Here is a 48,682-nt window from a genome sequence, read left to right as displayed (position 1 = left end):
GACCATAGCATTGTGGACCCACCTGATTCCATGCCGAACTCAGAAGTGAAACACAATAGCGCCGATGGTAGTGTGGGGCTTCCCCATGTGAGAGTAGGACATCGCCAGGCTTTAAATATCGTTACCTGTGTATACATGTAACAACATCTACAGTGTACTAATCTGTTGATGACAATTTTTTGGAGGGATGGCTGAGTGGTCGAAAGCACCGGTCTTGAAAACCGGCAACCGTTAATAGCGGTTCTAGGGTTCAAATCCCTATCCCTCCACCACCATTAGAAAGCCCGCTGAGAAATCAGCGGGCTTTTTTCTTATCTGCGATATACATAAATAAAAGGGGAAGGGCACTGACGTGCTCTTCCCTTTTTTGTATTTAAAACAATGACGACTAGTCCGCTAAATATTTCCCTTCTGCAACTTGCCAGAACGCTCGAATTAGAGGGTTATCTAGCTGTGCTCGCTTACAACATACGCCTAACTCAAATGGCTTGATAGGTTCTATCTTTAAGCGGCTAACTTTATCTCTTACTGGACTGTTGTTTATGACCACATCAGGTGCGATGCCAACTCCACATCCTAGTGCCACCATACTTACAATCGCCTCATGGCCAGAAACTTGCGCGTATATGTTGGGTTTTATCTTCATCTTTTTAAACCATGCATTGGCTCGTTCACGCGCTGTTCCTGCTTCTGGGATGATAAAGGGCACTTCATTCCAGTTTGGCTTATCGGATTGCAGTTGTTGGCTAAAGCTACTCACACCAGATGGAATGATGACTGACAGTGGAATATCGCTGATGGTTTCGAATTCTAACCTTGAAGGAAGGATGTCTGGCTTTGCTGAAATCGCGATATCCGCTTCATCGTTTAAGATCTTGTCGATGGATTGAGCTGGATCACCAGTAGAGAGCTTAAATTCAATATACGGATGAATAGCCCTAAATTCGGTTATGAGTTCAGGTAGGTGACTGTAGCTAGCCGTTACTGAACAAAATATACGGATCTCACCTTTAAGTTCTTGCTCTCCGCCCTTCAGGTGAAGGTTATATTGCTGCCACTCTCCCACGATGCTCAATGCTACAGGCAATAGGTGTTTTCCTGCTGGGGTAAGATCAACACTGCGGTTGTCTCTGATTAGCAGTTCTTGTCCTGTTTCCTCTTCAAGCTTTTGTATCTGACGGCTCAGCGCTGAAGGACTGACGTGCATAGCAGCAGCGGTTTTGCTGAAACTCTTGCTGTCGCATAAATGTATAAATAATTGTAGAGATTTTATGTTCATGTTCTGCGATCGTTTCCATGTTGCATTTATTGCAATAACTAATTGTGAATATATCACTTTCAGCAACGGAGTGTCTGTTTTAGTATGAAGTCATTCGATAGAGAGATATCGACCTTACGGACTTATTTTTAAAGGAGTGCCCTAGAATGGCTAACTATTTCAATACATTAAACCTTCGTGAACAACTAGACCAATTAGGTCGTTGCCGCTTTATGGATCGTGAAGAATTCGCGACAGAAGCTGAATACCTTGAAGGTAAGAAAATCGTAATTGTTGGTTGTGGTGCTCAAGGTCTAAACCAAGGTCTAAATATGCGTGATTCTGGTCTAGACGTATCTTACGCTCTACGCCAAGCGGCAATTGATGAAAAGCGTCAATCATTCAAAAATGCTGATGAAAACGGCTTTGTTGTGGGTAGCTACGAAACGCTAATCCCTCAAGCAGACCTAGTAATCAACCTTACTCCTGATAAGCAACACACAAACGTTGTTGAAACAGTAATGCCTCTAATGAAGCAAGGCGCTGCTCTTGGTTACTCTCACGGCTTCAACGTTGTGGAAGAAGGCATGCAATTACGTGCTGACCTTACTGTAGTAATGGTTGCACCTAAGTGTCCAGGCTCTGAAGTTCGCGAAGAGTACAAACGTGGCTTCGGTGTACCAACACTTATCGCTGTTCACCCAGAAAACGACCCTAAAGGCGAAGGTTGGGATATCGCTAAAGCTTGGGCTGCAGGTACTGGTGGTCACCGTGCAGGTTGCCTAGAGTCTTCTTTCGTAGCAGAAGTTAAATCTGACCTGATGGGTGAGCAAACTATCCTTTGTGGCATGCTACAAGCGGGTTCTATCGTATCTTACGAGAAGATGATTGCTGATGGCATCGAACCTGGCTACGCAGGCAAGCTTCTACAATACGGTTGGGAAACGATTACTGAAGCACTTAAGTTTGGTGGCGTAACTCACATGATGGATCGCCTATCTAACCCGGCTAAAGTTAAAGCGTTTGAGCTTTCTGAAGAGCTTAAAGACCTAATGCGTCCGCTTTACAACAAGCACATGGATGACATCATCTCTGGTCACTTCTCTAGCACAATGATGGCTGACTGGGCGAACGATGACGTGAACCTACTAGGCTGGCGTGAAGAGACAGGCGAAACTGCATTCGAAAACTACCCAGCTTCTGACGTAGAAATCTCAGAGCAAGAGTACTTCGACAACGGTATCCTAATGGTTGCTATGGTTCGTGCCGGTGTTGAGCTAGCATTCGAAGCTATGACGGCATCAGGCATCATTGATGAGTCTGCTTACTACGAATCTCTACATGAGCTTCCACTAATCGCAAACACAGTTGCTCGTAAGCGTCTTTACGAAATGAACGTTGTAATCTCTGATACTGCTGAGTACGGTAACTACCTATTCGCTAACGTAGCAACACCGCTACTACGTGAGAAGTTCATGCCTTCAGTAGCAACGGACGTCATCGGCCGTGGTCTAGGTGAGACATCTAACCAAGTTGATAACGCTAAGCTAATTGAAGTAAACGAAGCTATCCGTAACCACCCTGTAGAATACATTGGTGAAGAGCTACGTAGCTACATGAGCGACATGAAGCGTATCGCTGTTGGCGGTTAATCTTCCAGTTCATCACTGAATAAAAATAGCCCTGAACATTTGTTCGGGGCTTTTTTATGCTTGCAACTATTTTACCGGTGAAGGCTTGATAGATTGAGGAAAAAATAAAGGCTTACCCGAAGGTAAGCCTTTATTCGAACTTGAACTGATTGAAAAAAATGACTATTTATCTGAAAGCTTTGCTTCTAGTTCAGCCAGTTTTTGTTCCATTTCAGTGAGCTTCTGGCGAGTGCGAAGCAGTACTTGTGTTTGAACATCAAACTCTTCACGGCTCACAACGTCTAGCTTGTTGAGTTGGCCTTGGATAACTTGGCGAACTTTTTGGTCTACGTCTGAACCAAGCTCTTTTACTGGTTGAGGCATAGAATCGTGGATCTGCTTAGCAATTTGCTCTAGTTTTTTTGGATCAAACATATCAATTAAAACTCCTGAATATTTATCACTATTCTATTTAATCACATCAAAGATGTCGCCTATGGCGTACAAAAAAAGGCCACCGAAGTAGCCTTTTTATTGTTAATACGACAGGGAAATTACTTATTGTTAGCTAATTCTCTGTGCGCCGCTTTTGCTTCATCAACACGGGCCAGCTTCTCGAGATCTTTATCTTCGAGGAAAACTGGAATTGGTTTATGTTTTTCGGCTAAGTAGCTATAAATAACCGGCAGAACAAACAGCGTAAACAGCGTACCAATCGCCAGACCAGCAACGATAACAATACCGATACTAAAGCGCTGAGCTGCACCTGCACCCGTGGCGTACATCAATGGGATCAGGCCTGCAATCATCGCCGCTGTTGTCATTAGGATTGGACGTAGACGTACCCTTGCCGCCTCCATAACCGCCTCTTTGCGTGATAATTTATTATGCAGCTGCTCTTCTTTTGCTACCTCACAGATCAAGATACCGTGCTTGGTAATCAGACCAACCAAGGTAATCAGCCCCACTTGCGAGTAGATGTTCATCGTCGCTGCGCCCCAAGCGAGCGCAATCAATGCACCACATATTGCGAGTGGCACCGACACCATGATAACCAATGGATCTTTTAACGACTCAAATTGAATCGCCAGAACCAAGAAGATGATCGCCAGTGCTAAACCGAACGTCACATACAGTGCGCTGCCTTCTGTTACAAACTGACGCGACTCACCCATGTAGTCATGGTTATAGCCTGCAGGTAATTTGGTTTGGGCAATGTTTTCAAACCAGTTTACCGCATCACCCATCGCCGCGCCCGGCATAGGAACCGCACCGACCGTCGCTGAGTTCAACTGGTTGAAGTGAGGAAGAGAGCGAGGCTCTGCCACCACATCAATTGTTACCAAGCTACCGAGAGGAACAGCATCACCATTGCTGGCTCGAACGTAGTAATGATTCATTGACTCTGGGTTTAAGCGGAACTTACGCTCAACCTGAGGGATCACTTCATAAGAACGACCGTTGAGGTCAATACGGTTAACGTAACCATCCGACATCATGGTGCTTAGGGTGACACCGATATCTTGCATCGTTACCCCATAAGCGCCCGCCATATCTTTATCAATTTGAATCTTCATCGTTGCTGAATCGTAGTTCAAATCAAGGTCAGAGTAGACAAAGAGAGGGCTATCTTTCACATCCGTTAAAATATCGGTTGCGATAGCGAATAAGCTCTCAAAGCTGCTTGGTGTGGTAATCACAAACTGGAGTGGTAGACCAGAACCGGCACCCGGCAACTCTGGCATTTGGAACGCGGTTACTGCCATGCCTGGGATATCTTGTAGCAATCCACTGATACGGTTCGTTACCTCAGATTGGCTAGCCGTGCGCTCACTCCATGGCACCATTGAGGCAATACCAAATGCTTGGTTTGAGTTTGGTACACCAGTGAAGGATTGAGCGTATTGGATTTCAGGCTGGGTCACCAAGATACCGCTCACGTCATCCATCGTGTTACTTAGGTAGTCTAGGTTAGCCGTTGATTGACCAGTACCAATCATCATCACCACCCCTTTATCTTCTGCAGGGGCAAGTTCACTTGGGATGAATTTAAACAGCATCGGCAAGCTTAAAAATACAATGACCGCAAAGCCAATGATAACCGGACGATGATCCATGATCGCATGCAGCATCTTAGAGTAACGGCCTGTCATACGATCAAGTACGCTGTGTACCTTCAGTTCAAACTTACTCGGCTGTGCATTTTCTTTTAGCAGCTTTGAACACATCATTGGAGACAGTGTTAAAGCGATGATTCCAGAAACAAATACCGCGCCAGCGAGGGTTAATGCGAACTCTTTAAACAGCGAGCCTGTGATACCACCCATCATTGCGATAGGGGCATAAACCGCGCCCAATGTCAGTGTCATTGCAATAACCGGTACTGCAATTTCACGGGTACCAATGATGGCAGCCCTGAAAGGAGATTCCCCCAATTTGACGTGTCGATCGACGTTTTCCAGTACTACGATTGCATCATCAACCACTAGACCGATTGCTAATACCATCGCCAGTAGCGTCATTAAGTTCCATGAGAAACCCATGACTTGCATCACCATCGCAACACCAACCAGCGATAAAGGGATGGTTACGATAGGAATGATAACCGCACGCAATGAGCCTAAGAATAGCGTGATAACCACTAATACAATCAGCGCGGCTTCAACAATCGTGTGTATAACCTCTTGAATGGATTCATTAATCGCAATGGTTGAGTCATACATGATATTCATGCTGATATTGCTTGGTAGGTTTCGCTCCAACTCAGGATACAGCTGCATAACATCAGCAGCAATGTTGATCGGGTTAGCACTTGGCGCTGCATTGATGGCGGTTACAACCGTTTGTTTGCCATTAGCACTTGCGCGAACCACATCGTGGCTTTTTTCTAGTGAAACCTTAGCAATATCACCTAAGCGAACAATAGAACCGCCATTTTGACTGGTTTTGACCACCAACCTTTCTAATTCATCGGTATTGGTTACTTGGGTATTGGCACTGCCGTTGTACAGCATAAACTCACCAATTGCTTGGCCAGTTGCTGATTGGTAGTTGTTTGCATTAAGCACCGTCATCACGTCAGTGGCTGTCAGGTTTAATGCTGCCATTTTGGAAGGATCAAGCCATACACGTAATGCGTATTTGATCCCGCCGTACAAGTCGACCTTTGATACGCCATTAACGGTAAACAGTTGTGGGTTAACCACTCGCTCAAGGTAGTCGGTAATTTGGCTTGCAGAGAGTTCATCACTCGTAAAACCAATGTAGAGTACCGCCGTTGTTGAACCGGTAGACATAGTTACGGTTGGATCTTCGGCTTCTTTAGGAAGCTGAGAACGTACCGAGTTAGTCTTGGCCAGTATGTCAGACAGCGCGGCATTCGGGTCGGTATTGAGCTTCATATTGACCGTAATAGTCGAGCTACCGAGTACGGACTGCGACGTCATATAATCAATATTATCGGCTTGAGCGATCGCTTGTTCTAATGGCTGAGTTATAAAGCCTTGGATCAGATCGGCACTGGCACCGTAATAGCTCGTCGTGACCGTCACGATCGTATTTGTCATGTCTGGGTATTCACGAACCTGCATTTTGAAGATTGCTTGGAAGCCAAGCAATGCGATCAAAAAGCTGATTGAAATAGCCAGAACTGGACGTTTAATAAAAACATCAGTAAAGCGCATGATTCCTCCAATTACAGCATTGGTGTTTCAGCTGGCGGCGTCGTTGCATCACTTTCTACAACTCGAACTTTAGCATTGTTACTTAAACGAACTTGACCCGTTGTCACGACAACATCGCCAGGCTCTACGCCTTCCAGTATGTGAGCAATACTTTCTGTACGTTCACCTACTTTCACCACTTGTTGTTTCACACGCTGCACACCATCTTCTTCACGTAAAATATAAACATTGTCACCGTAAAGTGTGAAAGTGATGGCCGTCTGAGGCAGTGTCACTTGGTTTGCTAGTTTAGGTAGAATGATGTTAGCGCGCGCAAACATACCGCTACGTAACTTACCATCGTTGTTTGGGATATCGGCTTGTACTTGGATAAGACCACTTTGGATGCTAACCGCAGGCTCAATGGCACTAATAGAACCTTTAAACGGTTTTTCTGGGTATGCATCAACGAAGATGTCGATCGCCTGACCAACCTCAATACGAGAGATGTCATTTTGAGAAATAGTGAAGCGTAGGCGCATAACACTGGTGTCTTCTAGGCGAACGATGTCAGTGCCAGATTGTAGGTATTGGCCTAGATACACATTACGAATACCGACAGTGCCGTCAAACGGAGCGCGGATCTCGCGACGGGCAATCGATGCTTTAAGGCTTTCAATATCAGCCGCTAACGATAAGAAATTAGCTTCTGCTTCATCGAAGGCTTCCTTAGAGATAGAGCCTTTCTTGAATAGCCCTTGGTAGCGCTTGTATTTAGCTTCAGCAGCCGGTAAGCGTGCCTCAGAGCTTTTTAGATTGGCTTTCTCTACATCAGAATCAAGGCGGATCAGTTGTTGGTCATTTTTAACCTCAGTACCTGATTCGAAAGAAATTTGATCGATAACACCGCTGGTTTCGTTCGCTAGTGTCACACCTTGGTTAGGTTCGATGAAGCCGATAGCTTCAATCACTGGAACCCAGTCGATCGGCTGAACTTCAGTTACCGTTACTGGAAACTCTGGTTCAGGGCGGTTGGCCATATACTCAGCAATTTTTTGTTGTTTGAACATGTTAAACCCAATAACGCTGCCGAAAAGTAGTACAGCGATGAGTAACATGAAGAAAGTCCACTTTTTCATTATGGTCAAAACTCCGATCTAGTGTTTAATTATTGCGTCCCAACTGGCTTCGATTGCAGATTCTAGTTCTGCCTCATCAAGTTGGTAAAATCCTAAAGAATGCTTGCGTGCTAGAGAAACACTAGCCGCCAAGCTCAATCCACCTAATACTTCATTGTTAAGTGGTTTAAACAATCCTTGTTCTTTCCCCTCATTAAATAGCAGCTCAACTTGGGCAAACATTTTACGTTCTAGTTCCCTGAAGTTTAGGCTATTTGTGATGGGTAGAGAGTCATACTGAACCCGATTTTTTATTGCGGCTAAATTCGTTCCTGCTAAGTTCCATATGTTCAACCACATAGTACGGTAGCGTTGTTTAATTGGATCCGAATCATTAACCCCTTGTTGAACAGCATCAGCTACTCTTTGAGTCACGAGCATTCGAACATCTTCTATCAAATGCTCTTTATCATCGAAGTAGCGATAGATAGTGCCTGCAGCCACTCCCGCTTCTTTGGCTAATTTTTGCATTGAAAGGCCTTGGAAACCGACCTCTGCAATTAGCTTTTCAGCTGCAGAAAGTATTTGCTGGCGTTTATCCCGAGGTGCATGAGTTGTCATATTTCAACCACCAATGAATGAACGTTCATTCATTATAGCCTAATAACCACACACATGTGCAACAAAGTTTTACATAATCAGCGTAAAAATCTTGTATAAGAGAACGTAGCATTCGTGCTGTTGCAGCATTATTATAGGCGCGCAATTGAATTCGCCCCTCTAGACCAAACTGAGAATCAAATGAAACTGAACCCAAGACAAGATGAAGCCGTGAAATATGTTTCGGGCCCCTGCTTAGTATTAGCGGGCGCTGGATCCGGTAAAACACGTGTTATCACCAATAAAATTGCTTATCTGGTTCAGGAATGTGGCTATAAGGCGCGTAATATTGCGGCGGTGACCTTTACTAATAAAGCGGCACGCGAGATGAAAGAGCGTGTTGGGCAAACTCTAGGTAAGGGCGAATCGAAAGGGCTGATTGTTTCGACTTTTCATACCATGGGCTTAACCATCATTCGCCGTGAATACAAAGCGCTGGGTTTGAAAGCGGGTTTCTCTCTGTTTGATGACCAAGACCAGTTAGCTTTGTTAAAAGAGTTAACAGAGAGACAGATCGATGGTGATAAGGATTTGCTACGCGCTTTAATGAGCACCATTTCGAATTGGAAAAATGACATGCTGACGCCAGATCAGGCGAAAGCACGTGCTCAAGGCGAACAAGAGCAGTTGTTTGCATTCTGTTTTGAGATGTACCAGAAACAGATGAAGGCATACAACGCACTCGATTTTGATGATCTGATCGCGATGCCTGTATTACTACTGAAAACCAATCAAGAGGTGCGTGAGCGCTGGCAGTCGCGTATCCGCTATTTACTGGTCGATGAATACCAAGATACCAACACCAGCCAATATGAGTTGGTTCGTTTACTGGTGGGAGAGCGTGGTCGCTTGACGGTAGTAGGTGACGATGACCAATCTATCTATTCATGGCGTGGTGCAAAACCGCAAAACTTGGTGTTGCTGGGTGAGGACTATCCAAATCTTCGCTTGATCAAACTCGAGCAAAACTATCGCTCAACCAGCCGAATATTACGTGCGGCGAACATCTTGATCGCCAACAACCCACACGTTTATGAAAAGTCACTATTCTCAGAGATCCCAGACGGTGAAAAGCTCAAGGTACTGAATGCTAAGAATGAAGAGCATGAAGCAGAGCGTATTACCGGCGAGATCATCGCCCACAAGTTTTTGAACCGTACTGAATACAAAGATTACGCAGTGCTTTACCGTGGTAACCACCAATCACGCTTGATTGAAAAAGCGCTGATGCAGAACCGTGTGCCTTACAAGATCTCTGGCGGTACCTCTTTCTTCGCGAGAGCCGAGATTAAAGACATCATGGCTTACCTGCGTGTGTTGGTGAACCCTGATGATGACAACGCCTTCCTACGTATTGTAAACACACCGCGCCGAGAGATTGGTCCGGTGACGCTTGAGAAGTTAGGCAGCTACGCCAATATGCGTGGCAAGAGCTTGTTTGAAGCCAGCTTTGAGATGGGCTTAGAGCAGACACTGACGGGGCGTGGTTTAGAAAATTTGCGCCGCTTCGGTGACTGGATTGTTCGTATCTCAGACAATGCCGAGCGTGGTAATACGGTTGAAGCCGTTCGTTCTTTGGTTCGTGACATCAACTACGAAGATTGGTTGTACGAAACCTCAGCGAGCCCGAAAGCCGCTGAAATGCGAATGAAGAACGTCTCTGATCTGTATAGCTGGATTGTGGCCGATCTTGAGGGTGACAACTACGATAAAGAAGAGAAAACCCTGCGCGAGGTGGTTCAACGTTTAACGCTGCGCGATATGATGGAGCGTGGTGAGGATGATGACGATGCAGATCAAGTCCAATTAATGACATTGCATGCATCGAAAGGTCTAGAGTTCCCATATGTATTCCTGATGGGTGCAGAAGAGGGCATCTTGCCGCACCAAACCAGTGTCGATGAAGGCAACGTAGAAGAAGAACGTCGTCTTATGTATGTGGGGATTACTCGAGCGCAGAAAGAGCTGACTTTTACTAAGTGTCGTGAACGTCGTCAATATGGTGAATTAATAAAGCCAACACAAAGCCGCTTCCTCGATGAGCTGCCGCACGATGATGTGGAGTGGGAAAGCGCTAAGAAGCCTCAATCCGCTGAAGAAAGAATGGAAAAAGGGCAGGCGCACATTGCGAATATTCGAGCGATGTTCAACAAGAAGTAATGCCCTACTTTAATCGCACTATATAGAAGCCAATAAAAAAGGTGACCATGAGGTCACCTTTTCTGAATCTGGCATTTTTAATTACAGACCGGCAATCATGTGCTCGATAGCATCTTTGATTTCGTCGTCTGAACAATCCATACATGAACCTTTCGCTGGCATCGCATTGAAGCCGTTGATTGCGTGGTCAGCTAGAATGTCGCGACCTTGAGCAATGCGAGGACCCCAGTCACCAGCATCACCTGTTTTAGGTGCGCCACTTACGCCAGATGCGTGACAAGCGATACAAAAGGTACCGTAAACTGCTGCGCCATCACGAGGGCCTGTTGGTTCTGCGGCTACTGGCTCGCTGCCGACTAGGTAAACTTGGCCAACTGGTTTGATGCGTTCAGCAATTGCATCGTGCTCCGCTTCGCTTAGGCCTGCAGCCATTGCGCCAGTTGAAAAGGTTAAAACTGCGATGACAACGCTTAAAATTCGACGAGACATATCCATTAAACTCACTTTACATTCCCAAGGTAAGTACATGCTTACCAATTTATAGTGTTGGAAGGGTGTTTTGGCTTTAACCAGCAAAGAGCAACTGTTAAACCAATGTAAATAATGGGTGATTATATCCCGATAAGTTGTTGCAATAAACAACAACTTATAAGCTGTGGCGGGTTGTAGTACTCAAATAAGGGGTTTATCACATATTAACTGTCGAAAAAGAGACCAAACAGAAAAAAAAGTTAAAAAAGTACTAGACGGCATTGGGTGATATACGTATTATTCCACTCCGCCGACAGGGCATGCGCCTGTAGCTCAGCTGGATAGAGCGTTGGCCTCCGGAGCCAAAGGCCGAAGGTTCGAATCCTTTCAGGCGCGCCATCCGGTCTCTTACTTCGGTAAGTGAGAAATTGGCAAAAAGAAATAATGGTGGCTATAGCTCAGTTGGTAGAGCCCTGGATTGTGATTCCGGTGGTCGCGAGTTCGAATCTCGTTAGCCACCCCATTCTTTCTTTACAAAATATCGGTAGCTTCGGCTTCCAGTGTTGATTCATTATTCCCAAGAGTCGATACAAAACTAGTCGGTGAATAGCGCAGCTTGGTAGCGCATCTGGTTTGGGACCAGAGGGTCGGGGGTTCGAATCCCTCTTCACCGACCACTATTTCAATAATCGCTTTTAAGCGGTTATATAAAAAATTAGTGGTGGCTATAGCTCAGTTGGTAGAGCCCTGGATTGTGATTCCGGTGGTCGCGAGTTCGAATCTCGTTAGCCACCCCATTAATTTTGGTAGCTTCTTTGAAGTTCCCGGTTTGAGAAATCAAACGAAACGTCTCGGTGAATAGCGCAGCTTGGTAGCGCATCTGGTTTGGGACCAGAGGGTCGGGGGTTCGAATCCCTCTTCACCGACCACCTTAAGAAGCCCTAGTCGAAAGACTAGGGCTTTTTTACATCTGAAACTTAGATAACTTGAACAGAGTGGGGTTCGCCTGATGTTCAAAGAATGTCTCTTCACTGATCACTTAAGAAGCCTCAACTAGCTGTCCGCGTCAGAAATGACGGGGCTTCTTACATCTATCTCCCCTTCTTATATAAGACAGATTCCTAACGATCTGCTTGATAATGGTGCTGCTACAGAGTTGCTTTCTTTATCAAATGTACAGTTCTATATCTAATTTTATATAAATGGAGTGCTCAATAATTCGACATATTAATGGGTTTGGTCTAAAGACTTTTATGAAAAGTGAAACCTGACCCTAAATTTGCTCACTAAGGCCTGAATTTGACAGCTTTGTACGCATTTGGTCGTTCAAAAACTCCTCTGATTTATTAGGCCTTTCGTTTGTCTGTTTTGTATTTACCAAAATAATACAGATGGTTAAATGTATGGCTAATTAACGTTTATCTGGTTGTTTTATTTGTTCAAATTAACAAAATTAGCGTTTGTTTCTATAGTGTTAATTGTTTTTTGGAATAATTATTTGTTTTTAGTGACTGGTAGTGAGATCTGCTTTGAAGCACGGCTTTAACTCTACAAGTAAGTAGTGGTAAGGAGTTTGTGAGTATTTCTTGCCGATAATATAATGTTGATTTTTCTTACTATATGCTCTTTTGGTGAATAGTTATGTGGCACTTTTGCTTGCTAAGCGTTTAATGTCGACTTTTTATCCTATTTTTGTTGCTTTTCTGTGAATTATTTGCCAAATTGTCAACCGTATAAAATATCAGAACAATATTCTGGTAAGAATGGATTCAATTTTGCAGACAGGGCAGAAAGCTGCCAAAGCAGTAGAGGTCTGGTAATGTCACTTTTAGAAGTAAAAAATCTTCGTATCGAATACCCATCTCGTCATGGAGTTCACGCCGCAGTTAAATCACTTTCGTTCAACATTGAACGTGGTGAGATTGTTGGTGTTGTAGGCGAGTCTGGTGCAGGTAAATCAACAGTAGGTAATGCTGTGATCGATTTGCTGAGCCCTCCTGGCCGCATTGCTAGCGGCGAGGTATTTCTGGATGGCGAAAAAGTCTCTGGTTTATCTCCTGAACAGATGCGTTCTGTTCGCGGCTCAAAGATTGGTTTTATCTTCCAAGACCCAATGACTTCTCTTAACCCTCTATTCACAGTAGAACAGCAGTTAAAAGAGACGATTCATGCCAACATGAAGGTTTCGGATCAAGAAGCCTACCAGCGCTCATTAGACTTGATGAACCAAGTGGGTATCCCACAACCAGAAAACCGTTTAAAGCAGTACCCTCACCAATTCTCTGGCGGTATGCGTCAGCGTGTGGTTATCGCGATCGCATTGGCAGGTGAACCTGACCTAATCATCGCAGATGAACCAACAACAGCACTGGATGTTTCTATCCAAGACCAGATCTTGGGTTTGATTCGCGACCTATGTATTAAGAAGAACGTAGGTTGCATGTTGGTCACGCACGACATGGGCGTGGTATCTAACGTTACCGACCGCGTAGCCGTTATGTATCGTGGTGACTTAGTTGAGTTTGGCCCAACAGCGAAAGTTCTGGGTACTCCTGAGCACCCATATACACACAGTCTTATCTCTGCGGTTCCTCGTTCGGATCGCAAACTCGATCGTTTCCCTCTTGTTAGCTACATCGAAGAAGCACAAGAGATGGAACCATTGGATGTGAAGAACCACTGGTTAGGTCAAAGCCAAGATCACCGTGATTACACTGGCCCTCTGTTGAACGTTGAGAACGTAAACTTACGCTTTACTACCAAAGATTCTTTCTTTGAGAGCCGTCGTGAGTACGTTCAAGCATCAAACAACGTGAGCTTTGAAGTGCATGAAGGTGAGACGTTTGGTTTAGTAGGTGAATCAGGTTCAGGTAAATCAACGATTGCTCGTGTGATTGCTGGCTTGTACGCACCAAACTCAGGCAAGGTAACGTTTGAAGGCGTTGATCTTACTGGTCTGAAATCTGAAAAAGAACGTCGCCCTATGCGTCGTCAAATGCAGATGGTTTTCCAAAACCCTTACACATCAATGAACCCTCGAATGAAGATATTCGACATCATTGCTGAACCTATCCGATTCCATAAGCTTACTCGCAACGAAAATGAAACTCGTCAGATCGTGAACGACCTGCTAGAGCACGTGGGTTTAGGCAAAATGGCTGGGGTGAAGTACCCACACGAATTCTCAGGTGGTCAACGTCAGCGTATTTCTATCGCTCGCGCTTTGGCGACTCGCCCACGTCTTTTGATTTGTGATGAACCAACATCGGCACTGGACGTGTCGGTACAGGCTCAGATTCTTAACCTACTAAAAGACTTACAAGACGAGCTAAACCTAACCATGCTGTTCATCAGTCACGATCTACCGGTTATTCGCCAAATGTGTGACCGTGTTGGTGTGATGCAGATGGGGACATTATTGGAGGTTGCGCCAACGGAGCAGCTGTTCCAATCACCTCAGCATGAATACAGCAAACAACTGATTTCTTTAATGCCTGAATTTACAGGCTTAAGAGAAGAAAAAGCAGTGGCACAAGCCGCGGTATAAAAATCAGCAGGCTGGAGTTTAGCTTGCTAACAACAATAAACAGACGCAAATACAACAACTAGGGATCTGGATTCCCGCATGAAGGAGTTATGCAATGAAAACCATGAAAAGCAAATTAGCAGTAGCTTTAATGGCAGCTGGCCTAAGCTTTAGTGCAGCAGCAGCAGATATTACCGTTGGCTACGCAGCTGACCCAGTATCACTTGACCCGCACGAGCAGCTGTCTGGTGGCACACTGCAAATGTCTCACATGGTGTTTGACCCTCTAGTACGTTTCACTCAAGAGATGGATTTTGAAGGCCGCCTAGCATCTAGCTGGGAGCGTGTTGATGAAACGACTTTCCGCTTCAACCTACGTAAAGGTGTGAAATTCCATTCTGGTAACGAACTGACTGCTGATGATGTTGTGTGGACTTTTGAACGTCTACAAGCTTCTCCAGACTTTAAGTCTATCTTCACGCCATACGAAAAAATGGTAAAAGTGGATGACTACACAGTTGAGCTAGTATCAAAAGCGGCTTACCCACTAGTACTACAAACAGCAACTTACATCTTCCCAATGGACAGCAAGTTCTACTCTGGCCAAACAGCGGAAGGTAAAGACAAGTCTGAGCTAGTTAAGCACGGTAACTCGTTTGCTTCGACTAACGTTTCAGGTACTGGTCCATTTATCGTAACGCAGCGTGAGCAAGGCGTTAAAGTAACGTTCGAGCGTTTCAACGATTACTGGGACACAGAAACTGAAGGCAACGTAGACAAGCTAACACTTGTGCCAATCAAAGAAGACGCGACACGTGTTGCAGCACTTCTTTCTGGCGACGTTGATATGATTCACCCAGTAGCACCAAACGATCACAAGCGTGTTAAAAACGCTAAGAACATCGATCTAGTGACGCTACCTGGTACTCGTATCATCACGTTCCAAATGAACCAAAACAGCAACGAAGCACTTAAAGATGTTCGCGTTCGTCAGGCGATTGTTCACGCAATCAACAACGAAGGTATCGTTAAGAAGATCATGAAAGGCTTCGCAACAGCCGCTGGTCAGCAAAGCCCAACAGGCTACGCGGGTCACAACGAAGACCTAGTTCCTCGTTACGATCTGAAAAAAGCGAAAGAGCTGATGAAAGAAGCGGGCTACGAAGATGGCTTTACGCTAACTATGATGGCTCCAAACAACCGTTACGTGAACGATGCGAAAGTAGCGCAAGCGTCTGCGGCAATGCTGTCTAAGATTGGTATCAAAGTTGATCTTAAAACTATGCCTAAAGCACAGTACTGGCCTGAGTTTGACCTATGTTCAGCAGACATGATGATGATCGGCTGGCACTCAGATACAGAAGATTCAGCTAACTTCAACGAGTTCCTAACTATGACTCGTAACGAAGAGACTGGCCGTGGTCAATACAACTGTTCTGGCTACTCAAACCCAGAAATGGATGCGATCGTAGAAGCTTCTAACACTGAAACTGACCCAGTTAAGCGTGCTGAAATGCTGAAAGGCGTTGAAGCAACACTTTACAACGACGCAGCATTCGTACCGCTACACTGGCAAAGTGAAGCGTGGGGCGCGAAGTCTAACGTAGGTGCAGCAGACGTAGTAAACCCAATGGTTATGCCTTACTTCGGCGACCTAGTTGTAAAATAATCTAGCTTGCTAGAATCGAGAGCCTGAAGCTTTTCAGGCTCTCAAATTATTAAGATATAGATTTAAGTTTCGGTATTTGGTCTTCCTTCAGTCTGGCTAAATACCTTTTTTAAGACTGAATTTTGTTATCTAGTCGCGGATTTCGACTAGATAGTCATGGATAGATAAGGGGCAAGGAATGGTTACGTTTCTGGTCAAGCGCCTGTTTCAGGCACTGATAGTGATGTTTGTGATCAGTTTGGTGGCGTTTGCCATTCAGGATAACCTGGGCGACCCGTTACGTGAGTTAGTCGGTCAATCTGTTTCAGAGTCGGAGCGTCAAGCGCTACGTGATGAACTCGGCTTAAATGATCCCTTCGTTACAAAATACTCTCGCTTTATAGGCGCAGCCCTACAAGGTGATCTTGGTACTTCATATTTCTTTAAACGCCCTGCTGTGGACGTAATTCTAGATAAACTGGTCGCGACACTGGAGCTTGTGTTCGGTGCTTCTCTGATCATTGTTTGTCTGTCGATTCCATTAGGCGTTTATTCTGCAATACACCCAAAAAGTTTCTTCACTAAGCTTGTGATGGCCGGTAGTAGTATCGGTATCTCTGTGCCTGTTTTCTTAACTGCAATCATGCTGATGTATGTGTTCTCTATCGAGCTAGGTTGGCTGCCGTCGTTTGGACGTGGTGAGACCGCAAACTGGTTTGGTTGGGAGTCTGGCTTCTTAACACTAGATGGCCTTGCACACTTAGTTCTGCCGAGTATTGCTTTGGCATCTATCATGCTGCCGCTGTTCATTCGTCTAGTGCGTTCTGAAATGCTAGAGGTTCTTAGTTCTGAATACATCAAGTTTGGTAAAGCAAAAGGCCTAGCGCTGAACAAGATTTACTACCAACACGCTTTGAAGAACACAATGTTACCTGTACTAACGGTAGGTGGTGTTCAAATCGGTACTATGGTGGCTTACACCATTCTTACTGAAACTGTATTCCAGTGGCCGGGCACCGGCTTCCTATTCCTTGAAGCGATTAACCGAGTGGATACTCCACTGATTACCGCATACGTTATTTTCGTTGGCTTGATCTTCGTAGTAACTAACACCATTGTTGACCTGCTTTACGGCATCATTAACCCAACAGTGAACATCACAGGGAAAGGAGCATAATCATGGAACAAACAACAACAGCTCCATCTCGTTGGGAGCGATTCAAGCAGTCAGACATTCTGTACTACTTCTTACGTGACAAAGTGGCAATGGTGAGCTTCGCTATCTTTGCAGCTTTCCTTGTTATGGCATTAGCGGCACCTATTCTAGCGCCAACAGACCCGTATGACGTGACGTCTATCGACATCATGGATTCTGAGTTGCCACCATCTTGGATGGAAGACGGCGAAGAACGCTTCCTACTGGGTACTGATGAGCAGGGTCGTGACATCTTATCTACGATGCTTTACGGCTCGCGTCTGTCATTGACGATCGGTTTCCTAGCGGTAGGTCTTCAGCTGACTCTCGGTATCATCATTGGCTTGTCTGCAGGTTACTTCGGTGGTCGTATTGATAGCTTCCTGATGCGTTTTGCCGATGTTCAGCTTTCGTTCTCAACCATGATGGTTGCGATCATTGTCTCGGCCATCTTTAAGGCGAGTTTCGGTAGTGACTTCTACGCGCAATATGCGGTTGTTATGCTGGTGGTGATCATCGGTATTGCTGAATGGCCGCAGTATGCTCGTACGATTCGTGCATCGGTATTGGCAGAGAAGAAGAAAGAGTACGTAGAAGCGGCACGTGTGATGGGCTTTAGAGCGCCTCGTATCATGTTCCGCCATATTCTGCCTAACTGTTTATCACCGATTTTGGTTATCTCTACGGTACAGGTGGCAAATGCCATCATGTCAGAAGCGGCACTTTCTTTCCTAGGTTTAGGTCTTCCGGTAGACCAACCATCACTCGGTGCCCTGATCAGTACTGGTTTTAACTACATTTTCTCAGGAGCATGGTGGATCACAGCATTCCCAGGTGTGCTTTTGGTAACATTGGTTCTCGTTATTAACCTATTAGGCGACTGGTTACGTGACGTGTTTAACCCGAAAATTTATAAAGGGTGATAGCCCGGTTTGATTTTTAGTAAAAAAAGTCACTAAATTAAGAGCCGTAAGCAATTACGGCTCTTTTTTTGCTTAATGGATCTGGAACTTAGTATTATTGACAGTGTCAATAATAGTTAAAATGGAATTCATGTTTTATCGACATAGATTCGGTAATAATTAGCCCGCAAGGGTTTAAGTGGTGGTTATGAAATTGACAATGAATGCTGTATGTCGTGCTGTGACGAGAAATTATCGTATGGGACTTATCGCTGCATCTCTTTTGGTATCGAGCCAAGTGAATGCAGAGTCGGTTCTATGTGATGCAACTCAGGCAAGCACCAACCAATTACCACAGCTAGAGCAATCATGTCCGATCGGTAAGGGCGTGTGGGGCAGTAAAGCACCAAAACGTCATTCAGATAACGAACTGTTTTGGGTTCAATGTGGCCTGCTGAACAAGCCTTTGTCACTGAGCCGAGCAAAGCCTCTGTATGAGAAGATCTCGACCAACGTTTGGATGAAGCCGGAAGGCGGAGACTACCGTTGCTTAATCGGACCTTATTCTACCTTCTCTGATGCGAGAAAAGACCTAGCTCAGGTGCGTAAGGTTTCTGGTTACGGTGAAGCCTTTATTCGTATGGTCGATAAGTCGAAAACCTCATCACAGCCTATTGTGGCAAAACCAGCAGAGCCAAAAGCGGTGACGCACAAGGCTCCTGCAAAAGTAGAAGCTAAGCCTGCACCGAAACCTGTGGCTACTAAGCAAGTGGCGGCGGTAGCGAGCGCTGCAGTAATTCAGACGCTACCAAGCGGTAACGCGAGTTCAGACAATGATCTAGAGATCGAGATTCGCGTGAAAGCAGACATTGCGGGTAGCCAATATGCTATTCCTTACCTTCTAGATCATCAACAACAGTTCTACATGGAGCAAGGTAAGCCTTGGAGCCGCCTAGATTACGATAGCGCTGAATTGGTGTGTAATCAGGTCAACATGAAGCTGATGAGTGAGAAGCAATGGCAAAGCATCTTGAGCTCAAAGGTTATGGAAAAACAGAACTGGCCAATGCATCTCCCTTATTGGGGCGCAGATAAGAAAGGTCTGTTTACCAACGGTAACGTCAACCAGTTGAAAGGTTCTTCATTGCTTAATGTGATGTGCGTTAAGTAACGACGACCGTTACCAAACCAAATAAGCCTCAGCCATTGCTGGGGCTTTGTTGTTTATACGCCTCTCTTTTTCGACATCGGTTCGACTTTTAGACACTCGTTCTTCAAGACGAATTTGATTAAAAATCGTTAAAAATTGTTCAAATAGCGCGGCTGATGCGTAGAAAACCATAACTCAAGTAATAAGGTGATTGAGATTATGAGTTTAAAGAAACGATTAGAAGACGTGGCTCCACGCTTTGAAGCCGGAGGGAAGTACGAAAAGCTCTACCCAGTGTATGAAGCTTTCGCGACAATATTCTATACACCCGGAAACGTAAACCGCGGTATAACCCATGTTCGTGACAGCATTGACCTAAAGCGCATCATGATTCTGGTCTGGCTGGCGACTTTCCCGGCAATGTTCTGGGGGATGTATAACGTCGGACACCAAAGCGTCCTCGCATTAACCTCCAGCTATCAACTTAACGAACTTGCCTCGGTTATTGAAAGCAGCTGGCGTCTGTCGTGGGCATTTGGTGATGCGCAGTCATTGGTGGCAAGTGGCTGGGAAAGTCAGATGTTGCTTGGTGCACTCTATTTCCTACCCGTTTATGCCACGGTGTTTGTGGTAGGTGGCTTCTGGGAGGTTTTATTTGCCGTTGTACGAAAACATGAGGTGAATGAAGGTTTCTTTGTTAGCTCGGTACTATTCGCACTCATTCTTCCGCCAACCATCCCGCTTTGGCAAGCCGCGTTAGGTATCACCTTTGGTATCGTTGTCGCCAAAGAGCTGTTCGGTGGTACAGGACGAAACTTCTTGAACCCAGCCCTTGCAGGCCGCGCGTTTCTCTATTTCGCCTATCCAGCCAACATGTCGGGTGGGCTTGTGTGGGTTGCCGCTGACGGCTATTCAGGCGCGACACCGCTGAGTCAATGGTATGAGGGTGGCAGTACTTCGCTTATCAATAATATGACTGGCGAGGCGATCACCTGGATGGATGCCTTTATCGGTAATATTCCAGGTTCGATGGGTGAGGTGTCGTCACTGCTGATCATGCTGACGGGGTTGATTTTGATTGTGATGAAGATAGCGTCTTGGCGCATTGTCGCCGGTGTGATTGTCGGCCTTGTCGTGACGTCGAGTTTACTGAACTGGATAGGGTCGGATACTAACTCGATGTTTTCGATGCCGTTTTACTGGCACTTTGTGTTGGGTGGTGTTGCCTTTGGTACCTTCTTCATGGCAACAGACCCTGTTTCTGCCGCTTTTACCAATCAGAGTAAATGGGCTTACGGGATTCTTATCGGTGTGATGACGGTTGGTATTCGCGTGCTCAACCCTGCTTATCCAGAGGGCATCATGCTGGCTATCTTGTTCGCCAACCTCTTCGCCCCACTGTTCGATTTTATTGTGAAAGAGCAAAACATCAAACGCAGGCAGAAGCGGACATTGCGTTGATTTGAGTGAATAAGAGGGAAAGTTACTCCCATAAGAAAGGCTTACATTGATGTAAGCCTTTTAATTTTTATCGCGACTGATTTGAAGTTGATTTAACTCCATTTCAAATCAATTTCGAACGGTTGGGTGTTACCACAATGCTCACCGCACATCTCGTCGTATGCACTGTTGTGTATCAGCATTGCTGACGATACGCCTTGATCACTGAAGTGGTCGCGGGCTTGGTTAACACTCAAAAACTTCATTGGGTGCTGGTGGTCGTCTTTGATTAACTGCTTTTGCTCGCCAATGATTTGGTAAGCCAAGTAGATCCCGCCTTCAAATGATTCAATGAGTAGATTCATAACAAACTCCATGTTGTTCTCGATAGTTCTTTGTTTCTGTATCTACGTTGATGGTTGTTTGAAGGTTCATGTGTGTTAAAAATGAAAAAACCAGAAGCTCAGCTTCTGGTTTATTAATAAGTCATCAAACTAACTCAAAGGTTAGTTGATTTTCTGCATGATGCTAACACGGCCTGTTGTTGATCCGTCTGGAGTCATTTTACGGCGAGTTAGCAACCCTTCATCCCAGTTAGTACCTGCTGGCTGATACTCCCATTTAATGATGTATTCTTGATTATTACCATTTGCATCAACAGGACATTTATCTCCTGAACCAGGAATATAACCATTGTCAGTATCATCACAGAAGCGCACGACTGAGTTTAGATCTGTCAGTGTTGCTTTTGATTCACGTCCTGAAATGTTAAACCACCAATAGTCAATTGCAGCAAGCTCTTTATAGGTATACTTCTTGCCTGAGTCTTCAAGATCTGCCGGTGAGTTTGCATTGCACTCTTTCCCTGATACGGTAGCGCCCTCAGAATCAAATACCATTCTCATGACAGCATTTTGTCCATCAGCGCAAATCTGAGTGGTATCCCAAGACCCAGTGAAATCCACGTACCTTTCGTCACTAGGTGTTTCTACGTGATAGTAGAAATTCAAACTTTCTTCGATACGCTTTGCTTTACTTGATTCGCTTGATGGGTCGCTTAACTCTGTTTTTGAACGAATTTGTGTGTATATTTTTGTAATTGGGTCATAGCTACCTGAAAGAGTTTCATATTGGTATGAAGGGGTTGCATCGCCTTCATCTCGATCATCTTCCAGTTTGTTTGGCGTGTAGTGGTTGAGGACTTGTTGATTCCCTTCAATGAAAGGTGCCCAACCGTAACTCTTTGGTTTAGGTGTGGTATTTTCTTTGCTTTTATCAAGTAGAAGGTAAGAAAACGGAGCGTTTAGGGTGAAGTCTGGGTTAGCTGTTTGATTGCAGCCTGCAGAACTCCCTGCCAATACACAGCTGATGTACTTTTCAGCGTCTGCGTATGACAATAAAGAGTCGCTGTCACTTACAGCAATAAGACCATTGGCTGAATCTTGATAAGTGAAGTAAGGCGTGCCACGTGTATGTTCAAACACAGCTTTAGGGAGCATTTTGTCAGCGTGAACTAACATTGTTTTGTCGTTAGGGCGGTTGTTTGGATCGTTAATATCATACTGTCTCACCATGATTGAGCGAATAAATTGCCCATTTTTCGCTACAAATGGATTGGCATCAGCGCTGCCGCGAACAGTCCCTGATTTTTCTCCGAATGCTTTCTCCATATGAGCCAATGCTTCAGATTCATTAGTAATTGAAGTGACTCCCATCGCTGTTAGGAAGTCTGTAACAGAATCACGGTCATCTAGACTTAGGTTTTTCATCTTCGCTAACGTCGCAGCATCAGGTTCGCGCAACGCATCTGGAATTGTCAGTACTTCATCAGAAGCGCTACCAAATTGGTTATCTAAAGACTGAAGTAGAATTGCTAAATTTAGAGCTCGGTCGTATTTGCCCGCCGCTTCAAATGGTGTCAGTACATCACGGTTTGATGCTGCCCCTACTTTCAAGCCATTTTCACCACCAATGAAGAAGGTCACCGTATCGTCAGACTTAGCGGTAAATTCGCCTTCGCTGTTTGTGATGCCCTTTGAACCAGAGCTAGTGCTGTAGTAGATACCTTCAACAGCGGCATCGATAAATTTGTTGGTTGTTGTTGATGGTTCTGTCGGTGTTGTGACACCTGAATTAGAACTGTCGCTACCACAACCTGTTAAAGCCACTGCAATCGCCGCTGCGAGAATACTCACTTTTTTCATTACTCGTACATCCTTTCTGTAATAGAGCTATTTGTTATTTTTATGCGTGTAATTTTATAGCGCGCGATTGTAGCGTGATCTTTCTTCCAAGTTAAGTGTGTAAAATGCTGTTTGGTTAATAAGCATTCAAACATACGGTAAAAAACACAAAAAGCCGACAGATGTCGGCTTTTTCATAATATTTCTTTGACTTACAAAGGTTTAACGCATGGTAACAAACTCTTCGCTGCCCGTTGGGTGAATCGCCACAACAGAGTCGAAGTCTGCTTTGGTTGCGCCCATCTTCATTGCAACGCCGAAGCCTTGAATCATTTCATCAACCGTGAAGCCGATGCCGTGTAGGCCAACGACAGTCTCTTCTTCGCCAGCACATACTAGCTTCATCTTACAAGGTTGACGGTGCTTGGTTACTGCTGTGTACATCGCAGTGAAGCCCGATGTGTAAACCTTGATGTTGTCTTTGCCGTACTTCTCTTCAGCTTCTTGGGTCGTAAGACCGATCGTGCCGATAGGTGGGTGGCTGAATACAACAGTAGGCACTAGCTTGTAGTCCATTTTTGCGTTGGTTTGACCGTTGAATAGACGTTCAGAAAGCTGACGACCTGCTTTAACAGCAACAGGAGTTAGCTCGATACCGCCTTCCATGATGTCGCCAACACAGTAGATGCCAGGAACATTAGTCGCTTGGAACTCGTCTACTTTGATGTAGCCACGATCGTTCGTCTCAACGCCAGTTGATGCTAGGTTGATAGCGTCAGTTGCTGGATGGCGACCGATAGCCCAGATTAGGTGGTCAACGTTTTGAGTGTTGCCGTTCTCTAGGTGTAGAGTCAGTGTGCCATCCGCTTCTTTCACAACTTCTTTAGGCACTGAGTGCGTGTGAAGTGTTGGACCTTCTGCTTCCATTACTTCTACTAGCGTTTCGATGATCATTGGATCGAAGCTACGTAGTGGAGATTCTTTACGACAGAACAAGTGTGTTTCTGTGCCTAGTGCGCTTAGTACACCTGCGATCTCAACTGCGATGTAGCCAGCACCGATAACCGCAACGCGTTTTGGTTGCTCCATTAGGTCGAAGAAGCCATTTGAGTCGATGCCGTATTCTGCACCTGGGATGTTTGGAATTGTTGGACGACCACCTACCGCGATCAGGATGTGATCTGCTGTGTAGTGTTCACCGTTCACTTCAACTGTCTTTTCATCAACGAACTTAGCAAAGCCTTTGATTACGTTTACTTTGTTGTTACCTAGTACGCGGTCGTAAGATTGGTGGATACGACCAATGTACGCTTGGCGGTTTTCAATCAGCTTGCTCCAGTTAAAGCTTTTTACTTCAACGTCGAAGCCGTAGTCCTCAGAGTATAGGTTGATTGCTTCAGCGACTTGAGCGCCGTGCCACATTACCTTTTTAGGAACACAACCAACGTTTACACAAGTACCACCAAGGTCTTGAGCTTCGATAAGTGCAACTTTTGCACCGTGCATAGCTGCGCGGTTAGCCGATGCGATGCCGCCTGAACCGCCACCGATACAGATGTAATCAAAATGAGTCGCCATTACTTTCTCCATTTATTGAAGGTTGTAGTCACAGTGAGAGCACTGGATACCTACGTCCTATAGATTCTTAAATTGTCTAATTATTATATTGAGGGCAGATCGGTTGAACTCAATCTCCCTGTTTAAAATTTATTCGTCCACATCACAGTCTGTTGAAGATTCTTCAGTCTATGATGTGGACTCGAGATTACTCGGGTACGATCCACTCTACTTTGAAGTGACCGGTCGCTGGCGCAATTGCTTCCTTCAAGAATGGAAGAATCTCTTTCATTTGGCTTTCTAGCTTCCAAGGCGGGTTAATCACGATCATGCCTGATGCCGTCATGCCACGCTCGTTGGTGTCTGGTGATACGCCAAGTTCGATTTGTAGAATCTTGTTGATGCCTAAGCCTTCGAGACCTTCGATCATATCTTCGATATCACAGCGATTTACTACCGGGTACCAAATTGCGTAGATACCGGTTGCCCAGCGCTTGTGGCTTTGAGCGATTGCAGTCACGACATCACGGTACTCTTTTGCCAGCTCGTAAGGCGGGTCGATCAGTACTAAACCACGACGTTCTTTTGGTGGCAGGCTGCCCTTTAAGCGCTTAAAACCATCTTCTTTGTAGATAGATACCTGACGATCACGGTGGAACTCTTGCTCAAGCAGCGGGTGATCGGCTGGGTGAAGCTCAGTCAGTACCATGCGGTCTTGGTCACGCAGGTGTGCACGTGCAACACGTGGAGAACCCGGGTAGTAACGCAGTTTCTCGCCATTATTGAGAATGGAAATAGACTCAAGGTAGCTTTGAATGTCTTCAGGAAGGTCTGTTTGCTCCCACACACGAGCAATACCTTGCTTGTATTCACCGGTTTTTTCAGACCATTCATGCGTTAAGTCGTAACGACCTACACCAGAGTGAGTGTCATGATAAACAAAAGGCTTATCCTTTTGTTTCAAAGAATTAAGAATAAGGCTCTGTACGATATGCTTTACTACGTCGGCATGGTTACCTGCGTGGAAGCTGTGGCGATAACTTAACAAATTAAACTCTCGTAACACTCTCGAATTAGAGTGTGGTTAGTGTAGGTGGGGTTAATCAGACTATTATAACCCTCAATGGACCATAAATTCTCGAACAATTCAGGAACAGTCGCTAGCAATATGCAGTTAGTTATTGGTTCTACTATTGAAATTTGCCTTGTTGGGCACTATTTAATAACTATTCGCAGGTGATTTTTTAGGGCGAACTTTAGCCTGATGACTGTAAGACGACCTCATTACAAAAAAGACGAAAGTCTCTAAAGCCAAAGGAATGTTTATATGTCTAATCCGCTATTAACCTTCACGGACTTACCTCCGTTTTCACAGATCAAGCCAGAGCACGTAAAGCCTGCAGTTGAGCAAGTGATTGAAGCGTGTCGCAACAAGATAGAACAAGTACTTGAAGGTAATACTTCACCAAGCTGGGACAACCTAGTTGCTCCAATTGAAGAAGTGGATGATCGTTTAGGTCGCATTTGGTCACCTGTAAGCCATATGAACTCTGTCGTGAACAGTGACGAACTGCGTGAAGCGTATGAGAGCTGCTTACCTGTGCTATCTGAATACGGCACTTGGGTTGGCCAACACAAAGGCTTGTTCGAAGCGTATAAAGCGGTCAAGGCGAGTGAAGCATTCTCTGCACTGAACCGAGCTCAACAAAAAACTATTACCGACGCACTGCGCGACTTTGAATTGTCGGGCATTGGCTTACCTGCAGATGAACAGCATCGTTACGGCGAGATCAGCAAGCGCCAGTCTGAGTTAGGCTCTCAATTCTCAAATAACGTGCTTGATGCAACCATGGGTTGGAGCAAGCAGATCACAGACGTAGCTGAGCTGGCAGGTATGCCTGAATCAGCACTGGCGGCAGCTCAAGCGGCGGCTGAGTCTAAAGAGCAAGAAGGCTACCTACTGACTTTAGATATCCCATCATACCTACCTGTGATGACCTACTGTGATAACCAAGAACTGCGTAAAGAGCTTTATGAAGCGTACGTAACGCGCGCTTCAGATCGCGGTCCAAACGCAGGTAAGTGGGACAACACTGAGATCATCACCGAGCAACTTAAGCTGCGCCACGAGATCGCGCGCATGCTTGGTTTCAGTACTTACAGCGAGAAATCACTGTCGACCAAGATGGCTGAGACGCCAGATCAGGTTCTTGGCTTCCTGAACGACCTAGCAGTAAAAGCAAAACCACAAGGTGAGCGTGAAGTTGAAGAGCTGCGTCAGTTTGCAGAGAAAGAGTTTGGTGTTTCTGAGCTAAACCTATGGGACATCGCTTACTACAGCGAAAAGCAGAAGCAGAACCTGTTCGAGATCTCTGATGAAGAGCTTCGCCCATACTTCCCTGAATCGAATGTGGTTTCAGGCCTGTTTGAGGTGCTTAACCGTGTGTTTGGTATGTCGGTAACAGAGCGTGAAGGTGTCGACACATGGCATGAGTCAGTGCGTTTCTTTGATATCTTTGATGCGACTGGAACACTGCGTGGTAGCTTCTACCTAGATTTATACGCACGTGAGCACAAACGTGGCGGCGCTTGGATGGATGACTGTCGTGGTCGTCGTATTACTGAATCTGGCGAGCTACAAACGCCCGTCGCTTACCTAACGTGTAACTTCAACAAGCCAGTTGGTGATAAGCCAGCACTGTTTACTCATGATGAAGTCGTGACTCTGTTCCACGAGTTTGGCCACGGTATCCACCACATGCTGACGCAAGTAGAAGCGGGCGCAGTTGCGGGTATCAATGGTGTGCCTTGGGATGCGGTTGAGCTACCAAGTCAGTTCCTAGAAAACTGGTGTTGGGAAGAAGAAGCGCTGTCGTTCATCTCTGGTCACTTCGAAACGGGTGAAGCGCTACCAAAAGAGATGCTAGAGAAGATGCTAGCGGCGAAGAACTTCCAATCTGCGATGTTTATCCTGCGTCAGCTAGAGCTTGGTTTGTTCGATTTCACGCTACACACAGAATACGACCCTGAAGTGGGTGCTCGCGTACTAGAAACGCTAGCGGATGTTAAGTCTAAGGTGTCGGTACTGCCAAGCCTAGATTGGAACCGTTTCTCACACAGCTTTGGTCATATCTTTGCTGGTGGTTACAGCGCGGGCTACTACAGCTACCTGTGGGCAGAAGTGCTATCGGCAGATGCGTTCTCAGCATTTGAAGAAGAGGGTATCTTCAACACTGAAACGGGTAATCGCTTCCTGAACAACATCCTTGAAATGGGTGGCAGTGAAGAGCCAATGGAGCTGTTCAAACGCTTCCGTGGTCGTGAGCCACAAATCGACGCAATGCTGCGCCACGCGGGAATCAACGCATAATCACGGTAACTATCTAGTTTATTGCGAAAAGAGCCTCTAGTTAGAGGCTCTTTTTTTGTCTGTGCGTTATGCCAAGCAAGGCGAATCAATGTTATGGATTCACATTGCGGTTGATAGGGTTCTGCAATGAAATCAGTGTCTCTGTCGACTGAACTTCATCGATCGCTTGCAGCTTATCGATCAATACAAACTGCAGCTCTTCTATCGACTTACACATCAGCTTTACAAAGATATTGTAAGCACCAGTGGTGTAGTACGCCTCAACCACTTCGTCTAAGGCATTCAGCTTAGCGATCGCCGAGTGGTAATCTTTGGCAGCATTAAGGTTGATGCCAATAAAGCAACACACGTCGTAACCCAGTTTTTTGGTGTTTACCACAACTTCCGTTCGCTCGATAATGTCTGCCGATCTCATCTTTTCGATGCGAACGTGAATCGTCGCAGGGCTGACATCGAACTGCTTTGCCATTTCAGCGTAAGGAGTTCGTGCATCTTCCATCAAGGTTTTGAGAATGGCACGGTCTAGATCATCTAGACGAGCTGTGGTTGTGGACATGCATAATCCTTAGGTTGAATGAAAAACATACCGGCTTGAGTACACATCATAGCCAAGGGTGATAATATTAGCAGTAACTATAGGGTTAGGGTGAATTCAGTGCGATTTTCGTTATTTTTTATTGTGATGTGTTGGAGTGTTTTTGCTTCAGCTCAGGCAAAAGATGTGTTGGTTATTCACTCTTATCATCAAGGCTTTTTCTGGACAGATGATTTCCATAAAGGACTATCTGATGAGCTCGATCGCGATGGGTTATCTTACCGGGTTGTTTATCTCGATACCAAGCGAACTCAAAACGCTGAATACTTAGAGCGAATTTATCAGCTATACCGCACTAAGCTGTCGCATGAAGAGTTTGCCGCTGTAGTCGTCAGTGATAATAACGCCCTCAATCTGATGAAACGCTTAGCGCCCGAACTCAATGGCACGCCCGTTATTTTTGGTGGCATCAACAATTTTTCTCCGCAAATGATTGAAGGCTTGCACGCAACCGGTATCACTGAAGATATTGATATGGCGAGCAATATTGAGCTGATCAATCGACTTCAATCGACGGTTAAAAAAGTTTACGTGGTTACCGATCACTCGGTAACGGGTGAAGCTATTCGCGCTCAAGTGGATTTATTTCTACAAAAACGCCCTGAGTTTTCTGGGATGGTGGAGCAATATACGCCTGATTCTTATCAAGAACTGATGACGTTCGCGCAACGCGCTGATCTAACTAAAAGCTTGTTGTTCTGGGCCTACTACCGCGACATCAATGGTCGGGTCAGCAGCAAAGAAGACTGGCGTCAGCTCAACAAAAAAACTCAGATGCCATTGTATATTGTGCATGATTTAGGACTTGGGTTTGGTGCGATTGGTGGCGTGATCCACAGTGGAGAAACGCAAGGTCGAGACACGGGGCGCGTGCTGTTGAGCGTGCTGAACAATCCTAAGGCTCCATTGCCATTGGTGGTTGCTGGCGCGCCAGAAATCAAACTCGATTACCAACAGATCTCACGTTGGGATTTGGGTGCAGAGAATGAAGCCTCAGTAACCTTCCTCAATAAGCCGAAGTCATTCTTAATGCGCTATCGCGATGAAATTCGCACCATCGGTTTAATGTTCTTGAGCATGTCGTGTGTTATCGCGGTGTTGGTGTATTACCTTAACCGTCTGAAGAAGAGCGAACGTGCAAGTCGCCAAAGCCAACGACTGTTGGAGTCGATATTTGATCAGAGCCTGCAATTTATGGGCATCATTGATAAGGGTGGCGTGCTGCTGTCGAGTAACAGCAAGTTACATGAGCTGCTTTATAATCAAGGCTATAAACTGGGAACGCCGCTGCAACAACACCAACATTGGGAAAGTTCTGCGCGAGAAGTGCTAGCCGAATATTTCATCGCAAAAAGTGAGCACCCAGCCTTACGATTTGAAGCCGAGGTGTGGTGTCGAGATCGCGGTGCGATGGTGTTGGATATTTCATTGAAGCCGATGCCGGGCAGTGAAGACGAAGACATTCAGTTTCTCTTTGAGGCGCGCGACGTGACCTCACGTAAGCTTGCTGAGAATAAGCTGTTCCAACGTGAAGCAAACTTGAAGCTGTATTACGACAAACAGCCGGTGATGATGATTACGCTCGATGGCAATAATCGCATTCAACAAGTGAACCAGTTTGCCGAAGAGCTTTTGGGATACCCTCTCGATCAGTTGTTGGGCCATCGCCCTAGAGAATTCTATGTTGATGAGAACGCGATGATTCCTCGTCATATCTTGCTGCAACCTCAGCATAAGATTCGTGGTGTGTGGCGTCGTGATATCGAATATCGCCATGCCGACGGCAGCAAGAGCTGGATTCGTGAAAATATCCGCCCGTTGGTGGAGTCTGATCAGCTGTTGATTGTGGGTGAAGACATCACCGAAACGCACGAGCTTTCTGAAAAGCTAGAGTATCAGGCTCGCTATGACCTACTGACTGACACCTTTAACCGCAACCACTTTGAGCAAGAGCTGCAAAAGGCGCTGAAAGAGGTTGAGAGCCACATGCGAACTCACGCAATGTTGTTCCTAGATTTGGATCAGCTGAAAGTGCTGAACGATACCGCAGGACATGAAGCGGGTGATGCTGCGATCTTGTTTAGCGCCAAACTGCTAGAAGACGTACTGCCTTACAATGCGGTGTTAGCGCGAATGGGTGGTGATGAGTTTGCTGTGCTGATGAAAGACTGTACTGAACGAGATGCGGTGAATGTGTGTCGCAGTATTATCTCGATGATGAGTGAGAATCCATTCTTGTGGGATGATATTCGACTCAACCTGACGTGCTCTATCGGTATTCGATTGATCGACCATACAGCAGCTTCACCACAGATGGTGCACGCTCAGGCGGATGCAGCTTGTCATGCCGCTAAAGAAGAAGGTCGCAATCGCTATCATCTTTACCATCAAGATGATGAAGACCTGCGTCGTCGCCATCTTGAGATGGAGTGCGTTAACCTAGTGCATGAGGCCTTGGCTAACGATCGCTTAGAGTTGTTTGCGCAGCGAATTCTTGGCCTAGATGAAGACAGCGATAAAATGCACTTTGAAATCTTGGTCCGCATCAAGAACATCCAAGGGGAATACATCTCCCCGGGGATCTTCATGCCAGCCTCAGAGCGTTATAACATCGCGCATTTGATTGACCGCCAAGTCGTCAGTCAAACCTTGGGTTGGTTGGAGCAACGCCCTGAGGTTATAGAGGAACTGGGGATGTGTTCAATCAATCTTTCCGGTCACTCGATGGGTAACCGTGAGTTTGTCGAATTTTTGATAGATAGCCTGAGCGATTCATCGATACCGTGTCATAAGATTTGTTTAGAGATCACCGAAACAGCGGCCATGAGTAACATGAAGCAGGCGATCAAGTTCTTCACTCGAATCAAAGAGCTTGGCTGCATGATTGCATTGGATGATTTTGGCTCAGGGCTATCGTCATTTGGCTATCTGAAAAAGCTGCCTGTCGATATTGTGAAGATCGATGGCTTGTTTGTACGTGATATTGATGTGAATGAGATGGACCATGTGATGGTTCGCTCGATCAATGATCTTGCCAAGCAGATGGGCAAGCACACCGTGGCTGAGTTCGTTGAAAATACCCAGATTATCGACAAGCTTATCGAACTGGGTGTGAACTACGCGCAGGGCTACATCATAGGGCGACCTAAGCCACTCGCAGAGCTTGTTGTAGAGTTAAGACAAGAGCGAGAGACAGAGCCATTGGTTTAGGTAAGCCGACTTTAGCTGGGAATACTTTTCACCGCTAATATGTATTGTTGAGGCAATCAGGTAAACTGGTTGCCTCTTTTGTTTTGAATACTACTGTCTGTTGGAGACGACCTTGCAACTACAACTGATTTGCGAAGATGCTACCCAAATCGATCATTTGAATGACTTAGCGACCCGCTGGAACTTATCTCATGATGAAAGCAGCGATTTTGCTTTGGTACTGACTAGTGAGCGACTTGAGCTACGTAAAGTCGATGAGCCCAAGCTTGGCGCTATCTTTGTTGATTTAGTGGGAGGCGCAGTTGGTCACCGACGTAAGTTTGGCGGTGGTAAAGGTCAGGCGATTGCCAAAGCAGCTGGTTTAAACAAAGGCGCAACGCCAACTATTCTTGATGGTACTGCAGGCTTAGGGCGCGATGCGTTTGTGTTGGCTTCTCTAGGTTGTAAGGTGCAAATGGTCGAGCGTCACCCCGTTGTGGCCGCACTGCTTGATGATGGCTTGCAGCGAGCGCAACAAGACCCAGATATCGGTGGTTGGGTAACTGAACGCATGAAGTTGATTCACGCATCCAGTCACGATGCTTTAGACAAGCTCAGTAACGATCCTGACTTTGAACAACCTGATGTGGTGTACCTCGACCCTATGTACCCACACCCAGAGAACAAAAAGAAATCGGCTCTGGTCAAAAAAGAGATGCGCGTATTCCAATCTTTGGTGGGTGCCGATCTGGATGCTGATGGCCTATTTGAGCCAGCGATGAAGTTGGCATCGAAGCGAGTTGTGGTTAAAAGACCGGATTACGCAGCTTGGTTAGACGAGCAAAAACCGAGCATGGCGATCGAAACCAAAAAGAACCGTTTTGACGTCTATGTGAAAGCATCAATGACTTAATTGAAGCATCAATAACTTAGATACACGCTAAGAAAATTTCCCGTCATAAATACGATAAATTGCCATTTAACACTTGCGATAGTCGCGTTACAGATGTATATCTAACTAAGAATCATTATTATTCTTAGCTGGAGTTGAAGCATGGCTAAACGCTTTTGTAAGTTAAACCGTCGAGATATCACCGAACACTTGGGCGAGATCCACAGCTTGGTGACTGAACCTAAGTTCGTGTGTCGTTCTTGCGCGCGTTCTTCGGCGGATCAAGCGAATCTATGCAAACCCACCGCAATTCCACCTCTTGGTTGTCAAAACAAACCCGTTGAAGAGAAAGTCGCATGCGGCCTGCTAGCGGAAACATTACCTGCACCAGAACTGTCGCTTGCGGAAATCAACGAGGCAATTGAACCGAGCGTACAAATGTTCGATCCAGCCGCCGCTGATATGGCCCCTGAGCTTGCCAAAAAAGAAGCCGCACAGGAAAAAGCCAAGCTGAAAAAACTGATGGCGAAGGCGAGCGGCGATGAGAAAGCTGAACTCAAACAAGCGAAGAAAGCGGCTAAGAAACAAGAGAAGTACAATAAGAAACTCGCGAAGATGATTAAGAAGCAGCAAAAGCTGTTTAAGAAAAGTCAGAAGCTGGAAAGTGAATTGGAACGAATCAACCTACAACTTGATGATGTTGCCTTCACTGAAACCAAGACTCAGGTAGTGAGCCACAATCAAATTCACTGAAGTTGATTTGAATGGTTTATTGCTACACAGATGATTTAAAAAGAGCGACCTACGGTCGCTCTTTTGCTTTCTGGGTATTATTTTAAATAAGAATCTTGCTAGTCAAACAAAGCTTATTAGTTAAATACAGCTTGTTAGCTTAACGCGCTAGGCATTGCTAGCATCTCTCGCAACACGCTTCTTCACCCACGTCTCATTGACGAACAAAGAGAACAAGATAACGGCACCACCAATAGACAATCGAACCAAATCGACATCTCTGTTCCAAATCAGGATGTTCACCACAAGGCCAGTTGGAACTAAAACATTGTTCATCACAGCCAGTGCGCCAGCATTGACCATGCACGCGCCTTTATTCCACATAAAGTAACCCAGACCCGAAGCAATCAAGCCAAGGTAGATCAGGATTCCCCATTGAAGTGTGGTGGTGGGCAGTTTCTCTGGGTTGCCTAGTAGCATGAAAGCCACTGACGCGACACATAGCGCCCCTAAGTAGAAGTAACCAAATACGGTTCGCTGAGGCAACTCGGTCGATTTCTTCTCCATCACCACCTTGTAGCCCACCTGACCAATAGCAAAGCACAGGTTCGCGCCTTGCACGACGAGGAAGCCGACTAAAAAGTTTTCGTTAATACCTGCGAACTTAATGAATACCGCGCCCAATACCGCAATTGCCGCTGTCACTAGGTACCACGGAGAGAATTGCCCTTTGAGAAAGTCATAAATAAGCGTGACGTAAATTGGGGTAAAGACAGTAAACAAAAGGACTTCAGGAACGGATAGCAGTAAGAAAGACTGATAGTAGAAGCAGTACATCAGGCCAAGCTGGATACCACCAATTGCCATCAATTTAGCGATCAGCTTACGCGATACGCCGCGAAACTTTAGGAAAGGAAGAAATACGACGCCAGCAAGGGCAACACGCATTAAAACAGAGAACCAAGAATCAACCTGACCCGCAAGGTAAACGCCGATCAGGCTAAAGGAGAAGGCCCATAGGAGGGTAACACCAGCTAAATAGCTCATAGTAAAACTTCGTTAATAAGATATGAGCTGTATGTTACCTAACCTTAAATCATTAGTCTTCTGAATCTCTTAGAGGCACGACCAGCATATCAACCGGAGAGGCGTTGATCAGTTGGCGTGTTGAAGAGAGCAGCTTGCTCCAAAAGTCTTGATGGTGACCGCAAACCACGAGATCAACATTGAACTCGTTGATGGTGTCACACAGCTCATGACTCAAATCACCACTGCCTACTAGGGTATGGGTGATCGGGTATTGGGCGTGCTCCGCAAAATTTTGCAGCTGAATACGAGACGCTTCCATCGCGTTGTGCTGGGTTTCGGCCATGTTGATATCAATCAGGCCGGTATACAGCTCTGCGTAGTTAATATCGATATGGATAAAAGAGACTTTGGCTTCCAATGGCTTAGCCAATGCTACCGCTTTATCCACAATTAATTTGCTGTCTTCTGATAAATCGACCGCGACCAAAATATGTTTGTAACTCATATCGCTACCTCCTTTATTCATTGTCTGATTTAAGATTAGCACTATGCGATGGTTTTTTTTGCTGAAGTGATCTCATATCCACTGTCTTGCGTAATGACAGCTCGAAATATTGGTTAACTAATGGCCTGCGAGATATTCATTAAATAGTGATATAGTAGAGAAAATTGAGGATGTAATTAGGAGTCTTAAATGCTGTCAAAAACTATGGTTGAGCAACTGAATGATCAAATTAACCTAGAATTTTTCTCATCCAATCTATACTTACAAATGAGTGCTTGGTGTGAAGACAAAGGATTTGAAGGTGCAGCAGAGTTTCTGCGTGTTCATGCAGTAGAAGAAATGGAACATATGCAGCGTCTTTTCACTTACGTAAGTGAAACAGGTGCAATGCCAATTCTAGGTGCGATTGAAGCGCCAAAACATGAATTTGATAGCCTTGGTGCTGTGTTCCGTGAAACTTATGAACATGAGCAAATGATTACTCAAAAGATCAACAAACTGGCTCACGTTGCTTTCAGCACACAAGATTACTCAACCTTTAACTTCCTGCAATGGTACGTTGCAGAGCAACACGAAGAAGAGAAGTTGTTTAAAGGTGTATTGGATAAGCTAGAGCTTGTTGGTGAAGACGGTAAAGCACTGTTCTTTATTGATAAAGACCTAGCGCAATTGGCAAAAGATGGTTCATCTTCAATTATGGAAGCTCCTGCCGTTTAGGTAGTACGGGAAAGACACTGATTATCTTTTTCTTTTGAGTTTTCTTATGAAGATGTAGGGAGGAAAGGATGATCAGCGGCGACACTATTCTATTTGCACTAATGGTTGTGACTTGCGTGAACTGGGCGCGATATTTTACTGCGCTAAGAACACTCATTTATATAATGCGAGAAGCACATCCTCTACTTTATCAACAAGTAGACGGAGGTGGATTCTTCACAACTCATGGCAATATGACCAAGCAGGTTCGCTTGTTTAGTTACATCAAAAGCAAAGAGTACCACCATCATCACGACGAAGTGTTTATGTCGAAGTGTGATCGCGTAAGACAGTTGTTTATACTTTCTTCCGCTCTGCTGGGTGTAACGTTGCTGTCTTCTTTCATCGTCTAAGTTATTTAGTACGTGTGAAGTAGAGTTTAGGTTTTGGTGTAAAGCTTCGGTTGTTGGTTCGCTAAGCCAAGTAGTGGTTTTGCTGCTGTCTGCAAATTGTACAATTGAACATCAATTGCAAAGTTTAAAATTGCCGCTAGAATAGCGAGCAATTAGTAAGGATGTGCTGTTTATGCACATCCTTTTTTATTGATGGCATTTCGAGAACAGGGCGTACTCGAGGTGCAAAAGTGAAGAAAGCAGAACCCCAATGAGTGAAAAGTTTGATGTAATCGTAATTGGTGCGGGCGCCGCGGGCTTAATGTGTGCTGCGGAAGCGGGTAAACGCGGCCGACGAGTGCTGGTGGTTGATCATGCAAAGAAACCAGGCAGAAAAATCTTAATCTCAGGTGGCGGCCGTTGTAACTTCACTAACTATGATGTTTCAGCCAACAACTTCCTATGTAATAACCCTCACTTCGTGAAGTCAGCTTTATCTCAATACACCAACTGGGATTTTATCTCGATGGTGAGCAAGTACGGTATTGAGTTCGAAGAGCGAGACCACGGCCAATTGTTCTGTGTGAATGACCACACTGCAAAAGACATCGTGAGCATGTTGCTTGAAGAGTGTAAGCAGGCGAAAGTTGAACAGCGCTACCGTTGTGATGTTCACTCCATCGAAAAAACAGACGCTGGCTTTAAGATGCACCTTAATACCGACGAAGTTGAGTGTGACTCACTGGTTGTGGCGACGGGCGGTTTGTCGATGCCTAAGCTGGGCGCAACACCATTTGGTTATAAGATTGCCGAGCAGTTTGGTTTGTCTGTGATGCCAACTACCGCAGGCTTAGTGCCATTCACTCTGCATAAAGAAGATAAAGAAGCTTTCGCAGAGCTTTCTGGTATCGCAATTCCTGCTGAGATCACCGCGCAAGACGGAACCTTGTTCAAAGAAGCACTGCTGTTTACTCACCGCGGCCTATCGGGTCCTTCAGTTCTGCAAATTTCTTCGTTCTGGAAAGCGGGTCAATCGGTTTCGATTAATCTAGTACCAGAAGTGGATGTGGCTGAGTTGCTGGCTAACTCTCGCGAGAAGCACCCAAATCAGAGCCTGAAAAACACCTTAGCGAAAGCATTACCAAAGCGTTTTGTGGAAGTGTTGATTGACCGTAAAGAGCTGGAAGACAAACCGCTTAAGCAGTTCAACGAAAAGCAGCTTAATGGCATTGTTGAGCATCTAGAAAACTGGAAAATCGCACCAAATGGCACAGAAGGTTACCGTACGGCGGAAGTTACTCTTGGTGGCGTTGATACCGATCACCTCTCTTCAAAAACCATGGAATGTAAGAACATCAAAGGCTTATTCTTCGTTGGTGAGGTGATGGACGTAACGGGCTGGCTTGGTGGTTACAACTTCCAATGGTGTTGGAGTTCAGGCTTTACTGCTGGTCAGTGGGTTTAAGTGTGTAGATACAATAAAGTTTGCCCATAAGCAATAAAGTTTGCCCACAACGACATTTTTAGACAATAAAGTTTGCCCATAGTGAGGCGTGTTACTATGCTTTGTACAGTGAAGCTTTATTGGATTAAGTATGGGACGTGGTCGAAAAATCGAGTCGTTAGATGACTATCAACGGCACTTGCGGAACAAATATGGGCTGGGTCAAGGTGCTAACTACAAACCTTGGCTTAGGATTCAGGATGTAAAATCTAAAGGTACACGCTCACTGATTTATGGTAGGAAGTCTCAAAGAGACCACCATATGATGTCTTCGATAGAAAGTGAGCACTTTTATCTTGCTGAGTTTTCGAACCGTGTTGTTGATATCAGGGAGCAATTTCCCCTCTTCCCTCTAAATTTTACGCAGAAAGTAGCTAAAACCCTTGGGGTACAACATCCTACCCATCCTCATACAAAAGAACCGATTATCATGACAACGGATCAGTTGCTCACGATTGACTCCCCTCAAGGTATTATATATCACGCTGTTTCTGCTAAATCAGAAGAGGATTCTGGTGATTTACGTGTACTGGAAAAAAATGATATCGAGAGGGTTTGTTGGGAGTTACTTGGGGTTAAATTTAGTTATTTTACTGGGAATGAATTAACAAGAGTGCAAAGTAGTAACCTTCTATGGGCTACCTCCCCGTTCCGTAAGAACCCAGTGAGCTTTTCGACCGAGCAGGTTATTTGTGCGCTCTCTATGCTAACCGTTCGGCAGTACTTTATTGAAGATCTTTGTAATCAACTAATTTCATTGAATGTTACTACGCATGAAAATGCTCTAGTACTAATTCGTTTCCTAATCGCTGATCGATATATTGAAGTAGATCTTTCGAAAAACATTGTTGAATCAGGGCTTATTGACATAACGTATGTGACTGAACAACAGGGAGACATCCTATATGGAGCTTCCTAAAAACAGTGTTTGGAAAGTGATTAATTCGAACTTGCTTGAAGACGGCCTCTATCGATTGTTGGATTTATTGCATGATGTTGAGTCTGTCATTTTATTCTCACTAGAGGATTCTTCTACAGTAGTAAGACCTGTAGCAGTTTCCTTGGAGGGTTTCCTTGAGTCCATTTCTAGTCATGAAGCAAAAAAAACACAATATAAATTGCCAGCTCATTTAATGGTCGATGAAGAAAATCTTTCAGAAGAGTACATAGCTCGTCGAGATAAAAATTACGATTTAATCGAAGGTGTAATATTCGATCAGAGCTTTATTTTCGACTACGCGACCAAGAAGCGCTTTCCTAAGTTAAGCGAACATGCGCGGAAGTTGGAAGTGGATCGCAAATCTTTAGCCAGATTGCTCACTTTATATTGGAGAAATGGTCAGGATAAGATGGCTCTGTTACCGGCATTTGCGAATAGTGGCGGCTCTGGGAGGGAGAAAGCTCCAACAACGAAACCATTAGGTGCACCGAAACAACCTAGAACGATAGCTGCAGATAGAGCAGCTAAGTATATTGTGTGCAATGATGACAAGAAGAAATTCAAGAAAGCTTTAAAGAAGTACTACCTTAAAGAAGCAGGCCTTACGTTGGCAAAAACTTATAAAAATCTGCTTAAAGATAGTTATTCAAAAGAAATCAGACAAGCAGAGGTTATGGGTAGACCTCCTTTGGTGCCAACAGAAAAACAGTTCAGCTACTGGCGTACAAAGCTATTTAGTAAAGAGCAGATAATTAAGCAACGAACGTCAGAAAATGACCACCTCAGAAATAAAAGAGGAGTCCTAGGCAGCATTACAGACCGAAGCTATTTGCCTGGTACTCACTTTGAAATAGATGCGACTGTTGCTGACGTACATATCGTATCTGAGCTTAAGCCAGAAGAAGTCTTAGGGCGACCGACGATTTACATTGTAGCGGACAGAGCAAGCCGAATGATAGTTGGTATGCATGTATCTCTATATCATGCATCATGGCGTGCAGCTCGACAGGCATTAACCAATGCTTTCTTACCTAAATCTGATTACTGTAAGAGCTTTGGTATCGACATAGAAGACTCAGAGTGGCCTTGTGCCCACATCCCTAAAGAGTTGGTTTGCGACAATGGTGAAATGATTGGAGTGCAGCCAAGAAAAGCGCTGACTCCAATGACGAAATTATCATTTACCCCACCATATAGGCCTGATTGCAAAGGAGTTGTGGAGAAACGTTTTGATATTCTTAATAAAGAACTACTTCATGATCTGCTAGGATCAACAAGAGGTGGGTCAGTTGTTAGAGGTAATGAAGACCCAAGAAAAGTTGCGCTCTATACCCTGAAAGAAGTAACTGCCGAAATAATTAAAACTGTCCTAGAGCATAACCGTTCAATTTTCGATGACTTGGCTTTTGCCAGCCCTTTACTCATTGAGCATGATCTGTCCCCCACTCCTCTGAACTATTGGAAAATACACCTTGCAAGACATAGACACGACCTTCAGTTTGCTAGAAGTGATGAAGTTATCGCTAGGTTGTTACCTTCAGCAGAGGTAAGTATGACTCGAAGTGGTATATATTTTAATGGTTTGTACTACTCATGTGCAGAGGTCGAAGAGCTAAGCCTTGCCTCTGTCGCTAGGTCTTCAGGTCGTTGGAGGCTTGAAGCGAGAATCGACGAGAATACAACCAATTACATCTATGTCCGTTTGGACAAAAATAAAGGTTTTGTTAGATGTGATCTTCTACCTCGCAGCAGGATGTTCAGTGATAAATCGATATTTGAGTCTAACTTTATTCAAGATTGGCTCGACTCCAAAAAAGAGCTAACACCAATTTCAGTAACTTCGATTGATGATCATAAGCATCAACAGGACGTTACTCGACAAGCTAAACACAGAAATAAAGAAGCGGGTAAACTTTCTTTAAAGGATAGAACGAAAAACATCCGTCAGCGACGAAATGATGAGTTAGAAACGACAACAAATATGATTAGACCAGAGTCACTAGCTTCAGGTGGTAATGATACTGCTGATACTGCGCCCGTCAGCGATAAAGTAATTCCATTACCAAAAGGTCCCAAGAGAAGAGTGAGTAGAGGTGAGTCATGAGAATTGAACCTGCAGTGTATCAAGATGCAATTCTTCCTGAGCATCGCGGTAATCCAATAATTGAGGCCCTTCCAGCTAAAAAAGCATGGGTCAGCGTTATGGAAGAGTTTAGTAACTATCCAGATTACTCAGAAGAAATCGCTGATCATCCCGATCCATTAGTTCGTGATGAATACCTAAATCGCATTGAAGAGATTAGACAGCCACTGACCGACTATGAAGCATGTTTCCGCGCTGTTGAAAGAGCCATCAAAAAGGGTTACTCAGCCAAGAATCCACTGAGCCCTACAACTGCTCAGTATTTGCATTATTTGGTTGATGAAAGACCAGATATTGAACCGAGAACAGGGTACTTTCAACCTAAAGGGGATGGACTGACTCTAATCGGTGAAAGTGGTGTTGGTAAAACCTCGATGGTTGAGCAAGTTCTAGGATATTTTCCGACTGTAATTGTGCACGAGTCTTATAAAGGCCAACCACTTGAGCTAAGAAAACAAGTTGTCTGGATAAAAGTGGACTGTCCCAGCAATTCCAGTGTTAGAGATCTTTGTGAAGAGATACTTGCAACATTAGACTTAACTTTAGATAGAAAAAGAACGAAGCCAGCAGGAACAATTGGTGAACTAATTAGGCAGTTAGAACGGTCAATTAAGTCGAGCTTTCTCGGTATGTTAGTGATTGATGAAATGCAAAATCTAAAGTTTAAAAGAACAGGTGGAGAGAACAATCTATTAAAATTCTTACATCGACTAATGAACAAGTTAGGTGTTCCACTTTTCTTTGTCGCAAACCCCCCATTTGACAAGTCTCTAATTAAAGAGCTCAAAGCTGCTCGCCGTGCTGAAAGCGGTTATCACCATACTATGTATGTTTTGACAAGAAATAGCATTTCATGGAAAGCGTTTATAGGCCAACTTTGGCAATACCAATGGACCAACGTTTACACGAAGCTTACAGAAGAGCTAAATGATGTCCTTCACTTCTTATCCGTTGGTAATATAGATATGGCAAGCCGAACCTATAGAGAGGCTCAACGTTTGGTTATTGGCACGGATGATGAACGTATTACACCAGCAACATTATCCGCCGGTAATGCGGTTGCTTGTGGTCTATCGAGGCAAACGGAAGAAGTGGATAGCTTAAAATCAGCTCTTATTCCGTTACCCAAAGGCAAGCAACGTAACTCTCAGCGCAAGGATGTACAAACTGCTAAAACAGTCGATAAAACAGGTGATATCACTAAACCTCAGCACCCTGAATTTGCTTCTAGGCTTATTGAATTAGTGGGGGCGGTAGACCTACTAGATAGAATTAAAGACCCTGATTTATTTCAACAAGCTGCGGGTTTAGAAGACCCTATGTGTTATTTAAGATCTCGTAATATTGTTATGGACGACCCTCTTTCAGAATTATCCTATAGTTAGGGTATAGACACTATCAATATAGGAGACTCATCATGCAGTTGCCCAAAGCACTACCTGATGAGTCCTTATATAGCCGTATATGCCGTTTCTTATCAGTTAGTGAATACTCTATAGAGCAAGCTTTAGAATCGCTTGCTGGCGATAGTAGAGCAGCTATTCATCCTTATCTAACATCAAACTTGGGCTCTCTAGCTCAGTCAACGGGTGAATCGTCAAAGGCTCTATTATCGTGTCAAACACTGCGTCCACTGTTTTCCAATTACCTGCCAAATTACAGAAATGTTATTGAAGATGCCGCTGCGAGTACAAATGAGGTTATAAGAGCGAGCCAGCTTTCAACCTTTCGGGAAAAAGAGCCCTTATCTGTTAAGTACTGCCCTGTGTGCGCAAAAAATGATTTGCATGAGTATGGCGTTGCTTATTGGCACTTGAATCATCAGATTCCAGGTGTAGAGGCATGTTCAGCACATCGAACTTGGCTAGTTCATCAGGAGTTGCCCGGTCGCTGTCATGTGTGTAGTCATTTTCTACCCAGCTCTGAAACGATACCTATACATTGTACTGGTGTGGCAACCGAATTCTCGTATTTTGCTGCTCAACGAGTGCTAGTCTTACAGGCTCTGAGTCAAGATGAGAGCCGTGCTGTATTAAGTACGGATTACCAAAACCAGCTAGGCTTGAGTGGCTTTTTGACGGCAAGTGGCCGAGTGAGAAGGAAGATCATTTTAGAGGGGCTGTATGAGTTATCCGAAGGTTTATTTCTCTCACCAACACATTTGTCTGTCAGATCAAGATTAGATTTCAGCTTTGTATCGACATTTCTCTCTGGTCAGTACCCTCAGCATCCGTTTAAGCACTTACTTTTTGAGTTTTTCCTGTCTCGTTGTCGACCCTTTACAGGAGTGAAAGACGAGAGTTTAAGCACTCGAACTGCCATAAACAGAGAAAAACTATGTTGTGATTTATTGAAGTTGGGGCTATCAATGGCAGCTGTAAGTCGCGAGGTTGGTAAGAGTCGTTGTTATGTTAAAAGTGTTGCCTTGAGGAATAATATTCCGGTCAATCTGAAGCCCAGGAAAATCACGGAAGGTATCAAGACATCGGTAATACAACTGGCGCTAAAAGGCTTTCATAGAGACGTAATAGCAAAAAAGCATCATATCTCTTCTGGCAGTGTCGAGCAGATTATCTCGACGACAACTGGTCTTGTTGAGCGGCGTAAGCAATGCAAAGCTGAGTCTTTGAGACGCAGGTACGGTTGTCAGATAGTACGGTTTATTAACTTGAACCCTACTGTGAGCCGACAAGAGATAAAGAGAGCCCAAGAAGCAGCTTATTACTGGTTGTATAACCACGAGTATGCGTGGCTTGAAACTGTGCTTCCAACTGCAAGTAAGACGCAGCATGTTGATAGAGTGGATTGGTCTCAGCGAGACAATGAGCTCGTGGACGTGATTCGTGAGTTGCTGCTTTCCTCAAGTAACAAGAAATCCCGCACTGAGTTAGATAAAGCCCTGGGTGGGCATGGTTGGCTTACGTCCAAAATAGCAAAGCTACCAAAGACGAGAGAACTCCTCCGAAAGAAAGGATTATTTGGTGTTAATACGTGCTCATGACTCAAAAGCGTTGAATCATAGTTAAAACTCACGCTCAAGGAATCCCCCAAGCTAGATTGTCACGTCGACGTAGTGTTGTTTCCGTAGGTTGCATCGTCATTCAATCATACTCGGCTTTGCACCATTGTTTTCGGCGGGCAATCAAATCTGATTTGTTTCGAGTAATCAGGTCAGGAGAGGCGGACATGCTGACGCCGATCTCGGCAAACACGTCTTTGCCCCCAAACAATTCAGAGCAAAAGATCTTGCTCACTTCGAACCTAGTAATTTCCCCTATCAAAAGTTATCCGAAGGAGTTTGGGCAACAGCATTTTTCTGAAAACATAAGACATCATACAATCTAGTCTCTGTTAACTTTCATTAACCTATTGATTCACGTTGATGTGGTATTAGAAAAGTTACATGATAAGAATATGAAAGGCGGCTAAAAGCCGCATAGAAAGCGTTATGTTTCACTTACGACTAATGTTTATTAAAGGGGTCTAAGTTATTAATATTAGGTATGTTATTGCATTTATTTCTAACGTAATTGCTATCGTGATTTCAGCTTACTGGTGCTTCGAAATGAACAGTGTGTCGGATTCTGTTCACTATGAATCCGTCCTGAGTACTGTCACTCTTTTAATAACTTTTGCAGGGCTTAATTTTATAAATGATAGACTTGGAAAGCCAACGGTTAAGCTAGCATTGAGAAATATATTAGTTTGTTCAACTTATGAACCGACAGTTAAAGCAGTCGCTTTGGATATTGTAAACCATTCAATAGTTAAAGTTTTTATAGGTCACATTCAGATAGAGTACTACCGAGGCAAAGAAAAAGTATTAGCTAATATGCTTGTTGATGGCAGTAGTGGTCAGGCATTCGTTCGGCGACCTTTAGAGCCCGGTGAAAAGTTCAGATTTACTATTACGTTAGAGCAATTTGAGTTGTCACAGCCAAACTATGATAGTCGACATATTGGCCGTGTTATTGTTACGACAGAGACGGGGCATAGGTTTTATGTTGGTAAAAAACTTGTGCAACATGCGTTCAAGCAGCTAGAAACATAACAACAAACGCTTCAAGACGGATTTGCAACACGTGGCATTTGTGGTTTGCGGTAATTTTAGTGATTTAGGTGGTGTGCGGAAAATCGTATTGCGCTGCTCACAACTTAAGCGGGCGTTAGGCTCATAGGAGGAAGGTTGAAACTCTTCAAGTATTTACCAGTCGAGCGACTTGATGTCATTCGTGACCTGAAAATTAGATTTACGCAACTTAGCTCCTTGAATGACTTTTATGAGACTTATCATTCAGTAGACAACAAAGATGCCTTTAAAAGTCAGATGCAAAGCTCTCATGATGAGTTGGATGCGCTTTGGAATCAACTTAGCCCTACCGAGCAGGCTGAGAATAAAAGCGATTACGAGAATGCAATCGTTACTCTCAAAGAGCTTTGGGACAAAGCGATTCAAGATTCGTTGATGACACAAGAGATCACTAATATGTTAGATAAAACTCTTGGTGTATTGTCACTTTCTAAGACAAACAGTTCTCTCTTGATGTGGTCACATTATTCTGACTCCTATTGTGGTTATGTGATTGCTTTTGACTCTAAACATGAGTTTTTTCATAAAAAAGATCAAACTGGTAAAGCGACTGACCCTATATGTATGGAATATACGGAGAATAAGCCATGTATAAAGCTAGATTCATTTGATGCGTACAAGCAAGTCATAGGTACAAAGGATCTATCGTGGAGCTATGAGCAAGAATTTAGGTTAACAATAAATTTCCTTGGACTTCATCCAATAAAAAACGACAAAAATAGACCAGCTCTAGATCAGTTTAGTAATAAAATTTATCTAGTTGATATCCCAAAAGAAGCTATCAAAGCCATTTACCTTGGTCCTAGAATTTCAGAAAAAACGAAAATTGTTATAGTTGATAGCCTGAAAAACAACCAGATTGAATGTTCTATATATCAAGGTGTTTTAAGTGGCGAGAAGCACTCTGTAACCTTTGATGAAATATAAGCCATACAAACGCTTTAAAACGGATTCGCGACGCTTGGCGCCCTCTCTTTATGGAAGTTTAGTGTTTATGGCACAATGCTCTAGGTTAGGTGGTGGCGTTGTGCATACCTTAATTTGGCGTTAGATTTTAAGTGGTAATAAATAAGATTGGAGTTGAAATTTGTTTCCTAAACATCATGATTTTAAGTTTTGTGCTAGCTATAAATTGGCAGACTCAATTAGGACTGTTGTGTTTGAAAACTATGGTGATTCACCATTAGAAGTTGCCTCAGACTTTGATAATCAAGCACTGAAACCAGTGAAAAATAGCTTGTTACATGACTACATAGAACACAACATAAATGAGTATTTCTATTTTTACTTGATGGATGCAGGTGGAGATGAGTACTCCAGTGAAGAGATAATACAGTGGTGTAATGAGTATGATTTAAAAGTCATGTCTCCTGAAGAGTACTACATGAGTACAGGTACACAATGGGTGGCGGAAGAAACCGACTTATTCGAATATCATACAGAGTATTTACTTGATTTTGCTCGTGACAACTTAACACCAATGATCAAAATTGAAGTTTTTAATCTTTTGTTTTCAGATCGCTGCTTTTTAATAGAGTTCAATAAGAAAATCGCCCACGAAATAAAGGGGTTGATGTTAATCGATGAACCGGAACTCTTAAAAAAAGATGGTGTACTAAAAAGAAATACTTATTGGCCAAAGTGGTTAGAACGTGCTCTATTTTGTCGAGAAAAAGGCTTATGTGCCATTTGCAAAACAGATCTCAGTTCTATGTATCACACTGCAGGAAAGTTATCTATAGATCATATGGTTCCTTTAAACTTAGGGGGTGTTAACGATGTGAGTAACCTTCAGCTTTTATGTCAGAAATGCAATTTGGAGAAGCTAGGGGATAAAATCGTTACAACAAATTTACACCCGACCTATTGGTAAAAAATCAACAAGGCGCCTAACAAGTGACCCCCAAACGCGTGGCATTTTTGCTTGCCGATATGCATAGGAGAAAAAATGGAAGATTCATGTAAGTGGGAATTCTTACTTAGTGGGGACTTAAGGTTAATCCGTTCCTTCTCTGAGCAAAGAACAAGTGTATATTTTGATGTTTCTGGTGGTGTCGATCATTGGCATGATTGTATGAATGATGATTTTAGATTGTCGTCAATTTATTTTGATGAGGAAGAGTCCCCGGAAACGGTTTGGCAAGTCGGGTACGAGTTAACTTCCATATTTAATGGTATATGCTTAATCCTTGACTCTAACCATCAGCGACTAAAATTGGATGAACTACTTCACAATGGAGTATCGGTTCTCAAACCTGAAAAGCAAATACATATGGCGGTTCTCGGGCATCCTGGCTCGTTGACTAACGATATGGTTTTTAATGAGTTTCAAGCCGCTAAAAGTAAAAATATACGACTTTTCATGCTAAATCTTGCTACGGAAAGAGAAGACGTTTATCTACTATTAAAGTATTTTGACCTATATCATGACTGGGTTAATTACTACAAAATGTATGAAACGTTAGAGGCATTTTCTAAAATAACAGGAATTGACATTAATATAGATAATAAGCAACTCAAGGCCTTTAAAAACACCGCAAACAACTATCAGTTTTCAGGCATTCAGTCACGGCATGGTTTCAAGAAAACCATAGCATCAAACAAAACTCCATCAATGGATCTTGCTGAGGCCCATAAGTTCATTGCTGATATAGCGATAGACTACCTAAATAAGGTTGCCAATCTAGTTGTTCATCATCCAGAGCAGAAACAATTCCGTTTACCTGAATAACGTGATTCTATGCATAACAAACGATCAAGGAATCAACATACTTTTCCTAATATGACAGAACCCTTTTAGAGCATCAGGTCTAACAAGGTTCTGTCCAGAGACGTGTTATGCCGCCATGCTTTGGGACAAGAGCGCCTTAGTGCGATTACTCTAAAACACTTCTGCCCCGAAGTGTTTTAAGACTAATGGTTTGCTTGATAAGCTATTGGCAATAATTTTAGGCCCTAACCAGAATTTGCTAGACTTGGGTAAAGAGCAAACCATGGTGGACGAATGAACTACTTTGCAGAGGACCCCTTCTAGGTAATGTAAACCTGGAGGGTAAATGAAAAAACTAAAGCGACAGTACCGAAGTTATGTCAAAGCGCAAGGGGATTATCTATGGGATGTGTACCCTAGCGTACGCAGTGGAACTCACAAGCATTTTTCAACCAAGCAGGAGAAGAGCTACTATTTCCTCCACAAAGTTGAGTGTCGTGAATACCCCATCAAACTGCGAGCAGCTAGAGGAAAATCACTGGCTAACCCGTGGGATGATTACCCTGCACACGTATATGACGTTGCTAAGTGTTGGAAGCATAACTCGAAAAGACGTCACCAATACTACAAATGAACACCTTCAAGCCTCGCTAATGCGAGGCTTATTTGTGTTCCGTCAGTTTGTTCATTAAAGCTTACTAATCCGTTAATTTGCCCATTTTCGAGTTAGACGCTCATTTCGCAGTGTGCGAATCGCAACCTGCGAAATGAACTTGCTTTTCCCATAAAGCCCCTATAAAACATTGATTTACGCATGGAGCACAAAGGGGTAGCCTTAGCTAAAGCACAGACACGACCATAACCACAAAAAGTAGCTCAATTACGCGCTACCAGCGATCAATAGTGGCAGATATTGAGCCCCTTTAGTTCGGAATACTTTTTCGAAAAAAAACGACAACTGCAACTGAAATTAACCTTTATAAAACAGTAGTTTAAGGTGGGTTTTGGTGTAGGATTTCACGGTAAAATTGACAGATAGACCAGCAGGTCAGGAAGCTTTACTAAGCGGCTTTTCGACAGTAAACGTTATTCTCATTTTGCTGTTTACGTAATAACAGCTGACGGGTAGAACATTGTGATTACCGTGGCACTTTCTAACTCGAAAGTGCCCCTAAACGTGTTTAGAGCATAAGAAACTATCAATAGATTAATTTGTGTAAGCCTGCTGCACCAGTTTTTTTAGTCCCAGATACGACAAAGCCACAGGCAATGCCTATGGCTTTGTAAACAGCTACAGAATGTTTGTCATTCAAATCGAAGAGGGAACACATTCT

The 48,682-nt window shown here is 44.3% G+C and carries 37 protein-coding genes, 6 tRNA genes and 1 rRNA gene; 31 read left to right on the top strand and 13 right to left on the bottom strand.

Annotation, left to right across the window (positions count from 1 at the left end; translation table 11 throughout):
- A 5S ribosomal RNA gene (gene rrf, locus AB4493_RS16060) occupies positions 1-110 on the top strand; the annotation flags it as partial.
- A 71-nt stretch (positions 111-181) separates the two neighbouring features.
- A tRNA-Ser gene (locus AB4493_RS16055) sits at positions 182-272 on the top strand.
- Positions 273-388: 116 nt separating this feature from the next.
- On the opposite strand, the gene ilvY is transcribed toward AB4493_RS16055, so the two are convergent.
- Positions 389-1,279 carry an HTH-type transcriptional activator IlvY gene (ilvY, locus tag AB4493_RS16050; RefSeq protein ID WP_017061966.1) on the bottom strand — a complete coding sequence of 297 codons (891 nt, stop codon included), beginning with the start codon at positions 1,277-1,279 and terminating at the stop codon, positions 389-391.
- Between the two features lie 146 nt (positions 1,280-1,425).
- Here ilvY and ilvC point away from each other — a divergent pair, with 146 nt between their 5' ends.
- Complete coding sequence (ilvC, locus tag AB4493_RS16045; RefSeq protein WP_017061965.1) at positions 1,426-2,910, top strand: ketol-acid reductoisomerase; 1,485 nt, start codon at positions 1,426-1,428, stop codon at positions 2,908-2,910.
- 162 nt (positions 2,911-3,072) lie between these two features.
- Here the strand turns inward: ilvC and ubiK are convergent, their stop codons facing one another.
- The 4 genes from ubiK to AB4493_RS16025 form a co-directional block, all read right to left on the bottom strand.
- Positions 3,073-3,324, bottom strand: coding sequence for a ubiquinone biosynthesis accessory factor UbiK (ubiK, locus tag AB4493_RS16040; protein ID WP_017061964.1), 252 nt, complete (start codon positions 3,322-3,324; stop codon positions 3,073-3,075).
- A 119-nt stretch (positions 3,325-3,443) separates the two neighbouring features.
- Positions 3,444-6,572 (bottom strand): multidrug efflux RND transporter permease subunit, encoded by a 3,129-nt coding sequence (locus AB4493_RS16035; RefSeq protein WP_017061963.1) that lies wholly within the window; start codon positions 6,570-6,572, stop codon positions 3,444-3,446.
- A gap of 11 nt (positions 6,573-6,583) precedes the next feature.
- Positions 6,584-7,690 (bottom strand): efflux RND transporter periplasmic adaptor subunit, encoded by a 1,107-nt coding sequence (locus tag AB4493_RS16030; protein WP_017069625.1) that lies wholly within the window; start codon positions 7,688-7,690, stop codon positions 6,584-6,586.
- A gap of 18 nt (positions 7,691-7,708) precedes the next feature.
- The gene (locus AB4493_RS16025) at positions 7,709-8,290 is read right to left on the bottom strand and encodes a TetR/AcrR family transcriptional regulator (protein WP_017061961.1); all 582 of its coding nucleotides are present in this window, start codon (positions 8,288-8,290) and stop codon (positions 7,709-7,711) included.
- Between the two features lie 180 nt (positions 8,291-8,470).
- Between AB4493_RS16025 and rep the strand changes: the two genes are divergently transcribed.
- Positions 8,471-10,489 carry a DNA helicase Rep gene (rep, locus tag AB4493_RS16020; protein ID WP_372155411.1) on the top strand — a complete coding sequence of 673 codons (2,019 nt, stop codon included), beginning with the start codon at positions 8,471-8,473 and terminating at the stop codon, positions 10,487-10,489.
- Positions 10,490-10,570: 81 nt separating this feature from the next.
- On the opposite strand, the gene AB4493_RS16015 is transcribed toward rep, so the two are convergent.
- The gene (locus AB4493_RS16015) at positions 10,571-10,984 is read right to left on the bottom strand and encodes a cytochrome c5 family protein (protein ID WP_017063036.1); all 414 of its coding nucleotides are present in this window, start codon (positions 10,982-10,984) and stop codon (positions 10,571-10,573) included.
- Positions 10,985-11,282: 298 nt separating this feature from the next.
- Between AB4493_RS16015 and AB4493_RS16010 the strand changes: the two genes are divergently transcribed.
- The 11 genes from AB4493_RS16010 to AB4493_RS15960 all read left to right on the top strand — a co-directional run bounded on the left by AB4493_RS16010 (position 11,283) and on the right by AB4493_RS15960 (position 20,842).
- Positions 11,283-11,359, top strand: a tRNA-Arg gene (locus AB4493_RS16010).
- Between the two features lie 48 nt (positions 11,360-11,407).
- Positions 11,408-11,483, top strand: a tRNA-His gene (locus AB4493_RS16005).
- 77 nt (positions 11,484-11,560) lie between these two features.
- Positions 11,561-11,637, top strand: a tRNA-Pro gene (locus tag AB4493_RS16000).
- Positions 11,638-11,681: 44 nt separating this feature from the next.
- Positions 11,682-11,757, top strand: a tRNA-His gene (locus AB4493_RS15995).
- A gap of 55 nt (positions 11,758-11,812) precedes the next feature.
- Positions 11,813-11,889: transfer RNA gene (locus tag AB4493_RS15990), tRNA-Pro, on the top strand.
- Between the two features lie 890 nt (positions 11,890-12,779).
- Positions 12,780-14,507: an ABC transporter ATP-binding protein gene (locus AB4493_RS15985; RefSeq protein ID WP_017060132.1), complete on the top strand. Its 1,728-nt coding sequence runs from the start codon at positions 12,780-12,782 to the stop codon at positions 14,505-14,507.
- A gap of 94 nt (positions 14,508-14,601) precedes the next feature.
- Positions 14,602-16,155: an ABC transporter substrate-binding protein gene (locus tag AB4493_RS15980; RefSeq protein WP_017060133.1), complete on the top strand. Its 1,554-nt coding sequence runs from the start codon at positions 14,602-14,604 to the stop codon at positions 16,153-16,155.
- A 178-nt stretch (positions 16,156-16,333) separates the two neighbouring features.
- Positions 16,334-17,311 (top strand): ABC transporter permease, encoded by a 978-nt coding sequence (locus AB4493_RS15975; RefSeq protein WP_010433413.1) that lies wholly within the window; start codon positions 16,334-16,336, stop codon positions 17,309-17,311.
- Between the two features lie 2 nt (positions 17,312-17,313).
- On the top strand, positions 17,314-18,252 hold the full coding sequence (locus AB4493_RS15970) for an ABC transporter permease (protein WP_017060135.1): 939 nt from the start codon (positions 17,314-17,316) through the stop codon (positions 18,250-18,252).
- A 187-nt stretch (positions 18,253-18,439) separates the two neighbouring features.
- Positions 18,440-19,402: an SPOR domain-containing protein gene (locus AB4493_RS15965; RefSeq protein ID WP_372155409.1), complete on the top strand. Its 963-nt coding sequence runs from the start codon at positions 18,440-18,442 to the stop codon at positions 19,400-19,402.
- A gap of 198 nt (positions 19,403-19,600) precedes the next feature.
- Entirely contained in the window at positions 19,601-20,842 is a 1,242-nt protein-coding gene (locus tag AB4493_RS15960; protein ID WP_372155407.1) for an NADH:ubiquinone reductase (Na(+)-transporting) subunit B, read from the top strand.
- Positions 20,843-20,934: 92 nt separating this feature from the next.
- On the opposite strand, the gene AB4493_RS15955 is transcribed toward AB4493_RS15960, so the two are convergent.
- The 4 genes from AB4493_RS15955 to AB4493_RS15940 form a co-directional block, all read right to left on the bottom strand.
- Positions 20,935-21,186: a DUF6482 family protein gene (locus tag AB4493_RS15955; protein ID WP_017103429.1), complete on the bottom strand. Its 252-nt coding sequence runs from the start codon at positions 21,184-21,186 to the stop codon at positions 20,935-20,937.
- A 141-nt stretch (positions 21,187-21,327) separates the two neighbouring features.
- Complete coding sequence (locus AB4493_RS15950) at positions 21,328-23,025, bottom strand: hypothetical protein (RefSeq protein ID WP_372128495.1); 1,698 nt, start codon at positions 23,023-23,025, stop codon at positions 21,328-21,330.
- A 201-nt stretch (positions 23,026-23,226) separates the two neighbouring features.
- Positions 23,227-24,582: a glutathione-disulfide reductase gene (gorA, locus tag AB4493_RS15945; protein WP_104216355.1), complete on the bottom strand. Its 1,356-nt coding sequence runs from the start codon at positions 24,580-24,582 to the stop codon at positions 23,227-23,229.
- Positions 24,583-24,769: 187 nt separating this feature from the next.
- On the bottom strand, positions 24,770-25,609 hold the full coding sequence (locus AB4493_RS15940) for a 23S rRNA (adenine(2030)-N(6))-methyltransferase RlmJ (protein ID WP_017060143.1): 840 nt from the start codon (positions 25,607-25,609) through the stop codon (positions 24,770-24,772).
- A gap of 279 nt (positions 25,610-25,888) precedes the next feature.
- On the opposite strand from AB4493_RS15940, the gene prlC reads away from it, so the two are divergent.
- Positions 25,889-27,931 carry an oligopeptidase A gene (prlC, locus tag AB4493_RS15935; RefSeq protein WP_372155405.1) on the top strand — a complete coding sequence of 681 codons (2,043 nt, stop codon included), beginning with the start codon at positions 25,889-25,891 and terminating at the stop codon, positions 27,929-27,931.
- 91 nt (positions 27,932-28,022) lie between these two features.
- Here prlC and asnC read toward each other — a convergent pair whose 3' ends face one another.
- A complete protein-coding gene (asnC, locus tag AB4493_RS15930; RefSeq protein WP_008218581.1) occupies positions 28,023-28,487 on the bottom strand; it encodes a transcriptional regulator AsnC in 465 nt (154 codons plus the stop codon).
- Positions 28,488-28,613: 126 nt separating this feature from the next.
- Here asnC and AB4493_RS15925 point away from each other — a divergent pair, with 126 nt between their 5' ends.
- The 3 genes from AB4493_RS15925 (at position 28,614) to AB4493_RS15915 (ending at position 33,360) form a co-directional block, all read left to right on the top strand.
- Entirely contained in the window at positions 28,614-31,736 is a 3,123-nt protein-coding gene (locus tag AB4493_RS15925) for an EAL domain-containing protein (protein WP_372155413.1), read from the top strand.
- A 112-nt stretch (positions 31,737-31,848) separates the two neighbouring features.
- Entirely contained in the window at positions 31,849-32,628 is a 780-nt protein-coding gene (locus tag AB4493_RS15920) for a class I SAM-dependent methyltransferase (RefSeq protein WP_017063046.1), read from the top strand.
- A gap of 141 nt (positions 32,629-32,769) precedes the next feature.
- Complete coding sequence (locus AB4493_RS15915) at positions 32,770-33,360, top strand: hypothetical protein (protein WP_372155403.1); 591 nt, start codon at positions 32,770-32,772, stop codon at positions 33,358-33,360.
- 147 nt (positions 33,361-33,507) lie between these two features.
- Here the strand turns inward: AB4493_RS15915 and AB4493_RS15910 are convergent, their stop codons facing one another.
- Together AB4493_RS15910 and uspA are read right to left on the bottom strand one after the other, a co-directional pair.
- On the bottom strand, positions 33,508-34,386 hold the full coding sequence (locus AB4493_RS15910) for a carboxylate/amino acid/amine transporter (protein WP_372155401.1): 879 nt from the start codon (positions 34,384-34,386) through the stop codon (positions 33,508-33,510).
- A 52-nt stretch (positions 34,387-34,438) separates the two neighbouring features.
- A complete protein-coding gene (gene uspA / locus AB4493_RS15905) occupies positions 34,439-34,873 on the bottom strand; it encodes a universal stress protein UspA (RefSeq protein WP_017060149.1) in 435 nt (144 codons plus the stop codon).
- A 189-nt stretch (positions 34,874-35,062) separates the two neighbouring features.
- On the opposite strand from uspA, the gene ftnA reads away from it, so the two are divergent.
- The 12 genes from ftnA (at position 35,063) to AB4493_RS15845 (ending at position 47,982) form a co-directional block, all read left to right on the top strand.
- Positions 35,063-35,590 (top strand): non-heme ferritin, encoded by a 528-nt coding sequence (ftnA, locus tag AB4493_RS15900; protein ID WP_004735556.1) that lies wholly within the window; start codon positions 35,063-35,065, stop codon positions 35,588-35,590.
- A 68-nt stretch (positions 35,591-35,658) separates the two neighbouring features.
- Positions 35,659-35,982, top strand: coding sequence for a universal stress protein UspB (uspB, locus tag AB4493_RS15895; protein WP_004735557.1), 324 nt, complete (start codon positions 35,659-35,661; stop codon positions 35,980-35,982).
- Positions 35,983-36,232: 250 nt separating this feature from the next.
- On the top strand, positions 36,233-37,426 hold the full coding sequence (locus AB4493_RS15890) for an NAD(P)/FAD-dependent oxidoreductase (RefSeq protein ID WP_372155399.1): 1,194 nt from the start codon (positions 36,233-36,235) through the stop codon (positions 37,424-37,426).
- Between the two features lie 130 nt (positions 37,427-37,556).
- Positions 37,557-38,384, top strand: coding sequence for a TnsA endonuclease N-terminal domain-containing protein (locus tag AB4493_RS15885; protein ID WP_372155397.1), 828 nt, complete (start codon positions 37,557-37,559; stop codon positions 38,382-38,384).
- A complete protein-coding gene (locus AB4493_RS15880) occupies positions 38,371-40,509 on the top strand; it encodes a transposase (protein ID WP_372155395.1) in 2,139 nt (712 codons plus the stop codon). The genes AB4493_RS15885 and AB4493_RS15880 overlap by 14 nt, the downstream gene beginning before the upstream one ends.
- Positions 40,506-41,933, top strand: coding sequence for an ATP-binding protein (locus AB4493_RS15875; RefSeq protein WP_372155393.1), 1,428 nt, complete (start codon positions 40,506-40,508; stop codon positions 41,931-41,933). The genes AB4493_RS15880 and AB4493_RS15875 overlap by 4 nt, the downstream gene beginning before the upstream one ends.
- A gap of 32 nt (positions 41,934-41,965) precedes the next feature.
- Positions 41,966-43,549, top strand: coding sequence for a TnsD family Tn7-like transposition protein (locus AB4493_RS15870; RefSeq protein ID WP_372155391.1), 1,584 nt, complete (start codon positions 41,966-41,968; stop codon positions 43,547-43,549).
- 564 nt (positions 43,550-44,113) lie between these two features.
- Positions 44,114-44,599, top strand: a complete 486-nt coding sequence (locus tag AB4493_RS15865; RefSeq protein WP_372155389.1) for a hypothetical protein — start codon at positions 44,114-44,116, stop codon at positions 44,597-44,599.
- A 135-nt stretch (positions 44,600-44,734) separates the two neighbouring features.
- Positions 44,735-45,565, top strand: a complete 831-nt coding sequence (locus tag AB4493_RS15860; RefSeq protein WP_372155387.1) for a DUF2971 domain-containing protein — start codon at positions 44,735-44,737, stop codon at positions 45,563-45,565.
- Positions 45,566-45,725: 160 nt separating this feature from the next.
- Positions 45,726-46,511, top strand: a complete 786-nt coding sequence (locus AB4493_RS15855) for an HNH endonuclease (RefSeq protein WP_372155385.1) — start codon at positions 45,726-45,728, stop codon at positions 46,509-46,511.
- 75 nt (positions 46,512-46,586) lie between these two features.
- A complete protein-coding gene (locus tag AB4493_RS15850) occupies positions 46,587-47,369 on the top strand; it encodes a hypothetical protein (protein WP_372155383.1) in 783 nt (260 codons plus the stop codon).
- Positions 47,370-47,694: 325 nt separating this feature from the next.
- Complete coding sequence (locus AB4493_RS15845) at positions 47,695-47,982, top strand: hypothetical protein (protein WP_255985426.1); 288 nt, start codon at positions 47,695-47,697, stop codon at positions 47,980-47,982.
- The last annotated feature ends 700 nt before the right edge of the window (positions 47,983-48,682 follow it).

This window comes from Vibrio sp. 10N.222.55.A1 (assembly GCF_041473835.1).
Lineage (GTDB): Bacteria > Pseudomonadota > Gammaproteobacteria > Enterobacterales > Vibrionaceae > Vibrio > Vibrio crassostreae_C.
Note: the sequence above shows the minus strand (reverse complement) of the source record. Positions and strands in the feature narration are given on the sequence as shown.

Bases quoted from the DNA above. Each gene is read 5' to 3' on its own strand.
- ilvY (WP_017061966.1), bottom strand. From the start codon at position 1,279: ATGAACATAAAATCTCTACAATTATTTATACATTTATGCGACAGCAAG.
- ilvC (WP_017061965.1), top strand. From the start codon at position 1,426: ATGGCTAACTATTTCAATACATTAAACCTTCGTGAACAACTAGACCAA.
- ubiK (WP_017061964.1), bottom strand. From the start codon at position 3,324: ATGTTTGATCCAAAAAAACTAGAGCAAATTGCTAAGCAGATCCACGAT.
- AB4493_RS16035 (WP_017061963.1), bottom strand. From the start codon at position 6,572: ATGCGCTTTACTGATGTTTTTATTAAACGTCCAGTTCTGGCTATTTCA.
- AB4493_RS16030 (WP_017069625.1), bottom strand. From the start codon at position 7,690: ATGAAAAAGTGGACTTTCTTCATGTTACTCATCGCTGTACTACTTTTC.
- AB4493_RS16025 (WP_017061961.1), bottom strand. From the start codon at position 8,290: ATGACAACTCATGCACCTCGGGATAAACGCCAGCAAATACTTTCTGCA.
- rep (WP_372155411.1), top strand. From the start codon at position 8,471: ATGAAACTGAACCCAAGACAAGATGAAGCCGTGAAATATGTTTCGGGC.
- AB4493_RS16015 (WP_017063036.1), bottom strand. From the start codon at position 10,984: ATGGATATGTCTCGTCGAATTTTAAGCGTTGTCATCGCAGTTTTAACC.
- AB4493_RS15985 (WP_017060132.1), top strand. From the start codon at position 12,780: ATGTCACTTTTAGAAGTAAAAAATCTTCGTATCGAATACCCATCTCGT.
- AB4493_RS15980 (WP_017060133.1), top strand. From the start codon at position 14,602: ATGAAAACCATGAAAAGCAAATTAGCAGTAGCTTTAATGGCAGCTGGC.
- AB4493_RS15975 (WP_010433413.1), top strand. From the start codon at position 16,334: ATGGTTACGTTTCTGGTCAAGCGCCTGTTTCAGGCACTGATAGTGATG.
- AB4493_RS15970 (WP_017060135.1), top strand. From the start codon at position 17,314: ATGGAACAAACAACAACAGCTCCATCTCGTTGGGAGCGATTCAAGCAG.
- AB4493_RS15965 (WP_372155409.1), top strand. From the start codon at position 18,440: ATGAAATTGACAATGAATGCTGTATGTCGTGCTGTGACGAGAAATTAT.
- AB4493_RS15960 (WP_372155407.1), top strand. From the start codon at position 19,601: ATGAGTTTAAAGAAACGATTAGAAGACGTGGCTCCACGCTTTGAAGCC.
- AB4493_RS15955 (WP_017103429.1), bottom strand. From the start codon at position 21,186: ATGAATCTACTCATTGAATCATTTGAAGGCGGGATCTACTTGGCTTAC.
- AB4493_RS15950 (WP_372128495.1), bottom strand. From the start codon at position 23,025: ATGAAAAAAGTGAGTATTCTCGCAGCGGCGATTGCAGTGGCTTTAACA.
- gorA (WP_104216355.1), bottom strand. From the start codon at position 24,582: ATGGCGACTCATTTTGATTACATCTGTATCGGTGGCGGTTCAGGCGGC.
- prlC (WP_372155405.1), top strand. From the start codon at position 25,889: ATGTCTAATCCGCTATTAACCTTCACGGACTTACCTCCGTTTTCACAG.
- asnC (WP_008218581.1), bottom strand. From the start codon at position 28,487: ATGTCCACAACCACAGCTCGTCTAGATGATCTAGACCGTGCCATTCTC.
- AB4493_RS15925 (WP_372155413.1), top strand. From the start codon at position 28,614: ATGTGTTGGAGTGTTTTTGCTTCAGCTCAGGCAAAAGATGTGTTGGTT.
- AB4493_RS15915 (WP_372155403.1), top strand. From the start codon at position 32,770: ATGGCTAAACGCTTTTGTAAGTTAAACCGTCGAGATATCACCGAACAC.
- AB4493_RS15910 (WP_372155401.1), bottom strand. From the start codon at position 34,386: ATGAGCTATTTAGCTGGTGTTACCCTCCTATGGGCCTTCTCCTTTAGC.
- uspA (WP_017060149.1), bottom strand. From the start codon at position 34,873: ATGAGTTACAAACATATTTTGGTCGCGGTCGATTTATCAGAAGACAGC.
- ftnA (WP_004735556.1), top strand. From the start codon at position 35,063: ATGCTGTCAAAAACTATGGTTGAGCAACTGAATGATCAAATTAACCTA.
- uspB (WP_004735557.1), top strand. From the start codon at position 35,659: ATGATCAGCGGCGACACTATTCTATTTGCACTAATGGTTGTGACTTGC.
- AB4493_RS15890 (WP_372155399.1), top strand. From the start codon at position 36,233: ATGAGTGAAAAGTTTGATGTAATCGTAATTGGTGCGGGCGCCGCGGGC.
- AB4493_RS15885 (WP_372155397.1), top strand. From the start codon at position 37,557: ATGGGACGTGGTCGAAAAATCGAGTCGTTAGATGACTATCAACGGCAC.
- AB4493_RS15880 (WP_372155395.1), top strand. From the start codon at position 38,371: ATGGAGCTTCCTAAAAACAGTGTTTGGAAAGTGATTAATTCGAACTTG.
- AB4493_RS15875 (WP_372155393.1), top strand. From the start codon at position 40,506: ATGAGAATTGAACCTGCAGTGTATCAAGATGCAATTCTTCCTGAGCAT.
- AB4493_RS15870 (WP_372155391.1), top strand. From the start codon at position 41,966: ATGCAGTTGCCCAAAGCACTACCTGATGAGTCCTTATATAGCCGTATA.
- AB4493_RS15865 (WP_372155389.1), top strand. From the start codon at position 44,114: ATGAACAGTGTGTCGGATTCTGTTCACTATGAATCCGTCCTGAGTACT.
- AB4493_RS15850 (WP_372155383.1), top strand. From the start codon at position 46,587: ATGGAAGATTCATGTAAGTGGGAATTCTTACTTAGTGGGGACTTAAGG.
- AB4493_RS15845 (WP_255985426.1), top strand. From the start codon at position 47,695: ATGAAAAAACTAAAGCGACAGTACCGAAGTTATGTCAAAGCGCAAGGG.